The 57,671-nt window shown below is 28.0% G+C and carries 47 protein-coding genes and 1 tRNA gene (1 of these 48 cut by a window edge); 43 read left to right on the forward strand and 5 right to left on the reverse strand.

Annotated features, from left to right (window positions below; all coding sequences use genetic code 11):
• Positions 1 to 55 precede the first annotated feature (55 nt).
• The 5 genes from argH to panC all read left to right on the forward strand — a co-directional run bounded on the left by argH (position 56) and on the right by panC (position 5,031).
• Positions 56 to 1,372 (forward strand): argininosuccinate lyase, encoded by a 1,317-nt coding sequence (gene argH / locus KGF48_RS04195; protein WP_227828170.1) that lies wholly within the window; start codon positions 56 to 58, stop codon positions 1,370 to 1,372.
• Positions 1,373 to 1,655: 283 nt separating this feature from the next.
• The gene (locus tag KGF48_RS04200; RefSeq protein ID WP_021385441.1) at positions 1,656 to 1,994 is read left to right on the forward strand and encodes a DUF2325 domain-containing protein; all 339 of its coding nucleotides are present in this window, start codon (positions 1,656 to 1,658) and stop codon (positions 1,992 to 1,994) included.
• A 429-nt stretch (positions 1,995 to 2,423) separates the two neighbouring features.
• Positions 2,424 to 3,362, forward strand: coding sequence for a DUF2520 domain-containing protein (locus tag KGF48_RS04205; RefSeq protein ID WP_227850128.1), 939 nt, complete (start codon positions 2,424 to 2,426; stop codon positions 3,360 to 3,362).
• On the forward strand, positions 3,337 to 4,164 hold the full coding sequence (panB, locus tag KGF48_RS04210) for a 3-methyl-2-oxobutanoate hydroxymethyltransferase (protein ID WP_227828171.1): 828 nt from the start codon (positions 3,337 to 3,339) through the stop codon (positions 4,162 to 4,164). Before KGF48_RS04205 ends, panB begins: the two co-directional genes overlap by 26 nt.
• Before the next feature lie 18 nt (positions 4,165 to 4,182).
• Positions 4,183 to 5,031: a pantoate--beta-alanine ligase gene (panC, locus tag KGF48_RS04215; RefSeq protein ID WP_227828172.1), complete on the forward strand. Its 849-nt coding sequence runs from the start codon at positions 4,183 to 4,185 to the stop codon at positions 5,029 to 5,031.
• Between the two features lie 306 nt (positions 5,032 to 5,337).
• On the opposite strand, the gene KGF48_RS04220 is transcribed toward panC, so the two are convergent.
• Positions 5,338 to 6,627: a D-alanyl-D-alanine carboxypeptidase family protein gene (locus KGF48_RS04220; protein ID WP_227867766.1), complete on the reverse strand. Its 1,290-nt coding sequence runs from the start codon at positions 6,625 to 6,627 to the stop codon at positions 5,338 to 5,340.
• A gap of 79 nt (positions 6,628 to 6,706) precedes the next feature.
• On the opposite strand from KGF48_RS04220, the gene KGF48_RS04225 reads away from it, so the two are divergent.
• From KGF48_RS04225 to KGF48_RS04245, 5 genes are all read left to right on the forward strand, one after another.
• Positions 6,707 to 7,411, forward strand: a complete 705-nt coding sequence (locus KGF48_RS04225; RefSeq protein ID WP_227828174.1) for a DUF655 domain-containing protein — start codon at positions 6,707 to 6,709, stop codon at positions 7,409 to 7,411.
• 92 nt (positions 7,412 to 7,503) lie between these two features.
• Positions 7,504 to 8,550: a selenide, water dikinase SelD gene (selD, locus tag KGF48_RS04230; RefSeq protein WP_227839960.1), complete on the forward strand. Its 1,047-nt coding sequence runs from the start codon at positions 7,504 to 7,506 to the stop codon at positions 8,548 to 8,550.
• Positions 8,551 to 8,604: 54 nt separating this feature from the next.
• Positions 8,605 to 9,984: an L-seryl-tRNA(Sec) selenium transferase gene (gene selA / locus KGF48_RS04235; RefSeq protein WP_227842364.1), complete on the forward strand. Its 1,380-nt coding sequence runs from the start codon at positions 8,605 to 8,607 to the stop codon at positions 9,982 to 9,984.
• A gap of 74 nt (positions 9,985 to 10,058) precedes the next feature.
• Entirely contained in the window at positions 10,059 to 11,942 is a 1,884-nt protein-coding gene (selB, locus tag KGF48_RS04240) for a selenocysteine-specific translation elongation factor (RefSeq protein WP_227828175.1), read from the forward strand.
• Positions 11,943 to 12,047: 105 nt separating this feature from the next.
• Positions 12,048 to 14,786 carry an ATP-binding protein gene (locus KGF48_RS04245; RefSeq protein WP_227839964.1) on the forward strand — a complete coding sequence of 913 codons (2,739 nt, stop codon included), beginning with the start codon at positions 12,048 to 12,050 and terminating at the stop codon, positions 14,784 to 14,786.
• A 126-nt stretch (positions 14,787 to 14,912) separates the two neighbouring features.
• Here KGF48_RS04245 and manA read toward each other — a convergent pair whose 3' ends face one another.
• Entirely contained in the window at positions 14,913 to 15,857 is a 945-nt protein-coding gene (manA, locus tag KGF48_RS04250) for a mannose-6-phosphate isomerase, class I (RefSeq protein ID WP_227828177.1), read from the reverse strand.
• Positions 15,858 to 16,029: 172 nt separating this feature from the next.
• Here manA and KGF48_RS04255 point away from each other — a divergent pair, with 172 nt between their 5' ends.
• From KGF48_RS04255 to KGF48_RS04295, 9 genes are all read left to right on the forward strand, one after another.
• Entirely contained in the window at positions 16,030 to 17,391 is a 1,362-nt protein-coding gene (locus KGF48_RS04255; protein WP_227828178.1) for a Sapep family Mn(2+)-dependent dipeptidase, read from the forward strand.
• An 87-nt stretch (positions 17,392 to 17,478) separates the two neighbouring features.
• Complete coding sequence (locus KGF48_RS04260) at positions 17,479 to 19,368, forward strand: PTS sugar transporter subunit IIA (RefSeq protein ID WP_227839972.1); 1,890 nt, start codon at positions 17,479 to 17,481, stop codon at positions 19,366 to 19,368.
• Between the two features lie 14 nt (positions 19,369 to 19,382).
• A complete protein-coding gene (locus tag KGF48_RS04265) occupies positions 19,383 to 19,838 on the forward strand; it encodes a PTS sugar transporter subunit IIA (RefSeq protein ID WP_227828180.1) in 456 nt (151 codons plus the stop codon).
• 55 nt (positions 19,839 to 19,893) lie between these two features.
• On the forward strand, positions 19,894 to 20,211 hold the full coding sequence (locus KGF48_RS04270; protein ID WP_227432546.1) for a PTS fructose transporter subunit IIB: 318 nt from the start codon (positions 19,894 to 19,896) through the stop codon (positions 20,209 to 20,211).
• A gap of 24 nt (positions 20,212 to 20,235) precedes the next feature.
• A complete protein-coding gene (locus KGF48_RS04275; RefSeq protein ID WP_227839974.1) occupies positions 20,236 to 21,498 on the forward strand; it encodes a PTS fructose transporter subunit IIC in 1,263 nt (420 codons plus the stop codon).
• A gap of 104 nt (positions 21,499 to 21,602) precedes the next feature.
• Positions 21,603 to 22,667 (forward strand): aminopeptidase P family protein, encoded by a 1,065-nt coding sequence (locus KGF48_RS04280; RefSeq protein ID WP_227839976.1) that lies wholly within the window; start codon positions 21,603 to 21,605, stop codon positions 22,665 to 22,667.
• Positions 22,668 to 22,723: 56 nt separating this feature from the next.
• Positions 22,724 to 23,902, forward strand: a complete 1,179-nt coding sequence (locus KGF48_RS04285) for an aminotransferase class I/II-fold pyridoxal phosphate-dependent enzyme (RefSeq protein ID WP_227867767.1) — start codon at positions 22,724 to 22,726, stop codon at positions 23,900 to 23,902.
• Positions 23,903 to 24,153: 251 nt separating this feature from the next.
• Positions 24,154 to 24,351, forward strand: coding sequence for a helix-turn-helix transcriptional regulator (locus KGF48_RS04290; protein WP_227867768.1), 198 nt, complete (start codon positions 24,154 to 24,156; stop codon positions 24,349 to 24,351).
• Positions 24,352 to 24,354: 3 nt separating this feature from the next.
• On the forward strand, positions 24,355 to 24,789 hold the full coding sequence (locus tag KGF48_RS04295) for a tellurium resistance protein TerC (RefSeq protein WP_227828185.1): 435 nt from the start codon (positions 24,355 to 24,357) through the stop codon (positions 24,787 to 24,789).
• Positions 24,790 to 24,952: 163 nt separating this feature from the next.
• Here KGF48_RS04295 and KGF48_RS04300 read toward each other — a convergent pair whose 3' ends face one another.
• Positions 24,953 to 26,008, reverse strand: coding sequence for an FAD:protein FMN transferase (locus KGF48_RS04300; protein WP_227867769.1), 1,056 nt, complete (start codon positions 26,006 to 26,008; stop codon positions 24,953 to 24,955).
• Positions 26,009 to 26,074: 66 nt separating this feature from the next.
• Here KGF48_RS04300 and KGF48_RS04305 point away from each other — a divergent pair, with 66 nt between their 5' ends.
• The 5 genes from KGF48_RS04305 to KGF48_RS04325 all read left to right on the forward strand — a co-directional run bounded on the left by KGF48_RS04305 (position 26,075) and on the right by KGF48_RS04325 (position 29,461).
• Complete coding sequence (locus tag KGF48_RS04305) at positions 26,075 to 26,446, forward strand: NusG domain II-containing protein (protein WP_227828187.1); 372 nt, start codon at positions 26,075 to 26,077, stop codon at positions 26,444 to 26,446.
• A gap of 40 nt (positions 26,447 to 26,486) precedes the next feature.
• The gene (locus KGF48_RS04310; RefSeq protein ID WP_227432554.1) at positions 26,487 to 27,161 is read left to right on the forward strand and encodes a uracil-DNA glycosylase; all 675 of its coding nucleotides are present in this window, start codon (positions 26,487 to 26,489) and stop codon (positions 27,159 to 27,161) included.
• 241 nt (positions 27,162 to 27,402) lie between these two features.
• Entirely contained in the window at positions 27,403 to 28,242 is an 840-nt protein-coding gene (locus KGF48_RS04315) for a 3D domain-containing protein (RefSeq protein ID WP_227839981.1), read from the forward strand.
• Positions 28,243 to 28,487: 245 nt separating this feature from the next.
• Positions 28,488 to 28,584, forward strand: a tRNA-Sec gene (locus KGF48_RS04320).
• 169 nt (positions 28,585 to 28,753) lie between these two features.
• A complete protein-coding gene (locus tag KGF48_RS04325) occupies positions 28,754 to 29,461 on the forward strand; it encodes a tRNA threonylcarbamoyladenosine dehydratase (RefSeq protein ID WP_227839982.1) in 708 nt (235 codons plus the stop codon).
• 126 nt (positions 29,462 to 29,587) lie between these two features.
• On the opposite strand, the gene KGF48_RS04330 is transcribed toward KGF48_RS04325, so the two are convergent.
• On the reverse strand, positions 29,588 to 30,424 hold the full coding sequence (locus KGF48_RS04330) for a ComEC/Rec2 family competence protein (protein WP_227839984.1): 837 nt from the start codon (positions 30,422 to 30,424) through the stop codon (positions 29,588 to 29,590).
• 186 nt (positions 30,425 to 30,610) lie between these two features.
• Between KGF48_RS04330 and KGF48_RS04335 the strand changes: the two genes are divergently transcribed.
• From KGF48_RS04335 to holA, 4 genes are all read left to right on the forward strand, one after another.
• Positions 30,611 to 31,516: a DUF2156 domain-containing protein gene (locus KGF48_RS04335; protein ID WP_227828192.1), complete on the forward strand. Its 906-nt coding sequence runs from the start codon at positions 30,611 to 30,613 to the stop codon at positions 31,514 to 31,516.
• Positions 31,517 to 31,524: 8 nt separating this feature from the next.
• Positions 31,525 to 32,709: a GNAT family N-acetyltransferase gene (eis, locus tag KGF48_RS04340; RefSeq protein ID WP_227828193.1), complete on the forward strand. Its 1,185-nt coding sequence runs from the start codon at positions 31,525 to 31,527 to the stop codon at positions 32,707 to 32,709.
• 129 nt (positions 32,710 to 32,838) lie between these two features.
• On the forward strand, positions 32,839 to 34,119 hold the full coding sequence (locus KGF48_RS04345; protein WP_227839985.1) for a ComEC/Rec2 family competence protein: 1,281 nt from the start codon (positions 32,839 to 32,841) through the stop codon (positions 34,117 to 34,119).
• A complete protein-coding gene (holA, locus tag KGF48_RS04350) occupies positions 34,082 to 35,125 on the forward strand; it encodes a DNA polymerase III subunit delta (RefSeq protein WP_227828195.1) in 1,044 nt (347 codons plus the stop codon). Before KGF48_RS04345 ends, holA begins: the two co-directional genes overlap by 38 nt.
• A gap of 189 nt (positions 35,126 to 35,314) precedes the next feature.
• Here the strand turns inward: holA and rpsT are convergent, their stop codons facing one another.
• The gene (gene rpsT, locus KGF48_RS04355) at positions 35,315 to 35,581 is read right to left on the reverse strand and encodes a 30S ribosomal protein S20 (protein ID WP_227432754.1); all 267 of its coding nucleotides are present in this window, start codon (positions 35,579 to 35,581) and stop codon (positions 35,315 to 35,317) included.
• Between the two features lie 456 nt (positions 35,582 to 36,037).
• On the opposite strand from rpsT, the gene KGF48_RS04360 reads away from it, so the two are divergent.
• The 15 genes from KGF48_RS04360 to KGF48_RS04430 all read left to right on the forward strand — a co-directional run.
• Positions 36,038 to 37,690 carry a cell wall-binding repeat-containing protein gene (locus KGF48_RS04360; protein ID WP_227840031.1) on the forward strand — a complete coding sequence of 551 codons (1,653 nt, stop codon included), beginning with the start codon at positions 36,038 to 36,040 and terminating at the stop codon, positions 37,688 to 37,690.
• A gap of 272 nt (positions 37,691 to 37,962) precedes the next feature.
• Complete coding sequence (locus KGF48_RS04365; RefSeq protein ID WP_227840030.1) at positions 37,963 to 38,484, forward strand: helix-turn-helix domain-containing protein; 522 nt, start codon at positions 37,963 to 37,965, stop codon at positions 38,482 to 38,484.
• A 33-nt stretch (positions 38,485 to 38,517) separates the two neighbouring features.
• Positions 38,518 to 39,294 carry an alpha/beta fold hydrolase gene (locus KGF48_RS04370; protein WP_227867770.1) on the forward strand — a complete coding sequence of 259 codons (777 nt, stop codon included), beginning with the start codon at positions 38,518 to 38,520 and terminating at the stop codon, positions 39,292 to 39,294.
• A gap of 485 nt (positions 39,295 to 39,779) precedes the next feature.
• On the forward strand, positions 39,780 to 40,730 hold the full coding sequence (gene gpr / locus KGF48_RS04375) for a GPR endopeptidase (RefSeq protein ID WP_227828199.1): 951 nt from the start codon (positions 39,780 to 39,782) through the stop codon (positions 40,728 to 40,730).
• A gap of 17 nt (positions 40,731 to 40,747) precedes the next feature.
• Entirely contained in the window at positions 40,748 to 41,755 is a 1,008-nt protein-coding gene (spoIIP, locus tag KGF48_RS04380) for a stage II sporulation protein P (RefSeq protein WP_227840028.1), read from the forward strand.
• Between the two features lie 29 nt (positions 41,756 to 41,784).
• Entirely contained in the window at positions 41,785 to 42,033 is a 249-nt protein-coding gene (locus KGF48_RS04385) for a hypothetical protein (protein WP_227840027.1), read from the forward strand.
• 282 nt (positions 42,034 to 42,315) lie between these two features.
• Positions 42,316 to 44,121, forward strand: coding sequence for a translation elongation factor 4 (gene lepA, locus KGF48_RS04390; RefSeq protein WP_227482848.1), 1,806 nt, complete (start codon positions 42,316 to 42,318; stop codon positions 44,119 to 44,121).
• Positions 44,122 to 44,282: 161 nt separating this feature from the next.
• Complete coding sequence (locus tag KGF48_RS04395; protein WP_227840026.1) at positions 44,283 to 45,620, forward strand: CCA tRNA nucleotidyltransferase; 1,338 nt, start codon at positions 44,283 to 44,285, stop codon at positions 45,618 to 45,620.
• 254 nt (positions 45,621 to 45,874) lie between these two features.
• Positions 45,875 to 47,188: an amino acid permease gene (locus KGF48_RS04400; protein ID WP_227840025.1), complete on the forward strand. Its 1,314-nt coding sequence runs from the start codon at positions 45,875 to 45,877 to the stop codon at positions 47,186 to 47,188.
• 173 nt (positions 47,189 to 47,361) lie between these two features.
• Positions 47,362 to 48,537, forward strand: coding sequence for a radical SAM family heme chaperone HemW (hemW, locus tag KGF48_RS04405; protein WP_227840024.1), 1,176 nt, complete (start codon positions 47,362 to 47,364; stop codon positions 48,535 to 48,537).
• A 102-nt stretch (positions 48,538 to 48,639) separates the two neighbouring features.
• Positions 48,640 to 49,659: a heat-inducible transcriptional repressor HrcA gene (gene hrcA, locus KGF48_RS04410; protein ID WP_227828206.1), complete on the forward strand. Its 1,020-nt coding sequence runs from the start codon at positions 48,640 to 48,642 to the stop codon at positions 49,657 to 49,659.
• A gap of 29 nt (positions 49,660 to 49,688) precedes the next feature.
• Entirely contained in the window at positions 49,689 to 50,309 is a 621-nt protein-coding gene (grpE, locus tag KGF48_RS04415; protein ID WP_227432572.1) for a nucleotide exchange factor GrpE, read from the forward strand.
• Between the two features lie 93 nt (positions 50,310 to 50,402).
• Positions 50,403 to 52,250: a molecular chaperone DnaK gene (gene dnaK / locus KGF48_RS04420; RefSeq protein WP_227867771.1), complete on the forward strand. Its 1,848-nt coding sequence runs from the start codon at positions 50,403 to 50,405 to the stop codon at positions 52,248 to 52,250.
• Positions 52,251 to 52,458: 208 nt separating this feature from the next.
• Positions 52,459 to 53,613: a molecular chaperone DnaJ gene (gene dnaJ, locus KGF48_RS04425; RefSeq protein WP_227432574.1), complete on the forward strand. Its 1,155-nt coding sequence runs from the start codon at positions 52,459 to 52,461 to the stop codon at positions 53,611 to 53,613.
• Positions 53,614 to 54,012: 399 nt separating this feature from the next.
• Positions 54,013 to 57,671, forward strand: partial view of a SpvB/TcaC N-terminal domain-containing protein gene (locus tag KGF48_RS04430; protein WP_227840023.1) — the 5' end (the start) only. 3,772 nt of this gene lie beyond the right edge of the window; the window shows 3,659 of its 7,431 coding nt (coding positions 1–3,659); the start codon lies at positions 54,013 to 54,015; the stop codon falls past the right edge of the window.

Raw genomic sequence — 57,671 nt, forward strand, 5'->3', positions numbered from 1 at the left:
TAAAGTAAAAATATTACAATTAAAATATAAAAAATTAAAATATGAGGTGAAAAATATGAAATTATGGGGTGGACGCTTTAGAAAAGCTGAAAATCAACTTATGGAAGAATTTAATAAATCTTTTGGGTATGACTGTGTGCTGTACAAAAAAGATATTGAAGGAAGTATAGCACATGTCTATATGCAAGTAAAATGTGGGCTTTTAACAGATGAAGAGGGAAAAGCTATAACAGAAGGTCTAAATGGAATACTTGAAGATATTGAAAATGGAAAATTGGCATTAGATGGAGATTATGAAGATATACATAGTTTTACTGAGATAAACTTAATTCAAAGAATAGGTGATGTTGGGAAGAAACTTCATACAGCACGTAGTAGAAATGACCAAGTTGCAGTTGATATGAGATTATATGCGAAAGAAAAGGCAAGCGATTTAGTGGAGTTAATATCTGGATTTAAAGAAACTATAAAAGATGTTGCTGATAAAAATTCAGTAATGATGCCAGGATATACTCATCTTCAAAGAGCACAAGTGGTAACTTTTAAACATCACCTGATGGCATATTATAGTATGTTTGATAGAGATGAAAAAAGAATAAAAAATGCTATAGAGATATTGGACGAGTCACCTTTAGGTTGTGGAGCTTTGGCAGGAACTACACATGATATAGATAGAAATATAACTTGTGAGCAATTAGGGTTTAAAAAAGTTGTAGATAATTTTATGGATGGTGTAAGTGATAGAGACTATTTATTAGAACTAATGAGTGATTTTTCAATTATAATGATGCATTTAAGTAGACTTAGTGAAGAATTGATACTTTGGAGTTCACAAGAATTTGGGTTTGTTGAAATAGATGATTTATATACTACTGGAAGCAGTATAATGCCTCAAAAGAAAAATCCTGATGGTGCAGAACTTATAAGAGGTAAGACTGGTAGAGTATATGGAAATTTATTTGGTCTTTTTACAGTGATGAAAGGTATACCACTAGCTTATAATAAAGATATGCAAGAAGATAAGGAAGGATTCTTTGATAGTGTACACACTCTTGAAATGTGTATACAAATAATGGAAAGAATGATAGCTACATTAAAGGTAAATGAAGATAAAATGAAACAAGCAGTTAAAAATGGTTTTTTAAATGCCACAGAAGTTGCTGACTATCTAGTTAAAAATAATGTTGCCTTTAGAGATGCACATGGAATAGTTGGAAGTATTGTGATATATTGTGAAGACAATAAAAAAGCAATAGAAGATTTAACACTAGAAGAATTACATAAGTTTTCAGCTGTATTTAAGGAAGATATTTATGACTTTATCGATTATGAAAGTATATTAAACAAAGGAATAAAAAAGAATTTAAAATAATAGTAATAGATTAAGTTTTTAAAAGCTGTGAATTTGATGAGTGATATCATCAAATTTCACAGCTTTTTATTATATAAAACATTATTTATAATGCAATATCAATAACTTTTTAGTGTCAATAAATTTAAATTTATTAACACTGAAAAGTTACTAAAAATAAAACCTTCTATTATTAAAATGATAATTAATATCAATAAGTGTTGACAAATTTATTTCTAGATATTATTATATATAATATAAATAATAATGAAAATCAATATCAAATAAGGCGGGAGGCAGTCTAATGAACTTATTAGTGATTGGTGGCCATGAAAGAATGGAAAAAGATTATATGGTTATGGCCAAGAAAAAAGGTTATAAAACAAAAGTATACACTACTATGTCATCTAAATTAAATAACTCTATAGGAAAACCTGATGCCGTTGTTATACTTACATCAACAGTTTCACATAAGATGTCTAGAACAGTTGAGTCTCAGGCTAAAAAACAAGATATATTAATCGTAAGACATAAAAATAGTAGTAAAGTAGCATTTAATGAATGTCTAGATATGGTTGATGAATGTCTAGGAAACTGTTCAAAATGTAAACTTAATGATAAGCAAAAACAGAAAAATACATAAATATATAATTTAATAAGTTTGAGAATACATACTCAATATAAATTGAGTGTGTAAAATAAAGTGTGTATTCTTCCAAAAAGTTGTGATAATTAAAATATCACAATATAGAAGGAAGGAGCACATTTTTAATTTTTAACAAAACTAAAATGTTAAAGAGATTATGGAAGAATATGATAAAAATATTATTTTAATTATTTTTAAGTTAAGTACATTTTTAGTAAAATAAGAAAATATAAATAAAAACACATTTACTTAATTTTTGTAGAATTAATTGTCAATTTTTTATTTAAATGGTAGAATATTCATGGATGGTATCTTGTTATAAGAACTATACTTTAAATGTTTTTAATTATTTTGTCTTATATAACTCATATCTTCATGAATGAGATTGGAAATTAAGATGTTGTATCACAAGTTGGAGGTGATACTATTAAAATAGGATTTATTGGTTCTGGAAAAGTTGGTACATCTTTAGCAAATTATTTTTTGTCAAAAGATTATTGTGTAACAGGCTTTTATGGAAGAAATCAATTATCTTTATTAGAATCAACAGATTTAACAAAAACAAAGATTTATAGTAACTTGAAAGACATTATTTATGAAAATGATATATTATTTATTACAACATCAGATGATTCTATTGAAATCATAGACAAAAAACTTTCCAAATTTAATTTAAAACATAAATACATTTGCCACACAAGTGGTTCTTTAAAATCTAGTATATTGTTCTGTTCAAAAAAAGCAGGTGCATTAATTTATTCTGTCCATCCTATATTTGCATTTTCCAATAAAAATACTGATATTAAAAAAATGAAAGACATTTGTTTTTCCATAGAAGGTGATAATGAAAAAGATGATTTATTTATTCAAAATTTTATAAATAGCTTAGGAAATCAGTTTTTTATAAGAGATAAAAATACTTCATCCACTTATCATGTAGCTAATGTTTTAGTTTCAAATTTAGTGTTATCTTTACTAGATGTAGGAGTAAGTTACTTTATTAAATTGGGTTTATCTGAAGAAGAAGCTTTAAAAGCTATAAATCCTTTGGTCAAAATAAATATAGAAAACATACTTGATAATGGATTTACTAAATCCCTTACTGGACCTGTTGTTCGTGGGGATATAACACCAATAAAAAAACATTTATCAGCATTAGATAAAAAAGATGAAGATATTTACAAAATACTCTCCTTAAATCTACTAAAAATAATTGCCTTGGAAAATGAAGATTCATTAAAATGTACAAAAAATATTTCTATAGAAAATGCAGTCGAAAATTTAATAAGTAAATCTGAAAAATACAAAGAGATTTACAAAATTTTAGGAGGAAAAAACAATGAAAAATACTATACTGACTTTTAAAAATGCTAAAAGTGAAGGAAGGAAGCTGTCTATGCTTACAGCTTATGATTACTCAATGGCAAAAATAATGGATGAATGTAACATAAATGGTATTTTAATAGGAGATTCATTAGGAATGGTAGTAAAAGGTGAAGAAAACACTCTATCTGTTACTATAGATGAAATTATATATCACACAAAAGCTGTAAAAAATGGTGCAAAAAATGCCTTAATCGTAAGTGATATGCCATTTCTATCTTACCATGTTTCTATAGAAGATGCTGTTAAAAATGCTGGCAGACTTGTAAAAGAAGGTGGGGCACATGCTGTAAAATTAGAGGGTGGCTCAAACGTTATAGAACAAATAAAAAACATTGTAAATGCTCAAATACCTGTAATGGGCCATTTAGGACTAACACCTCAATCTGTAAATTCATTTGGTGGATTTAAGGTTCAAGGAAATACTAGTGAAACAGCAAAACAACTTATTGAAGATGCTAAATTAATAGAAAAAGCAGGAGCCTTTTCTATTGTCCTTGAAGGAGTTCCTGCTAAAATAGCTGAGATGGTGACTAATTCTATTTCAATTCCTACAATAGGGATAGGAGCAGGAATTAATTGTGATGGTCAAATTTTAGTTTATCAAGATATGTTGGGGATGTTTGGAGATTTTGTACCTAAATTTGTAAAGCAATACGCAAATATAGGAGATATAATGAAAGATTCAATTAAAAATTACATACTAGAAGTTGAAACTGGTGCATTTCCACAAGAAAAGCATAGCTTTTCAATAAATGAATCTGAATTAGAAAAATTATACTAAGATTAAGGATGGTACAAAATGCTTATAAAAGAAATAAAATCACTAAGGAATATAGTTAAAGATTGGAAAAAAGCTGGCTATTCTATAGGCCTTGTTCCTACTATGGGATTTTTACATGAAGGACATCAAAGCCTTATCAAAAAAGCTGTAAAAGAAAATGATAAGGTAGTAGTAAGTGTATTTGTAAATCCAACTCAGTTTGGACCAAACGAAGATTTTAACAGCTATCCGAGAGATATAGAAAAAGATTTTAAATACTGTATAGATAGTGGTGCATCAGTAGTCTTTAATCCATCATCAGAAGAAATGTATTTGAAAGGCCATTGTACTACCATAAATGTGTCTGGACTTACAGATTTTCTTTGTGGTTCTAAAAGACCTGTTCATTTTGGTGGTGTCTGTCTAGTTGTTTCAAAACTTCTGAATATAGTAACTCCTGATAAAGCTTATTTTGGAGAGAAAGATGCTCAACAACTAGCAGTAATTAAAAGGATGGTTAAAGATTTGAATATAGACACAAAAATAATAGGTTGCCCTATAGTTCGTGAAAATGATGGTTTAGCAAAAAGCTCAAGAAATACATATCTTTCAAAAGAAGAAAGAAAAACTGCTTTAGTTTTAAATGAAAGTTTAAGCTTAGCAAAAAAAGAACTGGCAAAAGGAAATCTAGATGTAAAAAAAATAAAAGAATTAATAACATCTAAAATAAATTCTGAAGATTCAACAAAAATAGATTATGTTGAAATTGTAGATAGTGAGACATTACAACCTGTTGAACATATAGAAAATTCTGTACTTGTAGCAAGTGCTGTTTTCATAGGAAAAACTAGATTAATTGATAACTTTACATTTCAATTTGATATATAGGCTGTTATTTTATACAGTATAGATGATTTAAAAAATGATATTTTATAAAAAGGAAAATTTAAAAATCAGATTCGTTTAAGATTATGATTAGTTGTAATTATATGGGGATGTCTCAAAATAAAAATTTGGGTATCTCCTTTTTTGTATAAAAAAAGAAAAGAGGTTCTTAAGAACCCCTAATCTATTTCTAATTAAATTTTTTTATTTTAGAATTTATATTTTCAATTTAAAAACTTTAAAAATCAAATAAATATATCGTCTATTTTTATAATAAGAAATACACTTAAGTTTTATCATTAATAATTGTTATTTTCTCATATTTCTTTTTCCTCTAGACTTTTTTTTATTATTCTTTTTAATATTTGAAGCTATTATAAATATAACTAAGAGTACTAAAATAGCTATAATAATTTTAATAAAAATCATCAAAGTTTTATTTTCAGTTATAAATGGAAGACTACTATCAAGATTGTTTTTAGCAACTAAATCTATACTCTTTTCTAGTTTACCACTATTATATATATTTAAAGTACCAACCGTAGTACCTTTTTTTACAGGCAAATCAATTTTATCTAGTTCAGTTTTAGTATTGTAGTCACCTTGAGATTCATTTTGTCCTAAAGTTATCTTATAACTATGTTTTGGTTCATAAATTAATTCATGCTGTTTTGTAAATAATACTTTTTTAGTATCAGTATATTTTTCTTTATCAACAATAGTAGCACATTTAAAATTATCAAATCCATAATCAATTAAGATGCGTGAATCTAAATATAAATCGTAATTAGTTGAATTAAATACAGCAGCAATGACTCTTCTTCCATCTTTTACTGCACTAGATAAAAGACATTTACCAGCAGCATCAGTATATCCTGTTTTTATGCCATCAACTATGTCGTATTTTATATCTATAGATTGACCTTTATATGTAATCTTATCATGTGATGTTAAAAATTTATTAGTATTTACAAAATATCTTTCATAAGGGTATGCTTTTGTAGCATCAAACTTAAGTGACTTAGTTTTTACAATTTGTCTAAAAACATCATTATTCATAGCTTCTCTAGCCATAAGAGCCATATCATGAGCTGTAGTGTAATGATTTGGGTCTGGTAATCCATGAGGATTGTTAAAATGAGTGCCAGTAGCTCCAATATTTTTTGCCTCAGAATTCATAAGGTCAACAAATTTTTGTACATCTCCTCCACCAACATATCTAGCTAATACAAATGCAGCATCATTAGAAGAATGAATTAAAAGAGCGTTTAATAATTGTCTTACAGTGAAAGCTTCTCCTTCTTTCAGGTACATACTAGAACCCTCTATCTGAGGTAGGTTTTTAATTTCTATTACTTGATTTAAATCCTTAACCTTTTTCAAAACTAAACAAGCTGTCCATGCCTTAGTTGTTGAAGCTGGATAAAGCTTAGAATCTCCAGATTTATTATATAATATTTTTCCAGTTTCATAGTCCATTAAAACGGCATGTTTGGCAACTATAGCTGGTTCATCATCTGCAAAAGATATATCAGAACTTCCTAAAAATGAAGCAAATATCAAGAAACAGATTAATAAAAGTGATAAATTTCTTTTCATTGTGAGCCTCCAAAATTTAAATTCATCTTTTAGTATAGCATATTTTTGTCAATAATTAAAATAAAGGAGTGATTAATATATGAAAAAAAAGGTAAAAATTATTTTGTTTTCCATCATATGTTTTTTAACATTATCAGCAATAATCATTAATCGGCTAGATATCTTTAAAGAAGATATTTATGTTGTAAGTAAAAATAATTCACATAATGAAAAAACAGATAAGGTAGACAAAATAGTTAAAAATGAAGGTAATCAGCATAATAAAGATGAGGGGAAAATAGATAAAAATATTCAAATTAATAAAATAACTATATACATAAGTGGAGCAGTAAATAGACCGGGGATTGTAACTATAGAATCAGATAAGAGACTTTATGATGCTGTAGAATTATTAGGTGGAACAACAAAAGAAGCTGATTTAAATGGAATTAATTTATCACTAAAGTTAGAAGATGAACAACATTACATAATACCTAAAATAGGAGAAACAATATCTGTTACAAGTAGTAGTGATTCTAATAAATTAAGTCTAAAAAAAGAACCTAAAAATGAATCTGAAAGTAAAAATAGTAAAAATCTATCTGATAAATCAAAAATAAATATAAATACAGCAACATTAGAAGAACTGGATGCTTTACCTGGAATTGGAGAGGCTACAGCTAATAAAATTTTACAACATAGAGAAGAAAATGGACAGTTTGCTTCAATTGAAGATATAAAAAATGTGAATGGTATAGGAGATAAAAAATACGAAAATCTAAAAGATTTAATTTGTACAGACTAAAAATATAATACAAAACTCACTTATAGATATGGTATTATAAATATGTATGTATATGTGTGTATATGTGGAAATTTAGTAAAGGAGGTACTTTTATGAAGAAGGAACAAAAAAAACTTACAGAGATGACAACAGCAGGTGGATGAGCAGCTAAAATAGGGCCAGAGGTTCTGGCATCAGTTTTATCTCAACTGCCTAAAAATGATAATATAGAAAATTTATTAGTAGGATTAGATACAGCAGATGATGCTGCTGTGTATAAATTAAATGATGATATGGCACTTATTCAAACACTGGATTTCTTTACACCAATGGTAGATGACCCGTTTGTGTTTGGTCAAATTGCTGCATCAAATTCACTATCAGATGTATATGCTATGGGAGGAAAGCCTTTAGTTGCAATGAATATTGTTTGTTTTCCATCATGTCATGATATGGATGTACTTGCAGAAATATTAAAAGGTGGATTTGATAAGGTAAAAGAAAGTGGTGCCCTATTAGTTGGAGGTCATACTGTAGATGACCAAGAACCTAAATATGGTCTTTCAGTTTCTGGAATTGTAAATCCAAATAAAGTTTTATCAAATGCCACTGCAAAGCCTGGTGACAAGTTAGTTATAACAAAGCCAATCGGTGTGGGTGTATTAAATACAGCCATGAAAGAAGGTATGGTAGAACAACATATATGTGATAAAGTAGTAGAAATAATGATACATTTAAATAAATATGCAGCAATGAGTTTTGATAGAATTGATGTAAATTCAGTTACAGATATCACTGGATTTGGTTTACTTGGGCATGCCTTAGAAATGGCTAAAGCTTCTGAGGTAAGTCTTGAAATTGATTCAAAGCATGTTCCAATTATCGAGGGTGCTATAGAAATGGCAGAAATGGGAATCATACCTGCTGGAATGTATAAAAACATGCATTATGTATCAAAGGATGTAGAAGTTGTAGGAGATGTAAAAGTTGCAGTTCAAGATATTCTATATGACCCACAAACTTCTGGAGGGTTATTGATTTCTGTAAAAGAAGAACTAGCAGAAGAGCTTGTAAGAGATATGAAGTTAAATGGAGCAATAGAAGCAAAAATCATAGGTTCTGTAGTGACAAAAGGGGAAAAATATATTACAGTTTTATAAAATATTATATATAGAGAAAGAGTGATTATTTTGAGCAAAAGAGAATTATTTGCAATGTTACCTTCAGTTGATGAAGTATTAAGTGATAATAGAATAGTAGAAATAATAGAGGAATATCCTAGAAGTTTAGTTTTAGAATCTGTAAGAGAAGTGATAGATTTTAAGAGACAATTTATATTAAGATTAAAAGAAGATGCATCTAATTCTGTAACAATAGAATTTGATGAAATAATAGAATCTTCAATAGAGAGAGTTAAATTAAATTACTCATTATCATTAAAAAAAGTTATAAATGCAACTGGTACAGTTATTCATACAAACTTGGGGAGGTCTTTACTTAGTGAAGATATAAAAGATGAATTATGGTGTGCTGCTTCAAGATATTCAAACTTAGAATATGATTTGGATAATGGAGAAAGAGGCTCAAGATATTCTCATTTAACTAATACAATAAAAAGACTTACTGGTGCAGAAGATGTACTAGTTGTTAATAATAATGCAGCAGCAGTGCTTCTTGTACTTAGTACAATGGCCAAAGGAGGAGAAGCAATTGTATCACGTGGAGAGCTAGTGGAAGTAGGAGGTTCTTTCCGAATTCCAAGTATAATGGCTCTTAGTGGTGCAGAATTAGTGGAAATAGGTTCAACTAATAAGACACACTTAAAAGATTATAAAGAAGCTATTACAGAAGAAACTAATGTATTGATGAAAGTTCATACAAGTAACTATAGAATTATGGGATTTACAGAGAGTGTATCTATAGAAGAGCTAGTTAATTTGGGTAAAAAATATAAGTTACCTGTAATAGAAGACTTAGGAAGTGGAGTATTTATAGATTTATCAAAATATGGATTATCTTATGAACCAACTGTATTAGATTCTATAAGACAAGGTGCGGATGTAGTTACTTTTAGTGGAGATAAAATGCTTGGTGGACCACAAGCAGGTATTATAGTTGGGAAAAAAGAGTATATAGAAAAAATGAAGAAAAATCAACTTACTAGAGCTCTTAGGGTCGATAAGCTTACAATATGTGCCCTTGAAGCAACTTTAAGAATGTACCTAGATGAAACAAAAGCTGTGGAAAACATACCTACTTTAAAAATGTTGACATATACCATTGAAGAATTAGAAGCAAAGGCAAACAAATTATTTGAAAAAATAACTACCTTGAATCTAAATGCTAAAATAAACATAGAAGATGGATTTTCTCAGGTGGGAGGAGGGTCTATGCCTCTTGAAACGATAGCCACAAAGGTAATAACAATAACTCCTGAGCATATGAATGTTTCGTCTTTAGAAAAAAAATTAAGACTCAGTGAAGCTCATATAATAGCTAGAGTATATGATAATAAATATGTTTTAGATGTAAGAACTATATTTGATGATGAATTTGATGTAGTAGTTGAGGAATTAAGAAAAGCCTTTAATTAACTAAATTTGAGATAGTAATACTGTTAATTTTAATTGAAAATTAGAAGCATTTAAGCTTTGATAGGGGGCAAAAAATGAAAAACGTAGTAATTGGAACAGCAGGTCATATAGACCATGGAAAAACAACTCTTATAAAAGCATTGACTGGAAGAGAAACTGATACATTAGACGAAGAAAAAAAGAGAGGTATATCAATAAATCTAGGGTTTACTTATTTTGATTTACCAAATAATAGAAGAGCTGGTATCGTAGATGTACCAGGACATGAAAAATTTATAAAAAACATGCTAGCTGGAGCATCAGGACTTGATATAGTTTTACTTGTTGTAGCAGCAGATGAGGGCGTTATGCCACAGACAGTTGAACACTTAGATATTTTAAGTTTTTTAAATATAAAAAATGGAATAGTAGTTTTGACTAAATCTGATACTGTAGACGAAGAATTTAGAGAACTAGTAAAAGAAGATATTTGTGAAAAAATAAAAGGTACTTTTCTTGAAAGTGCAGAAATAATTGAAGTTGATTCTGTATCTAAAAAAGGAATAAATACTCTTATTGAAAAAATAGATAAGATGAGTGAGGCAATAGAAGATAAAAACGAAAATTCTCCAGCAAGACTTAATATAGATAGAGTATTTTCTATAAAGGGATTTGGTACTGTAATAACAGGTACCTTAATAGAAGGAAAGATAAGTATAGAGGATGATTTGGTTATATATCCACAAGTATTAAAAACAAAGATAAGAAGTATACAAGTTCATGGGGAAAATAAAGATACAGCTTATGCAGGACAAAGGACAGCAATCAACATATCAAATGTAAAGGTAGATGATATAAAAAGAGGAGATGTCTTGGCGGCTCCAAATTCATTAGAAGAATCAATGATGTTAGATGTAAAATTATCATTAGTAAATCATTTAGAAAAAGGGATAAGACATTGGGATAGATTGAGATTGTATCATGGTACTAGAGAAATACTTTGTAGAGCAGTTCCACTAGATAAAGATTTAATTGAAAATGGAGAGAATGGATATGTTCAGCTAAGACTTGAAGAAAGTATAGTATCTAAGAAGGGTGATACTTTTGTTGTCAGACGCTATTCTCCAATGGAAACTATAGGTGGAGGTGTGATAATTGACCCATCTCCTAAAAAGCATAAGAGATTTGATGAAAAAGCTATAGAGGCATTAAAAATAAAAGAAAAAGGTGAACTTAAAGATATAATAGAAGAATACTTAAAGAGAAACCTAAAAAATTATCCAAATATAAAAGCAATAATGAGCTATAGTGGTGCTCATGAAGAACATGTAAAAAGAGCTATTGAGATACTTATATCAGAAAATAAAGTATTGCCTATTGGAAACATGTACATGCATATAAATCAATATAATAAACTGAAGGAAAGCACGATAAATCTTTTAAGTGAGTACCATAAGAAGTATAGATTGAGAAAAGGTATGTTAAAAGAAGAAGTAAGGTCCAAGGTAGAAAGTAATTTTAAGACTAGAGAAATGGATATTTTACTAGAAAAATTATCTACAGAAAATATTATAAAAATAGAAAATAATATAATATCATTATTTGATTTTGAAGTTATCTTAAATGACAAACAAAGAGAAATAGCAAAAAAAATAGAAAAAAGGCTAAAATCATGTGGAGTTTCTTCAATATTGACAATAGATGAAGTTTCTGAAGGAAATCATAACTATGCTGAAGTATTAGAGTCAATGATAGGTAACAAAGTAGAGAAATTGGATGATTTGTATATAATGGATAAAGATATTTATGAAGATGCAAAGAATACTTTAATAAATTATATAAAAGAAAATAAGGAAATAACACTAGGAGAATACAGAGATTTGATAGATTCTAGTAGAAAAAATTGTATGATTATATTAGAAAACTTTGATAGAAATAAAATAACTAAGAGAATAGAAAACAAAAGAATTTTGTTTTAGCGGAAAATGTCTGTTTTTGCTTTGAGGTATAAAGAAGGAATTATAATGTCGAGTATCGTATAAATTAATTAGTATAAAATATTAATTAAGAGGAAGTGTAAAGTATTGAAGAATATAATACCTGCTGTGAAACCAGATATAAAAGAAAGAGAAGACATGAGCCTTTTATTTATAATAATGGGCTCAGTGCTTTTGTTATTTATTATAAAAGATACAAATAAATATGAAATTTTACTGCATGCTGTATATGCTACATTCTTAATAGCTACAGGGATGATTATATTTAATACTACAAAATTTAAGGTAGATTCATTTTCTACATTTTTGGGGTTAGTATTTGCAGCAACTGGAGTATTGGAGTGTATATATTTATTTAATTGTTTAGGTGCTAGAGAAGAAGTTATAATTGGAACTAACATTACAATATCAGCAATAACAGATTTATTTCCTATACTAGGTGTGTATTTAAGTTTTAAATTTGTTAAGGATAATAAACAAATTCATTCGAGCATAATTTTATTTGTAGTAGCTGTAGTTTTGACAACATCATCTTTATTCATAATATCTGGAATTTGTAACTCTTTAGACAGAGGGACATTACACTATACCTTAGGGGTTGTTACATCTATATTTATGATAATTGCCTCTATTATGAGTGGAATTGAACTAAACTCAAGTTCAAACGTAAATAAATGGGAATATAGTGAAAAAAAGTTTTTTAATAGAATAATAATAATAACAATCTTATCAAGAGTTCCAAATTTACTACATATAGTAATTGGTAATAGGCATATAGAAGGTATGTTATCACAAATAATAATAAATGTATCATTATACTATTTATATAATTATATAGTATCTAAGAATATTAAGAAAACAGCATTGGAATTACATGATACAAATGAAGAATTAACAATAAAAACGGAAAGTTTGAAAGAAAAAAACAAAAAATTAATATATGAAACAGAAAAAATAGAAGAACTTAAAGAAATACTTATAAAAAGAGAATTACGATTACAGTCTACTTTAGATGTTGCTGTAAATAGTATAGTTGTGTTTAGTAAGGATGGAGAAATTACATATGCAAATAAAAGTTTTAGAAATATTTTTGGAGATTATAAAGAACAAGGTAAATTAAGTAATAAAGTTAAAAATTTTAATGACTTAATAGAAAGCATTAATTATGTATTTATCAATAAAAAAAATATAGAAAAATTTATTGATACAAGTGATAATAAGGTTTACCAAGCTATATTTGCTCCTTTAATCATAGCTACACAAATAGAAGGAGTCTTATGTGTATTAAAGGATAAAACTAAGAAAAAGGAATATGAACGAAAATTTATTGAAGCAAATAAGAGAAGTGAAGACTTTTTAGAAAGTGTTGGAGATGGTATAGTAGTACTTGAAGGTAGTAATAAAATATATGTAAATAATGCATGTAGACAAATATTTAAAGAGACGTTAGAAAATATCGATTTTTCATCAATATGTAAAAGTGAAGAAAGTATAGAAAAAAGGTATGTAATAGAGGGTGAAGTAAAATATGTAGAGATGAGTTTTTCTCATTATAATAATGAAGGAACTTATAAAACTATTATTGTAATACGTGATACAACTTCTCGAAAGATATCACAAATAAAACTTGAAGAAAGTCAATCATCTTATTCAAGATTTATAGATATACTACCTGATGGTATATGCTTGTTAAGAGAAGACTTAAGTGTAAATTATGCAAATAAGTCATTTTTAGATATGCTATCTTTTACAAGTATAGATGATGTAAAAGATTCTAATATTAAGATATTAATGAATGCAAATACTGAAGAAAAAATAAAATTTACTGAAAATATGACTAAAGTTTTAAATGAAAATAAAAGTATACTTCTACTAGAATATGAATTAATAAATAATTATGATGATATAGTAGAAGTAGAATTAAGTGCATTACCTTTTGCGATATATAACACTAGATATATAATGCTTATTATAAAAGATTTAGCACATAAAAAATACTCTGAACAAGCTGAAAAAGAGTTGCTTGAAAGATTTAAAACAGATAAAATAAAAACTGAGTTTTTCGCAAATATGTCTCATGAGTTAAAAACACCATTAAATGTTATATCAAGTTCAAATCAATTGGTAGATTCTTTTTATAGAAGCGAAAAAATAAAAGACTATAATAATAATATTAAATCTCATGTTGATTTAGTTAGACAAAGTTCCTATAGACTTCAAAGATTGATAAATAATATTATAGATTTGACAAAGATGGAGTCAGGGTTTTATACACTTAAACTTGCAAAATACAATATTGTATCTGTAATAGAAGATTTGTTTATGAATATAGAAGAGTATGCAAGTAGAAAAGATATAAGAATTCTATTTGATACAGAGCTTGAAGAAATCAATGTTTATGTAGACAAGGCTGAAATTGAGAGAATTATGCTAAATCTATTATCAAACTGTATTAAATTTACTGATAATGGAGGATGGATATATGTAAACATTTATTATAAAATAGATAAAGTAATCATAAGTGTTAAAGATACTGGCGTTGGTATACCTCAAGATAAATTGGAGTTGATTTTTGAAGAGTTTTCACAAGTTGACAAGACTTTATCTAGAAACACTGAAGGAAGTGGAATAGGACTTGCTATAGTTAAGAACCTAGTAAGTCTTCATGGTGGAGATATAGAAGTAATAAGTGAAGTTAATAAGGGTACAGAATTCTTAATTTCACTGCCAATGAAAAGTTTTAGTAATGAGTACTATACAGAAGATAAGAGAATATATAATCTTCAGGAAAAAATAAAAATAGAATTTTCTGATATATATTATTAAAAATTTATTATAATTGTAAAAATAACATATTCTATATTTAGTATAGTATACTATAAAAGCTAGACTATCATAAAAAGGAGTTTTTATGTTAGTCTAGCTTTTGTTAAAGTTAAATGTATTTTGTATCTATATGTGGGAGCATATAATTTCTAAATTACCTTCAAATCCAAAATCTCCAAAGCTATTTGGTAATATAAAATGCATACCTTTTTTTAAATCATATTCTATAGAATTGTGTATCAATTTACCAGCTCCATCAAGTACACTGTACAAAGAAAAAGGTGTGTTGTGAGTAAAATTACATTTTCCAAAAATGTCTAATTTATAAACACTAAAAAATTCATTTGATACAAATGTTGTACATTTAAAGCTTGGTGTTGATACAGTTTTATAATCAGTATCAAAATTTGTATGAGGGACATTTGTAACTTCTATTGATTTTTGAACATGAAGTTCACGTTTATTTCCTAAGTTATCGGTTCTATCATAATCATAAACTCTATAAGTGGTATCTGAATTTTGTTGAGTTTCTAAAATTAATGTTCCTTTACATATAGCATGTATAGTTCCGCTTGGAACATAGAAAAAGTCACCTTTTTTTATATTAACTTTTCTAAGCAGTTTGTCCCACTCATTATTATTTATCATTTCTATAAATTCTTCACGAGATTTTGCATTGTGACCTATTATAATTTCTGCATCCTCAGAACAGTCTATTACATACCAACACTCTGTTTTACCTAATTCTCCATTTTCATTTTTTTGAGCATATTCATCATTTGGATGAACTTGAACCGATAAATTGTCATTGGCATCTAGTATTTTTGTAAGTAAAGGGAATTTATCTCCAGGTGTATTACCAAACAATTCTCTATTTTTCTCCCATAATTCAGATAGCTTTTTATCTTTATATTCTCCATTCTCTATCAGACAATCTCCATTTTTATGAGAACTTATAGCCCAACATTCACCTGTTGTTGGTGATTTTATCTCATAGTTAAATTTATCTCTAAGTGCAGTGCCACCCCATATTCTATCCATAAAAATAGGTTTTAAAAATAATGGTTCCATAATATTGTTCCTCCTATAATATTAAATTTATCCTACAAATAATTATATATAAATAGATTATAAAATCAATAGTAAAAAAGTTTTGTCCCTTGAAATGACATAAAGTATAAGGAGTTATGAAACAAGATAAACTATGATATATAATATAAAGGTTTAAATTGGAGTGATAATCATGGAGAGATTTAAAGAAGAAAATCAAAAATATAAAAAAGAATTCTTGAAATTGTTGGAGGAATGGGTAAGTATACCTTCCTTTTATGATAAAAATACTGTATCTAAAGATATGCCTTTTGGAAAAGGTGTATATGATGCATTAAACTGGTTTGAAAATTTAGGTAGAGAAAACAATTTCACTGTTAAAAATATAGATAATCATGCTGTTTATATTGAATATGGAGATGGTAAAGATTATATAGATATATTTGGACATTGTGATGTTGTAAATCCAGGAGAAGGATGGGATAGTGAGCCATTTAAGCTAGATATTATAGGTGATAAATTAGTTGCTAGAGGTGTTTCAGATAATAAGGGTCCTATGATAGCAAATTTTTTGGCATTAAAAATGATAAAAAGTCTAAATATAGATTTAAAGAGAAAAGTTAGATTAATTGCTGGAGGAAATGAAGAAAGTGGATTTAAGTGCATAAAGCACTATTATAGCAAAGAACCACATGGTGTATATGGATTTACCCCAGATGCTAAATTTCCTGTACTAAATGGAGAAAAGGGTGGAGCAATAATAAAGCTAATGCTGGATATAGATGATAAATATCTAGATTTAAGTGGTGGAATAGAGTTTAATACAATTCCAGATAAAGTGTATATAAAAAATATTAAAAATTTAAGTAATGACTATATAAATTCTGATTTTAATAATGTTTCAATAAGTTTTAATGATGGTAAGTATATTGTGAATGGGAAAGGTGGACACTCATCTAAACCTGAAAAAGCAATAAATCCCATATTAGATACAATTAAAGTTTTAGCAGAAAATCTTGATGAAGATTGGGCAAAAGACTTGTATAAGCTAATAAATAAAGATAATATAGATGGAAAACTGTTTGGCTTAAATGTTGAAGGGAAATGTGGAATTCTATCAATGGTTCCGACAATAATAAATATAAAAGATGGAAAGCTTGAAGTAATTTTAAGTGTTAGATATCCTGAAGTATTGACAGTTGAAGAGATAATAGAAAAATTTGATTTGTATATAAAAAGAAATAATATTAATAAATTTGAGTTTATTGGGGAAAATTTAAAGCAAGCAAATTATATAGATGAGAATTCAAAACTTGTAGAGAGTTTACATGAGATATATGTAAAGTATTCTGGAGACTCAAAAAGTGTTGTTAGAGTAACCAGTGCAGGAAGCTATGCAGCTGAAATGAAGAACTCAGTAATATTTGGGTGTGAATTTCCTGATGGTAGTTTTGGAAATGTTCATAGTGCAAATGAATTTGCCAGCTTAGATAGATTTATAACTGCGATAGGTATCTATGCGGAGGCAATAGTTACATTATGTAATAATATATAAATACAAAATGTCCCTTATATAGACATATTATATATACAATTAAAAATTTATTTGATATATAATTGAAATCAAAGAGAAGGTGATACAATGATAACTAAGAAACATGCAGTAATAGTAAAAAGTTTAAGCAATAAAGATGGATATATGACATCAAATGAACTAGCTATTAAATTAGATGTATCTACTAAAACTATTAAAAGATATATAGCAGATTTAAATGGTATTTTGAGTAAGTATGATTTAGAAATCGATTCTTCAAGAGGCATAGGATATAAGTTAAGTGGCTCTAAAACTAACATAGCAAAGGCTGTTAAAGAAGCAAATAAATATATAAATGGTTTCTTGGATGATTCTGAAGAAGCAAGGATATCAAATATAATATGTATGCTGATTAACAGAAATTATATGAGTATAGAAGTAATGGCAGAAGAATTAAATCTAAGTATAGCAGCCATAAATAAATTATCTAGTAAGCTTAAAAGAAAACTTGAAAAGTATGACTTAGTTATAAAATCTAAACCTTATTATGGAAGCTATATATATGGTGAAGAAATTAATATAAGACAGTTGATTACTGATTATGCAATAAAGTTGGATGAGAAGAGTAAAATCAAAGTATTTTTGGATGATATCAGTGAAAACGATATAAATTGCATAGAAAGTATTTTAGAAAAGCATTTAAGAGAAAAAGAAACAATAATTTCAGATAAAGATTTTAATCTTTTACTTTCAAAAATAATAGTTTCTGTGTTTAGAAGTAAGAGAGGTCATAGTAAAAATATAAATTTAATAGATACAGGATATAGATTTCATAATTACAGTTTTATAGAAAAGCTTATGAAAGAAATATCTGATAAGGTTGGATTTAAACTTATTGAAGATGAAGTAATTTATATTTCAAATTATTCTGGTGTAATAGCATATAGAGGTGCACAGGGAATAAAAAATGCAAGTGAAATTGAAGAAAGAATAAGTTGTGTTATAAGTAGTGCTCTTCAAGATATACTACTTATCTCAGGAAGTGATTATACAAAAGATGAAGAGTTTATGATAGCGATATCTGACCATATAAAGAGGTTTTTAAATAGAGCAAAAGCTAATATAAAATCTAATAATCCACTACTTCATCAAATAAAAGAGAAATTTCCAATAGCTTTTAACTTAGCTGTGTTTTTATCAAATAAGATAGAAACTGAATTTAATTTAAAATTAGATGAGGATGAACTTGGATATATAGCTATTCATTTTGCTGCTTCAAATGAAAGAATGAAAAAAAATACAAGTAAGAAAATTTGTATAGTTTGTCACTATGGTATAGGTACAGGTCAGCTTCTTTCTGAAAAATTAAAGCAAAATATAAGTGATTTAAATGTTGTAGGTGTTTATCCATTTAGATATCTTGATATGGCAATAAGTCAAGATGTTGATTTGGTAGTATCGACGGTTGAATTAAAAGGATATGAAAAGCCAGTACTATATATAGAAAATATTTTTGATGATAGCGTAATTGAAAACGTAAACAAAGCCTTTTATGAAAAGGAAGAAAGAAGAAAAATAATAAGTAATATGTTTGATGAAAGAGCTTTTTTCAGTATAAAAGCAAATACAAAAGAAGAAGTTATACTTTCGCTTTCAAACAAGTTAAAAGAAAGAGACTTTATAGAAGAAAGTTCAATAAAAAGCATAATAGAAAGAGAAAATATTTCATCAACTGAAATAGGAAATCTAGTAGCTATACCTCACACAATAGTGAAGGGAGATAAAAAATCTATAATCGGAGTTGGAATACTTGAAAATCCAATAATTTGGGATAAACAAGAAGTTCAACTAGTATTTATGGTATTTTTTAATACTAAAGAAAAACATAATTTTTCAATATTTAAATACCTTTACAATTTTATAAAAGATGAGGGTGGTGTAAGAGGAATTATTAAAATATGTGACTTTGATAAATTAATGGCACTAATAGGTAATTAAGGAGGAAATTAACAATGGGAACAAACATATTTAACAAAGAATATGTATTTTTAAATACTGAGGCTAAGTCTAAGGTTGAGGTTTTAAAATTTATAGCAAAGAAAGCTAAAGAATTAAATTTAACAGAAGATGAAAATCTAGTATATGAAGGTTTAATAGCTAGAGAAGAGCAATTTACTACAAATCTAGGAGAATCTATAGCAATACCTCATACTAAAAATGATGCAATTGAAAATCCAGCAGTAGTGGTACTAAAGTTTAATGATGATGTTGTTTGGAACGAAGGTGAAGACAATGTCAAATTGGCAATAAGTTTACTTATGCCAGGAAAAAGTAAAGAAAACATACACCTTAAATTATTATCATCTCTTTCAAGAAAATTAATAAATAAAGATTTTAAAGATTCTCTTTTAAAGAGTGATAATGTGGAAGAAATCGCTAATTTAATAAATGAAGCTTTAGGTTTATAGATAAATACTAAGGTTAAAATAAAAAAATAATTAAAGTAAATAGGAGGAATTTAAAATGAATAAAAAATTAGTAGCATTATGTGCTTGTCCAATGGGACTAGCTCACACTTTTATGGCAGCAGAAGCAATAGAGCAAGCTGCAAAGGCATTAGGTTATGAAGCAAAAGTTGAAACTCAAGGTGCAGATGGTGTGCAAAATGAATTAACAAGAGAAGACATATTAGGAGCAACTATGATAATACATGCAGTAGCAATAACACCAGAAGGTATGGAAAGATTTGATGGTTGTGAAGTTTATGAGGTTGAATTACAAGAAGCTATAAAGAATGCAGAAGGTGTTATAAAGGAAATAGAAGAGGATTTAGGAATATAATAAATTTACTGTGGAGGAAATAGAATGGCAATCAAGAAAAAAGTTATAAACAGTTCAGGTGCTTCTACAACAGGAGGCAATAACGCAGGAAAAACTACTCCATCTAATCCAACTCAATCAAAGGGAAATGGAAAGTGGAAAGAAGTTAGTAAACATATAATGACAGGTATATCGTATATGATACCAGTCTTAGTAATGGGTGGACTTATAGGAGCTTTATCTCAATTAATACCATATGCAATATTAGGACTTGACCCATCTGTAGGTATAGTTGATGCTATGAACTCAGGTGAATTTACAGGATTTAAGCTTAGTCTTTTAAACATGGCACAATTAATGTCAAACTTCGGATTTACTCTGTTTGGATTTGCAATACCACTATTTGCAGCATTCTGTGCAAATTCTATAGGTGGAAAAACAGCCTTAATCGCAGGATTTATAGGTGGATATGTAGCTAATAAACCTGTAGGGGTACCACAATTCGTAGATGGACAATGGACAGAAGTTGTACCAGTTGCATCAGGATTCTTAGGTGCAATATTAATAGCATTTATAATAGGATATTTTGTAAAATGGTTAAATAAATCTATAAAAGTTTCTCATAACTGGTTAGCTTTTAAAACAACATTTTTAATACCACTAATAGCATCATTAACTTGTATGGTATTGATGATATTTATAATAACTCCATTTGGTGGATTAATTAATGAAAGTATGAAAAACTTCTTAACAGCAGCAGGAGCAGCAGGAGAGTATGTATATGCAACAGCTTTAGCAGCAGCTACAGCATTTGACTTAGGTGGACCAATAAATAAAGCAGCAGGATTCGTTGCACTTGGTTTGACTACAGAAAATGTATTACCAATAACAGCAAGAACAATAGCTATAGTTGTTCCTCCAATTGGATTAGGACTTACAACTTTATTAGATAAAAGATTAGTAGGAAGAAGAGTATATGATAGACAATTCTATCAAGCAGGAAAAACTTCTATATTCCTATCATTTATGGGTATATCAGAGGGAGCGATACCATTTGCACTTGAGAGACCAGGTTTTGTTATACCTTTAAATATAGTAGGAAGTATAATAGGAGCTATTACAGGTATAATTTTAGGGGCAATTCAGTGGTTCCCAGAGTCGGCTATATGGGCATGGCCTTTAGTAGATAACTTATTTGGATATGTAATAGGTATAGCAGTTGGTGCTATATTCATAGCTGTAGGGAATGTATTTTACAGAAATAAATTAATAAAAGATGGTAAACTTGTTGTAGATTATATTGATTAATTTATAAATTTTACTATCTAGAATAACTTTGGCTGGTAATATTGATTGAAACAATATTACCAGCCTTACCTATATGACTAATTAAGGGTGGTGAAGATAAAATTATGAATAAAATAGAAAAAATAAGAAAGTATCTTAAAGAGTATAATATAGATGGAATTCTTATTAATAGTTCTACCAATAAGTTTTATATTGGAAATTTATTTAGTTCATCAGGTTATGTTTTTATAACGAAAGATAAACAATATATAATAGTAGATTTTAGGTACTTTGAAGAAGTTAAAAGAAAATCAGATTTATTTGATGTTATATTAATGGATAAAAATAGAACGTATTTTGACATAATTAATGATATTTGTAGAAATAAAAATATAAAAGAAATTGGCTTTGAAGGAAGTGAAGTATCTTTTGACTCATATAAAAGTATGAGTAACAAGTTAAATGTAACTTTAAAATCAGTTGATTTATCTACTCTAAGAAAAGAGAAAGATGAAGATGAAATAAAATATATAAAAAAAGCTTGTAAAATAGTAGATGCTACATTTTATCATATAATTGACTTTATAAAAGTTGGTATGAGTGAAATGCAAGTAGAAAATGAAATTGTACGATTTATAAAAGAATTAGGTGGACAAAAAGAGTCATTTGATACTATAGTTGCATCTGGTTTGAGAGGAGCCTTACCTCATGGAAAAGCAAGTGAAAAAATTATAGAGTATGGAGATTTTGTTACATTCGATTTTGGAGCAAAGTACAATAATTATTGTTCAGACATTACTAGAACTATTTGTATGGGAACTACAGATAAGGAGCTTGAAAAAATATATAATATAGTAAAGAAAGCTAATGAAGAGTGTATAAAGGTTTTAAAGTCAGGTATGACTACTGGTGAAATAGATAAGGTTGCAAGAGATATAATTGGTTCATATGGATATGGTGATAATTTTGGTCACAATTTGGGGCATGGAGTAGGTATTATGGTTCATGAGTATCCAGCATTAGCTCCAGAATCAAATGAAGTATTAAAAGAAGGTATGATTGTAACTATAGAGCCTGGTATATATGTACCAGAACTTGGAGGAGTAAGAATTGAAGATGATGTACTTATAACTCAAGATGGATGTATGAGACTTACTACATCTACCAAAGATTTAATAGTAATAAATTAAAAATAAATTATAGCTAAGTATTTTTATAATAATAAGAAAAGACGAGGTAAATTTAAATGTATAATTTTGATGATAGACCAGATAGAGTAAGTGAAAAGTGTAGAAAGTGGGACTTAAACATTATAAAAGATAAATTTGGAGATATTAAAGAAGATTTTGTGCCAATGTGGATTGCTGATATGGATTTTAAAATACCAACAGAAATAGAAAATAAATTTATTGAAGCTGTAAAAAGAGGTGTATTTGGATATACATACTGTTATGACGAATTTTATGATTCAGTTATTGGGTGGCAAAAAGATATGCATAAAGTAAATGTAGAGAGAGAATGGATTACATTGACTTATGGAACTGTGTCAACACTTCACTATGTAGTACAAGCTTTTTGTAAAAAAGGAGATAGTATAATATTAAATACACCAGTTTATGACCCATTTGAATCATCAGCTAAAAAGCAGGGTGTAAATGTAGTTTGTAATACATTAGATGTGATAAATGATAGATATTATATAAATTTTGATAGATTAGAATCTCAAATTAAAGAAAATAAACCTAAGCTAATGATGTTTTGTACACCACATAATCCATCAGGAAGAATTTGGTCAATTGAAGAAATGACGAAAGTAGCAATTATATGTAAAGAAAATAATGTTATTTTAGTTGCAGATGAAGTACATGCAGAGCATATTCATTATGGAGAATTTAATTCTATTCTTAAGCTTGAAAGGGAACTTTTAGAAAATATTATCCTATTGACATCACCAAATAAAGGTTTTAATCTTGGAGGATTAAAGACTTCTTATTCAATAGTCATAAATAAGGATATAAGAGATACTTTTAGAAATAAATTAAAACAAAATTCTATAACTTCTCCAAATGTGTTTGGAATAATAGGATTAATAACAGCTTATGATGAGTGTAGAGAGTGGTTAAGTGGTGTAAATAAATATATAAAATCAAATTATGAACTTTTAGAAACTTGGGTAAATAAATATAGTAAGATAAAATTGATGAAGATGGAATCATCCTACTTAGCTTGGATGGATATAAGTGGATTAGGTATAAGCGCAAGTGAGTTTACAGATAAGTTGGCTATAGATACAGGAGTATTGTTAGAAGATGGAAGTCATTTTGTAAAAGATGGTGAGAACTATGTTAGAATAAATTTAGGAACTCAAAAAGAAAACGTAATTGAAGCTTTAAATAGAATGGATTTGTTTGTAAAGTCACTATAAAAAGTTAGTTGTATTATTTATTGAAAATATAAAAATGTAGGTTGTTGTAGGGATATACTAAAAAACATCAAAAAATAAGGTTTATAGACAACAAGATGTAATTCAATTGTAAAAGTAAATATATTTAATGATAGGCATTTCTGATGAAATGTCTATTTTTATATATGTTTTGTAAAGTTTCCTTTACAAAAATAAAAGCAAGTGCTATATTATAGATGTAAAGGAAACTTTACAAAAAGGAGGAAATATTTTTGAAAAACCGTGTAGAAAATTTAAGAAAGAAAAAAGATCTTAATCAAGAGGACTTTGCAAAAATTCTTAAGGTTTCAAGGCAGACGATTAGTTCTATTGAAAATGGAAAATATAATCCATCTTTAGAACTTGCATTTCAAATATCTGATTTTTTTGAAATGTCGATTGAAGAAATATTTTTATGGAAGGAGATATAGTTCATGGAAAAGAGAAATTTAAGAATAGGAATTGTATTTGTAGTTTTAGGTGTTACTTTCTTGTTTCTTTGTTTAATGACTGGTAATAAGTTAGGTTCTTTGTTTGCTGGATTAGCAGGAGGATTTGGATTTGGTGGAATTTCTGCAATTTATCGATATTTTTACTGGAATAAGCATAAAGAGGAATACAAAGAAAAGCTTGAAGCAGAAGACATCAATCTTCATGATGAAAGGAATGTTATGTATAGAGATAAAGCAGGAAGATATGCTTATATTGTGTGTATGATAATAATTCCTATATCTGCTTTTGTTTTCTCTGTACTACATGCCTTAGATATATACAACTCATTGGTAATCATTATATATCTATCTGTTTTATGGATTGTTTTGTATGTTGTAGGTGTTATTTATTATCGAAAGTTAAAGAATAATGGGTAGTGTTTTATATAAATTAAACTATAAATATGGTATATACATAAGTACAATTTGTTTTAGACTACTTAGTATATACCATATTTTATATAAAACTTAAATTTACATTAGTTATATTAGAGTTATTTAAATTTGTATGCATAATAGATATAGTTATTATTTAAACTCATTATTTATTGAATTTTTCAATAGAAAAAGCTTTGTCTGTAAGTTTAAAATTATTTTGTATGCCATTAGTTAAATATACTTTTTTATCTTTGGTTATAAATATAGCATCTACATTATCAATACTATTAATTAAATCCATACCTTTTTCAAGTCCAAGTCCAAATGTAGAAGTAGATAAAGCATCACAATTAATAGATTTATCAGATATTATTGTAACACTACTTAAGTTGTTCTCAAAAGGGTATCCTGTAAATGGATTTAACATATGGTGATATATTTTGCCATCTTTTTCTATAAATCTCTCATAAATTCCAGATGTAACAACAGATTTATTTGTAGTTTCTATATTTCCTATAGATTCTCCATTTTTGCTAGTTGGGTCTTGAATACCAATTTTAAAAGGTTTGTTATTTTTGCTATCTTCTAGAGTAAATATATTACCTCCCAAGTTTACTAAAGCTTTTTTTACACCTTCTGATTTCAAATAGCCTACGATTTTATCAGCAGCATATCCTTTAGCTATTGCCCCTAAATCAATTTTCATATCTTCTTTAGCTAATTTTATAGATTTATTTTTTTCATCTAATATAATATTTTTGTAATCAATGAGAGGAAGAAGTTCGTTTATCTCAGAGTCATTTGGGATTTTAGCCTTGTCTGTTCCAATTGCCCATAGATTGGATAGTGGACCAATTGTTATATCAAAGTATCCATTTGACAACTTAGAGTATTCTATAGCCTCTTGTACAACAAAAAATGTATCATCAGAAACTTTGACAAAATCTTTACCAGCATTATCATTTATTTTAGAAACATCGCTTCCTGGTATATGAGTACTCATCTTGTTATCAATATATCTTAAAATTGAATCACATTCATTTAAAATTTTATCACTTTTTGATTCTTTTGTATTAAATATAGTAACTTCATTTACTGTACCAAGGTAATAGCTTGTCTTACTATATTTAGTATTTTGACTTGAACTCCTAAAAAATGAAAATAAAATTAATGCTAAAATCAATATCACAAAAATAAATGTGATTTTTTTCTTATTCATGGTATATTCCTCCTATGAAATTGTGTTATTATTTTATTATAGCATAATTTCATAGGAGGACAAAAAATGAAGAAAAAAGACATTCTTCTTATTTTAGGTGTTTTGATTGTTATCACAGCATGTTATGGAATAATAACTGTTATAAATTCTAAAAATGCTGGAAGTATTGAAATTTATGTAGATAATAAATTGTATAAGACTGTTTCAATAAATGCCAAAGAAGAATTTAAAATAGAAAATAGAGGAGGGTACAATATAGTTAAAATTCACGACAAAGGTGTAGAGATAATAGATGCTTCATGTCCTGATAAGGTGTGTGTACATACAGGTTTTATAAACAAACCAAGCCAAAGTATAGTTTGTATACCTAACAGAGTGAGCATAAAAATAAATACTAATGAAAAAAATGACAATCAAGAGGATATAATTTCTAAATAAAACAATAAATAAAAATAGCTGAAAGGAATTGGTGATAACTATGGTTAATTTAGGAAACGATTGGAATGAATTATTAAAAGAAGAATTTGAAAAAGAATATTATTTAAATTTAAGAAAATTCCTTATAGATGAATATAAGACACGTCAAATTTTTCCTAATATGCATAACATATATGAAGCTTTAAAACACACTTCATATAAAGATACAAAAGTTTTAATACTAGGACAAGACCCCTACCATGGAGATAATCAAGCTCATGGTTTAGCTTTTTCAGTTCAACCACAAGTAAAAACTCCACCATCTCTATTAAATATGTACAAAGAGTTAAAAGAAGATTTAGGATGTTTTATACCTAATAATGGATACTTAATGCCTTGGGCAGACCAAGGTGTTTTACTTTTAAATACAGCACTTACTGTTAGAGCACATGAAGCTAATTCTCATAAAAATAAAGGGTGGGAAATTTTCACAGATAGAGTGATTTCTATTTTAAGTGACCGTGAAGACCCAGTAATTTTTGTATTGTGGGGAAGTAATGCACGTAAAAAAGTAGAATTGATTGATACAAGTAAGCATTATATTTTGGAAGCACCTCATCCAAGTCCATTATCAGCAAGTAAAGGTTTTTTTGGATGTAAGCACTTTTCCAAGATAAATGAAATTCTCGAAAAGCTAGGAAAAGAACCTATCAATTGGCAGATAGAAAATATATAAAGATAAAAGGTAACAAAACGATAACAAAACAACAATAAACAATGACATTGTTGTAACTAATAGAAATATGCTTTAATAGTTGAAAATACTATATATGCATATTTCTATTTTTTTGTCAAGTTGACAACTCTTGAAAAAATAGTTACAATTTAGTTACACAAAAAACAAAAAAGAAATTTACGAAGCAGAATATTACGAAGCAAAATATATAGTGTAAAAAATTTGAGGGAGGAAATTTTATATGAATTTAAAGAAATTGAGTAATGTTAAAGTCTCGGCAATGGCGGTTGTTTTATCAGTTGGAATTTTATCAGGATACTCTGCACTTAATAAACAAGTAACATTGGTAGTAAAAGGAGAAGAGAGAACTGTATCTACATTTAGCTCTAATGTAGGAGACCTTTTGGAAGCTCAAAACATTAGCTATGATGGAAATGATATAGTTAGTTTGGATGTAAATTCAAAGTTATCTAATGGAGATAAAATAGAAGTAATTGATGTTAAGGAAAAAACAGTTGTAGAGACTAAAGACATTCCATTTGAAGTTACAGTTGTTGAAGATAGCTCTTTGTCAAAAGGAGATTCTAAAGTTAAAGAAGAAGGAAAATCTGGTAAAAGTGAATTAGTATATAAAGAAACTTATCACAATGGTAAGAAAGTAGAAAAGGAATTTGTGAAAAAAGTTGTTACATCTGAGCCAGTTAATAAAGTTGTAAATAAAGGAACAAAAGTAGAAATGCAAGTAGCTTCATCAAGGGGAGAAAGTTCAAGAAGGATGGCTTCATCTTCTTCAAGTAGCAGTAGTAGTAACAATGGTAGAAGTATGAGAGTTGTAGCAACTGCATATTCTGGTCATAGTATAACTGCAACAGGAACAAAGCCTAAGTGGGGAACAATAGCTGTAGACCCTAAGGTTATACCATATGGAACGAAAGTATATATACCTCAATTTGATATGGTATTTACTGCTGAAGACTGTGGTGGTGCAATAAAAGGAAATAAAATTGATATATTTATGAATGATTCAAAAACAGTTTATAACTGGGGAAGAAAAACTATAGATATACGTATATTAAAATAATTAAATAATTTGTATTTATACTGGAAATTATATTTTGATTAAATAGAGGAAAAATTCTTTATAGATAATTAAAATATGGTTTCCAGTTTTTAAGTCTATAAATATAATAAGCAGATATATAAATATTAATTGTTATAGATAAAAACTATTTAAAATATGATTTACTATCAAATTAATCTATAAAAATTGTTGCAAAGAGTCAAAATATATGATATTATAGATTTCGTTGAGAAACGTTTCATTATGGGAGTGGATGGGTGCCGGTGTGCCCTCTAGTCTTCAAAACTAGTATGAGGGGTTAAGAGCCTCTTAGGTGGGTTCGATTCCCACGCATTCCCGCCAGTATAAAGGGTATCTTTTAATATTAAAAGATACCCTTTTGAATTTAAAAATTATTTTGAGATAATTTACTTTTAGTGATATATTTTTAGTGACATATAATATTTAGTATTATATAATGGAAATTTTCTAATACTAATATTATGTATATAAAAGTCTAGGAGAGTGGAAAATGGAAAATAACTTTACAACGAGAACTAGTTTTCTAGTTGGAGATGATGGGATAGAAAAACTTAAAAATTCAAATGTAATAGTATTTGGAGTTGGAGGAGTAGGTAGTTTTACTGTTGAAGCTTTAGCAAGAGCTGGAGTGGGTAATCTCACTATTGTCGATTTTGATGATGTAGATATAACAAATATAAATAGACAAATACCAGCACTACATTCAACTGTGGGAAAATATAAAGTTGATGTTATGGAAGAAAGGATTTTAGATATAAATCCTAATATTAATATAAAAAAAATAAGAAATCTTTATAATAAAGATACTAGCAGTGAAATATTAATTGAAAAATATGATTATGTTGTGGATGCAATAGATATGGTAAGCTCAAAGATACATTTAATTGAAACATGTGAAAAAAAAGGTTTAAAAATAATAAGCTCTATGGGGATGGGAAATAAATTAGACCCAACTAAAATAGTTGTTACTGATATACACAAAACAAGTACTTGTCCTCTAGCTAAAGTCATGAGAAAAGAGCTTAGAGACAGAGGAATTAAAAAATTAAAGGTAGTATATTCAACTGAACAACCAATAGAACTTAAAAAGAAAGTTATTAATGGTAAAAAGGTAACACCAGGTAGTGTATCATTTGTGCCATCTGTTGGAGGATTAGTAATTGCATCTGTAATAGTTAATGAATTATTAGGGGAATAAATGTTAAATGTTTTATTTATAAATTTTATAGACACATTTTAAAGGCTAAAAGCATCAATATAAAACCATTTTATGTTGATGCTTTTAGCCTAGTTCTGTTATGTAGTTACAGTTTTATTTCTTATGTTAAGTGTCTATTTTATATTTGTGTTTTGTAAATATCATTTTACCATCACTATAAAAAACAATATCACCTATTTTATCTGTCCTATAAATTGATATATTGTTTTGTTTTAAATTATTGATAACTTCTTTATGAGGATGACCGTATTGATTTTTATATCCACATGATATTGCGGCTATATCTGGATGAATTTTTTCAATAAATTCTGACGTAGTTGATGAATTGCTTCCATGATGACCTATTTTTATAAAATTGATATTATCTAATTTAAAATAATGTAAAATTTCTTTTTCAATTGGTTCTTCAGCATCGCCCATAAATAAAAATGAGGTGTCATTAAAGTTTAATTTAAAAACTATTGAATTTAAATTAGATTCTTCTTGTATATATGAAGGACTTAATACATATATATTTATATTGTTATCAATATTTAAAACATCATCTCTGTATAGATACTGAATAGATAGGTTTTTATCATTACAAGAACTTATTAGGTTTTGATAAGCTTCACTTTCTGTTGATTGTTCAGGCATATAGATGGAGTTTACATTAAATTTTTTTATGACATTATCAAGACTACCTATATGGTCGGAATCTGGGTGTGTGGCTATTATTATATCGATGGTTTTTATTCTTTTTTGTTTCAAGTAACTAGTAACTATATTTCCACTATCTTCATCACCTCCATCAATTAATATATTTTTCTTTGTAGGTGTTTGTACTAAAAGACTATCACCTTGTCCAACATCTATCATATGTATAGATAGTAGAGATTTTTTGTCACAACCACTTAAAAGTGATATTATAATAAGTGTTAATAAAAAAATTTTATTTCTCAATAAAAAATCACTCCAGTCATTACATGTTTATATAATTTTATGATGGGTAATATAAGATATATGGGAACTATCCTATTTTATATTTTAGACAATATAAGTGAAATTAATACCATAACTAAATTGGAGTTTTTATAGATACAAAATAAAATTTTAAAAAATTAAGCAATAAAAAGGTAGGAGGATTTTATGTTTTTCAAAGATATTGAACTAAATTCAAAAAAGGAGCTAGACCCTTATTTTGATTTAGTAGATTATGAAGCTTGTGAGTACTGTTTTAGTACTTTATATATGTGGCAACATGTTTATAAGACAGGATATTATATAGGTGAAGATTTTGCTGTTTTAGTTGGTGAATACGAAGGAGATAGTTTCTCAATATTACCACTTGCTAAAAAAGACAAACTTCCAGAAGTTGTAGATTTTGTACTTGAGTATTTTTCACATAACAACAAAAAAATATACTTAAGAGGTATTACTACTGAAGTGGTAGAATTTCTAAAAGAAAAATACCCAAATAGATTTGAGTATATAGAAGAAAGAGATTTATTTGACTATATCTATGATGCAGAAAGTTTAAGAACATTAGCTGGAAAAAAGAATCAAAAGAAGAGAAATCACATTAATTATTTCTTAAAAGAATATGCAGGTAGATATGAAGCAAGATTATTAGATAAAGAAAACTTCAATGAATGTTTAGTATTAATGAAAGAATGGGAAAGTAACAAAGAAGAAAATAACGAATTTGATGAAAGCATGGATGATGAATTGGTTGGTATCAAAAAGATATTTAACAATTACGATATTTTAAAAGATAAAGTAAAAGTGTTTGGTGTATATGTGGATGGAAAATTAGAAGCATTTAGTATCGGAGAGCTTTTAAATAAAAACATGGCATTAATTCATATAGAAAAAGCCAATCCTGATATAAGAGGCTTATATCCATTTATAAACCAACAATTTTTAGTAAGTGAATTTGAAGATGTTGAATTTGTAAATAGAGAAGAAGACTTAGGTATTGAAGGTCTGAGAAAAGCTAAACTTTCTTACCACCCTTGTAGATTTGTTGAAAAGTACAGTGTTAGGGAGGCTTAATAAACTATATGGAGATTAGGTATGCTAAAGACGAAGAAATAGAAAGTATAAAAGAAATATGGAGTTATTGCTTTAATGACAGTGAAAGTTTCATGAAATACTATTTTAATGATAAATATAAATATGAAAATACTGTAATAGCTTTAGATGAAGGAAAAATTGTTTCCTCTCTTCAGCTAAACCAGTATAAATTAAGCTTAAATAGTAAGGTATACAATACATCGTATGTAGTAGGGGTTTCTACACTTCCTGAGGGGAGAGGAACTGGTTATATGAGTAAAGTTATTAAATTTACTTTAAATGAGTTGTATAAGAAAGGACAACTAGTATCTATATTAATGCCAATTGACTATAGACTTTATAGAAGATTTGGATATGAGCATTGTTATGACCAAATTGAATATACTATCAAAACAGATGATTTAAAAAATTTCAAGGCAAATGGAAAAATGATAAAAGCTGATTTATCACAAATTGATGATTTAATAAAAATAGATAAAGTATTTTTAAATGAGGTTAATGGTAATGTGTTAAAAGATGAACATTATTATGAAAACTTATTTAAAGAAATCCAAAGTGAAGACGGACATTTATATATCCATGAAGGTAATGAAAAAGATGGATATATAATTTATTTTCTTCAAGGAGATAAAATGTTTGTCAGAGAGCTATTTTATAAAAACATAGATGCTCTTAAATCAATGCTTAAATTTATATATAATCACAATACTCAATGTAAGATAGCTTCTATAGCTACTCCTACAATAGATAAGATAAGGTTTATATTAGACAACCCTAAAGATTGTGAGATAAAAATAAAACCTTTTATGATGGGAAGAGTTATAAATGTAAAGCAATTTATTGAAGATATAGATATAGATAAGGATATTAATAGCTCTATAAAATTATATATAGAAGATAAATTTATAGAAGAAAATAATGGACTATTCAAAGTCTCTATACAAAATAAGAAAGTAATAGTGGAAAAATTAAATAAAGAATGCACAGAAGGGCTTCAAGAGTGTTTTGATATTAAATTAGATATAAATGCTTTAACACAATTGGCATTTTCTTATACAGACGTTGAAGAAGCACTTTTATTAAATAATATAGAAGGTATTTCAAAAGAAACAATAGAAATACTTAATTGCATTTTTTCTAAAAAAGACAATTATATAAATGAATATATATAGAAGTGAAAATACGTCAAAAGATTTTAATAAATCTTTTGACGTATTCTTTTGTTTATAGAATAATTTCTTTTGTTTAAAAAATATTTATTTGAAAATAATCTAAATAATATGTTTTATAGAGGAGTGATTATGATTCAAATAAGAAGACCTTTACTAATTATATTAATATTTGTGATAGCTGTATCTTTTATTATCACAAATAAGAAGAAAGAGGATGAAAAATTTAATGATAAGATAATAACCATACAAGGAACAGTCAAAGGAAGATTTGAAAAGCCTAGATATAATCAGTATAAAGTAGGAGCTTTCCTAATAAATGATTACACAAGAACTAAAAATTTGAAAATTGGTCAGAAAGTTAATGTTACAGGTAAATTTAAAAGTTTAGGTAAAATGAAATATGAAGATTTTGATTATGGAAGATATATAAAAAGTACTGGATATAAAGGTATAATATATATAAATAGTTATAAAATTATTGGTAAAAATAAAATATATGACTTAATAGGTAAAATAAAGCTTTACATAAATAAAACTTATAGATATTTATATAAGAAAAATTCAGATTTTATAAATTCTATATTGTTAGCAGAGGTTGAAAATTTGACAGATGAACAAAAAGAAATGTTCACTAGGACAGGAACTAGTCATGTAATATCTATATCTGGTCTTCATACAGGCATACTATGTGTTGTAATTGCTTTTTTATTAAGAGGTATAAATAAATTGTATAAATTATTAATATTGTCGATTTTTATATCTTTATATTGTATAATGGTAGGTGCGTCTCCATCTATAATTAGGTCTATAGCATTTGTTATGGTTTTCTATTTATCAGTCTTTATTAATAGAAAAAAGGATGGAATATCAACACTGTCTCTAATAGGGATAGTTTTAATTATAAATAACCCCTATGTTATATATAATGTAAGTTTTCAATTATCTTTTTTAGCTACATTCTCTATACTAATATTTTACAATAAAATAAATAGTATTATAAAATTAAGTATGGTATCATTGACAATATCGTCAAATATATTAACCTTGCCTATAATATATTATACATTTAAAGGTATACCATTGGTTTCAATCATAGGAAATTTAATCATAGTACCATTTATAGGTATAATAATGTATTTGAGTATTGCAAGTTTAATAATATTTAAAATAAGTGTAGTAATAGCTAAAATAATAGCTTTATTCAACAGCACATTGATAGAAATCATATTTTTTTTACTAGAGAAACTCAGCAATTTAAATTTTGCATATATTGATATAGATAACCCTAAACTTTATATTGTAGTGATTTATTACATAGGAGTATTTTTTTACATATTTTACATAGAAGGAAAAGAGATAAAGGAGCAAGAAAATGGATTACAAGGATATTATAAGGAATATAAAAGATAAAAAACTTGAGAAAATGTATCTTTTTTATGGCAGAGAGTATTATTTAATAGAAAATGCAATAAAAGTCTTTAAAGAGAATTTAAACGAAGGAATGCTCGATTTTAACTTAGATATAATAGATGGAAAGGAAATAGTCTTAAATCAGCTTATAAGCTCTATAGAGACACTTCCTTTTATGGATGATAGAAAAATAGTAATAGTAAAAGACTTTGAGTTACTAAAAGGAAAGAAAAAGAATTTTACAGATAGCGACGAAAAATACTTGATAGAGCATTTAGATAATACTCCAGACACTACCACTATAGTTTTTGTTGTATACGGAGATATTGACAAAAGAAAATCTTTAGTTAAAAAGATAGGTAATAATGGAATTGTTTTTAATTGTGACAAGCTTTCTGATATGGACTTATTTAAGTGGATAAAAAAATCTTTTGCTCTAAATGAAGTTATAATAGAAAACTCTCAAATAATGTATTTTATTGAACAAGAAGGATATAGAGATAAAAGTAGTGAAAAGACTTTATCAGACTTAGAAAACGAGATAAATAAAATTAGTTCATTTGTTGGAAAGGGAAATAGTGTAACTAATGATGTAATAGATAAATTATCTCCTAAAAAGGTTGAAAATGATATATTTAAGTTAATTGATTATATTGGAGAGCAAAGTGCTTCTAATGCAATGAAAATATTGAATGATATGATACAAGAAGGCGAATCTGTTTTAGGTATATTTTCTATGATAGCTAGACAATTTAAAATAGTTATGCAAGTAAGACAATTACAACTAGAGGGATACTCAGCAAAACTTATAGCAGATAAATTAAAAATGCATCAATTTGTAATAGGAAAAGCATTAAAACAGACTAAAAACTTCTCTGATGATATAATCATAGAAATTTTAAACTATATATTAGAAAGCGATTATAAAATAAAAACAGGTCTTATAAGGGATACTTTAGCAGTAGAAATGTTGGTTAGTAGATACTGTAAAAGGCAAGCAATGTAAAAAATTTATATATTAATAAAAAATAAATAGCAAGATATGTTATAGTTCAAAATACAAGTAGGCTAAATTGAGTCTAAAAGTATATAATCCACTATAATATGTCTAACTATTTATTTTTTATTGTATAAATTTCCAAAATAAAAAACCCCTACATAGGGGTTATTATATATAAGAAATATAAACTGGTAATTAAGCGTTCATACCGTTTAACTTTTGAGCTAATTTAGCTACTTTTCTAGCTGCAGCATTCTTATGTATAGTTCCTTTAGAAGCTACTTGGTATATTCTCTTTTGAGCATATTGGAACTTAACAACAGCATCCTCTCTGTTTCCAGCTGCAACAGCATCTTCGAATCTTCTTATTGCAGTTTTTATTTGAGATTTTCTAACTCTATTTAAAGCAGTTTTCTTTTCGATAACACTTATTCTTTTCTTAGCTGATTTTATATTTGCCACCGTGTTCACCTCCCTGTATTTTTTTCTCATATTCATCGTCAACATATTAGATTTTAACAGAAATAAATCTAAAAATCAAGGATTATTATTTATATATTTTAATAATGTTTTTTATTTTGATTTTTTAGACTATAGATTGTGTATAAATAATTTGCAATATCTTGTTTTTAGGTTGGTATATTTTGTGTTTAAAATATTTTAATATATAAATTAATATTTCATTTTTGTAACAAATATTTTGAGATAATACAAACTATTTACATACATTTTGATAGTATTTCCAATAATTATAAGATAATGCAAGAAATTACTCATTTTTGTAAATTTAATAAAAAATTTATAAAAATATAAATTTATATGTTTAATTAAGATAATTTTTCCAATAATTGAGATGTTTTTTTCATTCTATAGTATATTATTCAAGTAGAACTATAATATTTAGGAGGTATTTATATTATGAAAATATGTAAAAAATTATTAACTATGGGAATTTCATTCTTGCTAGTAATTTCTGCTTTTCCAATAGTATCAAATGCACTAAGTTCGATTGATAGTATAAATGGTAAAGATAAGTATGAAACTTCAGCTATTATTGCAGATAGGCAGAATTATACTAAAGCTATCCTTATCAATGTGGATAGTAGTTTAGCAGATGGATTATCAGCAAGTGGATTGGCTGGAGTTGAAAACGCACCAATATTATTGACTAAGAAAGATGAGATACCAGACTCAACATTAAAAAGATTTAATAATGTTAAAAAAGTGTACATAATAGGAGGAAATAATTCTATAGGAAGCAAAGTAGAGAATTTATTAAAGGAAAAAAATATTGACGTTGAAAGAATTGAAGGAAAAGATAGACTTAGTACAAGTTATAAGGTAAGTGACAAGATTTTAGAATTAAAAGGTACTTCAGGTAATGTACTGGTAGCAAATGGGTTTAAAGGTGAAGCAGATGCCATAAGTGCAGCTTCAGTTGCATTTAAAAATGAGATACCTGTATTACTTACTAATGGTTCAGATATGCCTGAGTTTAAAATTAAAGGAGATAAAATATTTGCATTTGGTTCAACAAATACTATGAGTAATCAACTTGTAGAAAAATTAGGAGCAACTAGATTAGGTGGAATTGATAGATATGAGACTAATAAAAAGATAGTTCAACAGTTTTATGGTGGTGCTAAAGAATTTTATGTAGCTAGTGGAAGTGACCTAGTTTATCCGTTAATTGGCTCAACTCTAGCTGAAAGTAAACCAATTGTATTAGTTGGAAATGGAAGTAACAAAAGTATACTTAAAGGTGCTACTAAAATAACATCAATAGGAAATATTGATGCTTCTATAATAACACAATGTTTGAATGTAACTAATAATGTAGGTGACACTAATACAGGCGTAGTCAAAAACAATACAAACGAGGAATATCCTCTCAAAGGGATGCTAGTACAGCTTGGCCTTAACACAACTGGTAAAGCTGGGTGGGACATTAATTATGGTGGAAATGAAAATGGGAATGAACTTAGAGCAGATGGCAAATATTATTATATAAATAAAGGATATGCAGGATTAGGTGCATACGCTGCTGCATTTGCAGGTGAACCATACAAGAGTGTAATATTTAAAAATCTTGACCCTATAAAAATTATAGCAGGCAAAGAGTTGCTTACTTATGAGCAGACTAAAAATGAACTTGCAGTAATTAGAAATTTCCTAAATAGTTTCGATTGGAGAAATGCATCTGATATGGAAAAGGCGAATAGAGCTGCAAAACTGGTAATAGAGTCAAAATATGTGAGTGGTATAGCACATGATACAAATGTATATGGAAATCTTGTTGAAAAACGTGGTTCATGTGGAAGTTTTGCAAGTAGCTTTCATGTATTGACAAGGCTAATGGGAATGAATTCGATATATCAGGAAGATGGAGCCTTAAACCATGCTTGGAACTATGTGCAAATTGATGGTAAGTGGTATGAATTTGATGGTTCTGAAGTTGCATTATATAGAACTTCAGCAGAGTTTAATTCTTCTAGACTAGAAAATGCAACAAAAACTATGCCTAAGTACTATGATGCTAAGGCATTATTTGTATTAGGCTTCAACCAGTAAAACAAGAAAGGTTCTTTAGGGAGCCTTTTTTATGATTGAATATCCTTAAATTCTTCAAAAAGTTGGATAAACACTTTCAAAAATATATTTATCATTTAATTATTTATATTGAAAAAACATGTACATATATGATGGATTTTATAAATGTATTATTAATAATAAAATAAATATCGAAAAACTAACATGATTTTTAACGTTTTTACATTGAACAGTTGAATAGTCTAAAAAAATAGACTATAATATTTTTATAGATTAAAGAAAGGGATGATAAGATGGACGTAGTAAAATTGATTCTAAATCCTGCTAGACTTCGTATTTTACAGTATATTCGACTTCATGGCAGTGTTCGTACATCTGATATAGTGAAGTATTTGAATGATATTCCTCGCGCAACGGTTTATCATCATGTCAAAATTTTAGAAGAGAATAATATGATTGAAGTAGTCAAAGAAAATCGTGTGCGTGGTACGATTGAAAAGGTTTATGCACTAAAGGAAGATGAAGTGCCAATGGAAGGTGAGGCATTTGTTGCACTTTCTACAGCATTTCATATAGGGTTAATGCAGGAAATGAATGAGTATTTTAGCAGGAAAAATCAAGAGCATAAAAAAGATAATGTACTTTTTACTTCAGCATTGTTATATATGACTGATAATGAATATAAAGATCTTCTTCAAAATATAGCTAATTTATTGAAACCATATGTAGATCAAAAACCTAAATCGAATCTAAAGCTTCGAAAACTCTCAATTATATCTTCTCCACCTGTAGTGGATGATGACAAGAAGAAATAACATTCATTTTATTTTTATAGGGAGAGGTGACATATGAAATTTCATGAATTTGGAAATAAAAAAAGTCCACATATAATGTTGATTCATGGAGGTGGGAACGCATGGTGGAACTATTTACGACAAGCACAGGTTTTGTCTGAAAACTATTATGTAATACTTCCTACATTGGATGGTCATGGAGAAGAATATGAGAATACATATATTTCCACAGAGGATACAGCAGACAAGTTAGTAGAATATATAGATAAAGAATGTGGTGGTCATATTTTTGCTTTGTGTGGTGTGTCACTTGGTGGTCAAATTGTGATGGAGCTTTTATCTCGAAAACCTGATATTACCCAAAAGGCAATTATTGATGGTAGTATATGCTACCCAAGACCTACTATGGCAAGGTTTTGTATTGCTGGTATTCGTTTTTGTGGAGGACTTCTATTTAGTGAGAAGGCCTGTCGTTTTCAAATTGCTATGATGCCAAAGCTATTACCTAAAAATATGCAGTACCCAGATGAAATCAAAGCATATTATATGCAGGATATGCCACATGTCAGAAAAGAAACATTATATAATATGTATCGTACTTATATGATGCAATATACACTTAAGGATAGCGTCAAAAAAACCACGGCACAAGTGATGTACTGGTATGGAGAAAAAGAAATGAAGTGTGTCAAAAACTCTGCGAAAATGTTTCAGTCTTATGTGGCCTCATGTAGGATTTATGAAGCTAAAGATTATAATCATGGTTATCTCTCTCTTTATCTTCCAAATGAGTGGCTAGCAATTGCTGAACCATTCTTTCAACAGAAATAAATGAAGTGAAGAAGTCATTCTACTATGAACATAAAGTTTAGAAGATGCAACAAAGAACATGCCTATTTACTATTATGCTAAGACATTATCTGCATTAGGCTTCAACCAATAAAACAAGAAAGGTACTTTAGAGAGCATTTTTTTATGATTGCACATCTTTAAACCCTTCAAAAAGTTGAATAAACACTTTCAAAAATATGTTTATCATTTAATTGTTTTAGAGGAAATATATAATGAATGAAATCTTGGGAAGAAAGTGATAAATAGATTAAAAGGTAGCGCCTATGTAAATAGTTGCTACCTTTTTATATTTGTAAATAAATGATAGATAAGGAAGTTTACTGACCATTTACTGACCAAACTCGATTTTCTTACATTGAAAGCCTTAATTTTACTTGTTTTAAATAAATTTATAGTTTTTTGTTATAAAATACTAAATTTTGTTAACAATTATAATTAGCATTTAATTTATACTGGAGGTTTATATGATTAATGTAAGAACAGATTTAGCTTTAGAAGCTAGTGAAATGTGTGAAAAGTCTCAAGAAGGAAGTAGTATTCCTGGGGTAGAAATAGAAACTAAAGAATTAGAAAATTGTATTGTAACAAAAGTTGAAGTAATAGATGAACAAGGTTCAGAGATAATGAACAAAGATATAGGAAAATATATAACCCTAGAAAGTAATCTTATGAAGTTTGATGATGATGAGTCAAGAGAAGAAATGATAAGTTATTTAAAAGATGAATTGGTAGATGTGTTTGGACAAGACAAAAACAAAAAGACACTAGTAATTGGTCTTGGAAATAGAAATATTACTTCTGATGCATTGGGTCCAAAAAGTGTATCTAAAACACTGGTAACTAGACATCTCTTTAAAAATTATAACAAGGATTATGATGATGATTTTACTGAGGTATCAGCTTTAAGCCCAGGGGTTATGGGTGTTACTGGAATAGAAACTAGTGAAGTAGTGAAGTCATTAGTTGAGAAAGTGAAGCCAGATAGAGTAGTAGCAATAGATGCACTAGCATCAAGAAAAATGGAAAGAGTAAACTCTACTATACAAATATCAACAGCAGGAATATCACCTGGTGGAGGTGTTGGCAATACAAGAAAATCTCTCACTAAAGAAACTTTAGGAGTGGATGTTATTGCAATAGGAGTTCCAACTGTGGTTGACGCAGCAACTCTTACTATAGATGTTTTGGATATGGCAATAGATAATTTAATATCTCAGTCAGAAGAAACAGAAAGTTTTTATAATATGTTGAAAAAACTTAAAGAAGAAGAAAAATATCATCTAATAAAAGATTCTTTAGACCCATATGATAAGAATTTAATCGTAACACCAAAAGATATAGATGATACAATTGAAAATCTATCTATAATAATAAGCGAAGGTCTAAATAGGTCTTTACATCCAGGTAGATTGTAAAATAAGGAGGAGCAAATATGTTTAAAAAATGCATTAAAGTAGTAACCTTGACTTTTATATTAGCATGCATTTTACCAGGAAAATCATTGGCTTTAAATCAAGATGACTTTTTGAAGTTTTTAGTAAATTCATCTTATCCAGAAGCTAAAGTCGAAGGAAATAATACAGAAAATAAAAAGAGTGATAAAAATAAAGAAACAAGTAAAGAAAGTAAAGATGAAAATAAAAAGTCTGAGGATGTAAGTAAAGCTGACAATAAGAAAGAAAGTGAAAAAGAATATATAAAACTTTATGTTGGTAAAGAAAATGTTCCAGACATTGAGTCAAAAAACTCGGATACAACTGAAACTAGTACTGCATCTAGTGAAGATTATAAAGATGATTTAAGAGTGACTAAGGAAAATCCAAGAATTTTGATATATCATACTCATGGATGTGAAACTTATTCAAATTCACCTGCTGGAAATTATCATTCAAGAGATAAGAAAAATTCAGTAATGGAAGTAGGAAATGCATTAACTAGTGCTTTAGACAGTAAGGGATGGGGTGTAGTCCATACTACTAAATACCATGACTATCCATCTTATAATAACTCTTATGCAAGTAGTTTAAAAACAATAAAAAGTATACTCCCTAAATATAATACAGTGGACATAGCAATAGATTTACATAGGGATGCTAGGGATTTAACTAATCCAGCCACTAAAGAAAAAGACCATTTGAAATATACAACTATGATAAATGGAGAGAGAGTATCTAAATTCTTCTTTGTTGTAGGAGGAAAAAATGAAAATAAAGCACAACTTAGAGCTTTAGCGGATGATATAACTGCTTTTGCTGAAAAGAAATATCCAGGCTTGGTGTCTCCAATAGTAGAAAAAGATTATGCTAGATTTAATCAATTTGCAGTTAAAAATCACATGTTAATAGAAATTGGAAATAATGCAACAAGTATAGAAGAATCTAAGGCTACTACAAAGTATCTTGCTGAAATTTTAGATGAATATTTTAAACAAAAAAATTAGATTGTTTAGTGTAATTAGGAGCATGTTGAATGAGCCGATTAGAAAGAAATATAGAAGGTAAAAGTAAACAAAGAAAATATAAGTATATTATGAGAATTATATTTTTAGTTATTATGATTATAGGTACATCAGTTTGTGTATTTATAGTTGACAGTAATGCTAAAAGTATGTTGGGAATAAAACAACATAATTATTTCTCAAGTATTAAATTTGATATTACAAAGCTTGATATCCCAAAGATTGATATACACAAAATCGTTGAAAAATTTAATAAGTAGTAAATAAGTGAATAAGGTTTATTGATTAAAATAAGCCTTATTTTAGTTATGTATCTTTAATTGTATAAAATAAAAATACATTAACTATCTTTTATAGGATTTACTTTAAGTTTATGATATTATATAATATTTAGTGTTAGGCTTGATAATCCACATATAATGTGGATAATTTTGTTTAATGCCAATTAGTTTATATTCAAAAATTTAAAATTTGATATATAAAAAGTTTTTATATAATATAAAATGATAACTATAAGAATAATCAAGAGGAGGGAATTTAAGGTGGACAATAAACAAAGTAGAACTAGAAATTTTAGTATAATTGCACATATAGACCATGGAAAGTCTACCTTAGCTGATAGATTAATACAACAAACGGGGCTTGTCAGTGAAAGAGACATGAAGAGTCAATTACTTGATAACATGGATCTTGAAAGAGAAAGAGGAATCACTATAAAGCTCCAAAATATAAGATTAATGTATAAGGCGAAGGATGGAAATGAATATTATTTAAATCTTATAGATACACCAGGACATGTAGACTTCAATTACGAGGTATCAAGAAGTTTAGTTGCATGTGAGGGAGCATTATTGGTAGTTGATGCAGCACAAGGTGTTGAGGCACAGACTTTAGCTAATGTGTATCTTGCAATAGACCAAGATTTAGAAATATTACCAATAATAAATAAAATAGATTTACCAAGTGCAAGACCAGATGAAGTAAAACATGAAATTGAAGATATAATAGGGCTTGATGCAAGTGAAGCACCTCTTATTTCAGCTAAAACAGGTTTAAATATAGAAGATGTTTTAGAAGATATTGTAAAAAATGTTCCTGCGCCTAAAGGAGATAATGAAGCCCCATTAAAGGCGTTAATATTTGACTCTTATTACGATGCTTATAAAGGTGTTGTAGCCTATGTTAGAGTGTTTGAAGGAACTGTTAAAAAAGGTATGACAATAAAAATGATGAATACTAAGAAAAAGTTTGAAGTAACTGAAGTTGGTGTTATGGCTCCAGGGCAAACTGAACTTAGTGAATTATCAGCAGGTGATGTTGGTTATATTGCTGCTAGTATAAAAGATATAAGAAGTTGTCGTGTAGGGGATACAATAACAGATTCAAATAATCCTACAGAAGAACCTTTACCAGGATATAAAAAAGCTACTCCAATGGTATATTGTGGTATATATCCAGGAGAAGGTGAAAAGTATGAAAATGTAAGAGATGCTCTTGAAAAATTACAAGTAAATGATGCTGCTCTTGAATATGAGGCTGAAACTTCAGCAGCACTAGGGTTTGGGTTTAGATGTGGATTTTTAGGTCTTTTACATATGGAAATAATGCAAGAAAGACTTGAAAGAGAATTTAATCTTGATATAATCACTACAGCACCATCTGTTATATACAGAGTTACAAAAACTGATGGAGAAGTTGTAATGATACAAAATCCTGCAAATTTACCAGAAGTAGCTGAGATAAGAATGATAGAAGAACCTATAGTAAAAGGAGATATAATAGTCCCTAAAGATTATGTAGGTGTTGTTATGGAACTTTGCCAGGAAAGACGTGGAAATATGTTAAACATGGAATATATAGATGAGAGAAGAGTAATGCTTCATTACGACCTTCCTCTTAATGAAGTTGTTTATGATTTCTTTGATGCCTTAAAATCAAGAACTAGAGGATATGGCTCTCTTGATTATGAGATTAAGGGATATGTTGCATCTACTCTTGTAAAACTTGATGTTTTAATTAATAAAGAGCAAGTTGATGCACTTAGTTTTATTGTACATGAAACTCGTGCTTTCCCTAGAGGAAAGGCAATGTGTGAGAAATTAAAAGGAGAAATTCCAAGGCATCAATTTGCTATACCTATACAAGCTGCTGTTGGTAATAAAGTTATTGCAAGAGAGACAATAAGTGCTTTAAGAAAAGATGTACTTGCTAAATGTTATGGTGGAGATATATCTCGTAAGAAGAAACTTCTTGAAAAACAAAAAGAAGGTAAGAAGCGTATGAGACAAATTGGCTCTGTTGAAGTTCCTCAAAAAGCATTTATGTCTGTACTTAAGTTGGATGAATAATTTATTAAATTTTTATAAATTTAGATAAAAATACTTAAAAGCTAGAGTGATTTTAGAATTATTTCTAAATTAATCTAGTTTTTTTGTGGTATATTTTAATTAAACACATGGAGAATATAAGTAAGAGTATATTAAAGAAAAAATAAAAAAAGGTGATATTTATGACTAATATAGAAATTCCTAAAAAAGTGGATTATATAATTAAAGAATTAGAAAAAAATGGTTATGAGGCATATGTAGTTGGAGGATGTGTGAGGGATTGTTTATTAGAAAGAATTCCAAATGATTGGGATATAACAACTAGTGCAAGACCTGAAAAAGTAGTAGAGATATTTGGAAGAACTATTCCGACTGGTATACAACATGGTACTGTAACAGTCATGATTGAACATGAGCCATTTGAAGTGACAACATATAGAATAGATGGAAGCTATAGTGATGGTAGACATCCAGATTCAATAGAATTTACAAATGATATAGTTAAGGATTTGTCAAGAAGAGACTTTACTGTTAATGCAATTGCATACAATTCAAAGACTGGATTAGTTGACCCATTTAATGGCTGTGAGGATATACAAAATAAGTGTATTCGTTGCGTTGGAAATCCAATAGACAGATTTGAAGAAGATGCACTTAGAATGCTTAGAGCGATTAGGTTTTCTGCACAGCTTAATTTTAAAATAGCTGAAGGTACTAAACAAAGCATATACAAAAAAGCAGATTTAATAAAATGTGTGTCTATGGAAAGAATTCAAGTAGAATTCAATAAAATGCTAGTATCTGATTCATCTAAGTTAAATTTATTAATTTCAACAGGATTATTGAAATTTATAATTCCTGAAATATGTGATTTAGAAGATGTTATTCAACATAATCCATATCATATTTATAATGTTGGGAAACATACTTTGATAGCTACTGAAGTAATTGAAGATGAATTATATCTAAAGCTTACAATGTTATTTCATGATTTGGGTAAAAAAATTACTAAAACGACTGATAAAAATGGAATTGACCATTTCTATAGTCACAGTAGGGAGTCTGTTAAAATAGCAAAGCAAATTTTGAAGAGGCTTAAGTATGATAATTATACTATTAATAAAGTTTTAATATTAATACAATATCATGATTATAGAATAGAACCAAAAAGAAAAATTATTAAAAAATTATTAAATAAACTGGGAGACATTGAACTATTTGAAGATTTAATAAAAGTTAATTGGGCTGACACACTTGCTAAAAACCCAAAATATGCAAAACAGAAAATATTAAACCTTATTGAGAGTGAAAAGGAATTTAAACATATAATAAGTCAAAATGAATGCTTTCATATTAAAGACTTAGCTATTAATGGAAACGATTTAATGTCTATAGGTGTTAAACCAGGTAAAGATATAGGGTATCTATTAAATAAGATGCTGGAAATTGTTATCAATAATCCAGAATTAAATGAAAAAGAAATTTTAAAAGAAAGAGTATTAGATATATACACATTTTAAGCTAAAAGATTAAACTTTAATTTAATTAATTTAAGATAGAAAATATAATTCACATTTAAAAAATAGACAATCTTTAAAGATTGAGATTATAAAGATTTATATTCTATAATTTTAATGTATAGAAAATTAATATAAAACTAGTAAGTTAATATAAAATTAGTAAATTAATATAAAAAAAAACTTTGGGAATACTAAAACCATAAATTTATAAAATTAATATTTTATGCACTTATAAAACAGTGAGGAGGGACATCATGCGTACTCAACTACAAAAGACTATTGGTCTTTCAGCAGCTCTTTCTACTGTTGTAGGTATGGTTATAGGTTCGGGAGTTTTTTTTAAGCCACAGGCAATATATACTACAACTAATGGAGCTCCAGGTCTAGGTATTATAGCATGGCTTTTAGGTGGATTTATAACAATAACTGCTGGACTTACAGCTACAGAAATATCAGCAGCTATCCCAAAAACTGGCGGTATGATGATTTATATTGAAGAGATATATGGAGAAAAACTAGGATTTTTAACTGGATGGATGCAAACTGTATTATTTTTTCCAGGCACATCAGCAGCATTAGGGGTAATATTTGCCCAACAAGCATCTGAACTTTTAAATATGAGTCCGAACAATATGTCAGTTGTGCTTCCAATAGCAATTGGAGTAATACTGTTTTTATCATTACTTAACATAATAGGTTCATCATTGGGAGGAAAAGTTCAGACCGTAGCTACTGTTGGAAAAATGATACCATTAGCTCTAATAATAATCTTTGGATTTATTAAAGGTCAAAGTAGTGAAGTATTAAATCCATTTGTAGGCGATGGAGTTAATGTATCAAGCGCACTTGGACAAGTATTAATAGCAACATTGTTTGCATATGATGGATGGATAAATGTTGGTGCTATCTCAGGCGAGATGAAATCGCCAGAAAAAGATTTACCAAGAGCAATAGTTGGTGGGTTATCATTAGTTATGACAGTCTATATTATAATAAATGTAGCATATCTTTGGGTTGTACCAGCAAGTGAATTAGCAACTGTTACTTCACCAGCAACATTAGTTGCAACAAAATTATTTGGAAATTTAGGTGGAAAAGTAATAACTGTGGGTATATTAATATCAGTGTTTGGTACATTAAATGGATATTTATTAACAGGGTCAAGAATACCATATACATTAGCTGAAAGAGGAACTTTGCCAGCTTCTAAAGTTTTATTAAAAGTAAATTCTGGTGGGTCTCCTGTAAATTCAATACTGCTTATAACTGTATTAGCATGTATATATGCTCTATCTGGTCAATTTAATCTTTTGACAGACTTAACTATATTTTCAATATGGGTATTTTACGTATTGACTTTTGTTGGGGTTATAAGGCTTAGAAGAGAACAACCAGATTTACACAGACCATATAAAGTTCCTTTATATCCAATAATACCAATTATAGCTATATTAGGTGGGTTATTTGTAATAATAAATCAAATATTGACTTCAACAGCAATATCCTTAGGTGGTATATTTATAACCCTACTTGGATTACCAGTTTATTATTATATGAAGAAAGGATAGTCATTTGTTTTAATTTAAAAAATTTGGATACAAGTAAAAATCTACTTTTATCCAAATTTTTTATGATATTACATAGTGAAGATGTTTTATATGTAGCTTGATGAGTTATTTTGTTTGATTTATAATTTAATAACTGATGCTTTAAGATAATTTTAAGAAATGAGGAATATAAAATGTTAGGACTTTATATACATATCCCATTTTGTGTGAAAAAATGTAAGTATTGTGACTTTAATTCTTATAAAATGGACCTAGATTCAAAAAAAAGATATATAGAAGATTTGAAAATAGAAATGGAGTTATACAGCAATAAATTAAATAGAGATGATAAATACAAAAATAAAGAAGATTTCAATTTAGACAAAAACAATATAATAACAAGTATATTTATAGGAGGAGGAACACCTAGTATTTTGACATCTGAAGAAATAAGAGAAGTATTTGTAAGTATAAAAGAAAAATTCAATATAGATAAAAATGCAGAAATAACTATAGAATGTAATCCTGGTACACTTACACTAGAAAAATTAGGAACTATGAAAGAAGTTGGTATCAATAGACTTAGCATAGGGTTACAAGCTGTCCAAGAAAAGCATTTGAACTTTATAGGAAGAATACATAGTTATAAAGAATTTGAGAAAAACTATATGGATGCACTGAGTGTAGGATTTAAAAATATTAATGTAGATTTAATGTATAGTCTTCCTAATCAGACACTATGTGATTGGAAGGAAACTCTTGAAAAAGTTACAGATTTAAATCCAACACATATATCAGCATATTCTCTTATATTAGAAGAAGGTACTGAACTGTATAATATGTATGAAAATAATCAATTTGACCTTATAGATGAAAATATAGACATAGAAATGTATGAGTATACAATAAACTATTTAAAATCAAAAGGATACAACCAATATGAAATATCAAATTACTCACAAGAAGGCTATAATTGTAAACATAATATTTTATATTGGGAATGTGAACATTATATAGGTCTTGGAGCAGGAGCTTCTGGTTATATTGATAATAATAGATATAATAATTTAGAATCTTTAGAGGATTATCATTTAAGTCTGATTAAAAGAGAGAAGCCAACACAAGATAGTGAAAAACTTTCTATAAAAGATATGATAGAAGAAAAAATATTTATGGGTCTTAGAATGAATAAGGGAATAAAATTTAAAGATTTTGAAAAAAAATTTGGAATAGATTTTAGAGAAAAATACAGTAAGCAGATAGAAATGTTACTAGCTAGAAACCTTATAAACCAAAGCTTTGAGGGCATACAATTAACTCAAAAGGGAAGAGAAATATCTAATAGTATATTTATAGAATTTATGGAATGATTTTTAAGGTGTTGACAAAATAAATTTATAATGGTATATAATATATATAATCTTTTTAGCACTCGAACTTAGTGAGTGCTAACAGCTAGGAGGTATAATAATATGGAATTAAATGAAAGAAAATTAAATATCCTCAAAGCTATAGTTAAAGATTATATAGAAACAGCTGAAGCTATAGGTTCTAGAACAATATCTAAAAGGCATGATTTAGGTGTTAGTGCTGCCACCATAAGAAATGAAATGGCTGACCTTGAAGAATTAGGATATTTAATTCAGCCACATACTTCTGCGGGTAGAGTTCCATCTGAAAAAGGCTATAAGTTATATGTAAACTCTCTTATGAGTAAAAGTGAATTGGATGATAATGATAAGATTCTTATTGAACAATGTATGAATCATAACATAAATCATATAAAAGAATTAATTCATGAAACGTCTAAGCTATTATCTCAATTAACTAACTACACAACTGTAGCAGTTACTAAGAGTTTGATAAATCAAAGCGTCATAAAGCATATACAGTTAGTTGCTATGAATGACAATAATATTTTACTTATAGTTGTAACAGATAAAGGGGACTTAAAAAAAGCTAACCTTACAACTAATGTATATTTAGATCAATCTAAGTTAAATTTGATTTCTGATAATCTTACAAAGAAGCTCTCAGGAAAAAGTATAACAGATTTAGATGATAATCTGATTGCTTTTATTAAATATGAAATAAGTGAGTATTCAGGGTTTATAGATGAACTTTTAAATGCCCTAAATTCAAATATGGAAGAAGAAGATTTTTCTCTATCATTAAATGGAGCCACTAATATATTTAGTTATCCAGAATTCAATGATGTGTTAAAAGCAAAGTCATTTTTAAATATGTTAGAAAGAAAGGAAACAATAGCTGACATAATTAAATCAAAGGGAATACAAAAAGAAAATCTAAATATAATAATTGGTAGTGATAATGATTGTAAATTGGCACAGGATTGTAGTATAGTTACAGCAACTTATAATGTAGACAGAGACTTAGTTGGGCGAATAAGCTTCATAGGACCTACAAGAATGGATTACGCTAGAATTTACTCTATAATAAATTATATGAGTTTATTAATTAATAGAAAGTAAAGAAATTTTAAATTGAGGGGTGTAAAGTCTTGGATAAAAAAAATGAGCAACAAGAAGTAAAAGAAGAAAATGATACTTCTATTAACCAAGAATCTGAAACTCAAGTAGAGTTAGAAGATGAAGTTGTTAATGAAGAATGTGAAGAGTCAAGCGAAAAAACTGATGAAGAAAAAGCTGATGATGAAAATGTAACAGATATAAATTCTAAATTAGCAGAAAAAAAATTAAAAGATGAAGTAGATGAATTAAATGACAAATATCAAAGACTTCAAGCCGAATATGCAAACTATAGAAGAAGAACTCAACAAGAAAAAGAAACAATTGGTGTGTTTGCAAATGAGAAAATAATAACTGAGTTAATACCAGTTATAGATAGTATGGAAAGAGCCTTAGATGCATGTGAAGATAAGGAAGATACTATGTATAAGGGTATAAGCCTTGTACATAAGCAATTAATAGATACTCTAGTAAAATTTGGAGTAGAAGAAATAGAAGCAGAATCTAAGGAATTTGACCCAAACTTACATCTAGCAGTTATGCAAGAGAGTGTAGATGGAGTAGAAGCAAATCAAATAGTGATGGTACTTCAAAAAGGATATAAGCTAGGAACTAAAGTTATAAGACCTTCAATGGTTAAAGTTTCTTGCTAAGTATATAAATTAAGGTTAAAATATTTAGCCTAATATAAAATACACAAATAAGTAAAATTTAATTATACAATTACTCAAGGAGGATTTTTAGTCATGGGAAAAATAATAGGAATAGATTTAGGAACAACAAATTCATGTGTTGCAGTATTAGAAGGTGGAGAAGCACAAATAATAGCAAATAATGAAGGTATGAGAACTACTCCATCAGTAGTGGCATTTACAAAAGATGGTGAAAGAATAGTTGGAGAACCTGCAAAAAGACAAGCAGTTACAAATGCAGATAAAACAATAACTTCAATAAAAACTCACATGGGAACTGATTACAAAGTAAATATAGATGGAAAATCATATACTCCACAAGAAATATCAGCAATAATATTACAAAAATTAAAATCAGATGCAGAAAGTTACTTAGGACAAACAGTAACAGAAGCAGTTATAACAGTTCCAGCGTACTTTACAGATGCTCAAAGACAAGCTACTAAAGATGCTGGTAGAATAGCAGGGTTAGATGTTAAGAGAATAATAAACGAGCCAACAGCAGCTGCACTTGCTTATGGTATGGACAAATTAGACCAAGAAAAGAAAATATTAGTATTTGACTTAGGTGGAGGAACTTTTGACGTATCTATACTTGAAATAGGTGATGGTACTTTTGAAGTTTTAGCTACAGCTGGTAACAATAGATTAGGTGGAGATGACTTTGACCAAATAGTAATAGACTATTTAGCAGATGAATTCAAAAAGGCTGAAGGTGTAGATTTAAGAAATGATAAGATGGCTCTTCAAAGATTAAAAGAAGCAGCAGAAAAGGCTAAGAAAGAATTATCATCAACAATGAATTCAAACATAAACTTACCTTTCATAACTGCTACAGCAGAAGGTCCAAAACATTTAAATATAGATTTATCAAGAGCTAAATTTGAAGAATTAACTAGAGGTCTAGTTGAAAAAACTATGGAACCAACTAAGAGAGCTTTACAAGATGCAGGACTTTCTACAAGTGAAATAGATGATGTATTATTAGTTGGAGGTTCTACAAGAATACCAGCAGTTCAAGATGCTGTTAAGAAATTTATAGGAAAAGATCCTCATAAAGGTATAAACCCAGATGAATGTGTTGCGGCAGGAGCTTCTATACAAGCAGGAGTTTTAGCAGGAGATGTTAAAGACTTATTATTACTAGACGTTACTCCATTATCTCTTGGTATAGAAACTATGGGTAATGTAATGACTAAGATAATAGAAAGAAACACTACAATACCAACTAAGAAATCTCAAGTATTCTCAACTGCTGCTGATAACCAAACAGCTGTTGACATACATGTTCTTCAAGGTGAAAGAAGTATGGCTTATGACAATACAACTTTAGGAAGATTCCAATTAACTGATATACCACCAGCACAAAGAGGAATACCTCAAATAGAAGTTACATTTGATATAGATGCAAATGGTATAGTTAATGTTTCAGCTAAAGATTTAGGTACAGGAAAAGAACAAAAAATAACTATAACATCAAACACTAATTTATCAGAAGCAGATATAGAACAAAAAATAAAAGAAGCTGAAATGAATGCAGAAGCTGACAAACAAAAGAAAGAGAAAATAGAAGCATTTAACCAAGCTGAATCTACTATATATCAAACTGAAAAAACTTTAAATGAACTTGGAGATAAAATAAGTGCAAGTGATAAAGAAGATATAGAAAAAGCAATAGCAGACTTAAAAGTTGTAAAAGACAATCAAGATGCTACAGCAGAAGAGCTTAAGAAAGCTACAGAAGAAGTAATGACTAAGTTCCAAAAAGTATCTCAAGAAATGTACCAAAATGCAGCACAAGAACAGCAAGCAGCCCAAGGTGCAGAGCAAGCTCAAGGTAATGGACCTAAAGATGACAATGTAGTAGATGCTGACTTTAAAGAAGTAGATGAAGATAAATAAGCTATATAATATAACATCAAATGATAATTGAAGAATAGATTATTTATGAAAATCATATAGATATTAAAGATATATGGACAATATACATCATAAAGAATATAATATATCATAGATTATATAACTTAAAGTAGAATATAAGAATTAATGATAGCTTGTAGTTTATTATTCTACAAGCTATCATTTTGTAAAATGAAGGTGGTGTCAATTTTTGAGTACAAAAAGGGATTATTATGAAGTCTTAGGTATCAGTAAAGGTGCAGAAGCTCAAGAGATAAAAAAAGCTTACAGAAAGTTAGCAATGAAGTACCATCCAGATAGAAACCCTGGTGATGAAGAGGCTGAGGAAAAATTTAAAGAAATAAATGAAGCTTATGAAGTACTTTCAGATGATACAAAGAGAAAGACTTATGACCAATTTGGACATGATGGGCTAAATGGTCAAGGAGGCTTTGGAGGCCAAGGTGGATTTAATGGCCAAGGCTTTGGTGGATTTGAAGATATGTTTGGAGATATATTTGGCGACATGTTTGGAGGAGGCTTCGGAGGTGGAAGACAAAGAAGAAGAGGTCCTCAACGTGGTGCAGATATAAGACAAAATGTTACTATATCTTTTGAAGAAGCTGCATTTGGTAAAAAAATGTCTATAAAGTTAAATAGAAGTGAAGAATGTGATGAGTGTGATGGAACTGGAGCAAAACCAGGAACATCAAAGAAAACTTGTTCAACTTGTAATGGAACTGGTCAAGTTAGAACTGTTCAAAGAACTCCATTTGGAAATATAGCAAGCTCAAGACCTTGTAGTACTTGTAATGGGACTGGAGAAGTAATTGAATCTCCTTGTAGCAAATGTCATGGAACTGGAAATACAAGAAAAGTTAAGACTATAGAAGTAGATATACCTGCAGGTATAGATGATGGTCAAATGATAAAACTTGCTGGTCAAGGTGAAGTAGGAGAAAAAGGTGCTCCAAGAGGAGATTTATACATTGTAGTTAATGTAAAATCTCATCCACTGTTTACTAGAGATGGAAATGATATTTACTTTGAGATGCCAATTACATTTGTTCAAGCAACTTTAGGTGATGAGATAGAAGTACCTACTTTGGATGGAAAAGTTAAGTATAGTGTGCCAGAAGGAACACAAACTGGAACTGTATTTAGACTTAAAGAAAAAGGAATTCCTAGAATTAGAGGTAATTCAAGAGGAGACCAATATGTTAAAGTTGTAGTCGAGATTCCTAAAAAATTAAATGATAAGCAAAAAGATCTATTAAGAGAATTTGCGAAGGAGTGCGGGTCGAACGTCCACGAAAAGAAAAAAACATTCGGACAGAAAATAGAAGATATGTTTAAGAAAAAGTAGTTAAAATAGCCAATATAATGTAATCATATTCTTTAGAATCTAAATTATTTAGTTATAAGATTTTGAATTAATATAATATGATTTTTATATTGGCTATTTTTAATTTTGAGTATGTAAAATATGTATAAATAATTTCTTTATAATACTCACCATTATAATGTAGTTGATGACAAAAATACTTATATTCTTTAACATGAGCTTTGTGACAGGTATTAACTATATAACTTTTTTTTATAAAATAATTGTTTTGACCAAATGTACATTTTAGACGACCAGTTACGCATAAATTGTTGAATATTCTTTTAAATATCTATATAATTTATAGTATAATTTATCAGAAAATTTAGAAAAAAAGATATAAAAAGAAAATCTAATGAAATTATAGGCGGTGTTAATCATATGGAAAGTAATAATAAAGGTGTGTTTAACAATGGAACAATTTCTATAGGTGAAGTATCTATGCCTAAAGGTGGTGGCGCAATAAAAGGTATGGGTGAGACTTTTAGTTCAAATCCATTTACAGGAGTTGGAAATTTTTCTATACCAATAAAAACTTCAAAAGGTCGAGGTTTTGAACCAGATATTTCTTTAAATTATAACTCTGGTGCTGGGAATGGTCCATTTGGATTAGGATTTTCTATTTCATTGCCTTATATATCTAGAAATACGGAGAAGGGTGTGCCTACATATGAGGATATTTTGGACAAGTTTATATTATCTAATTCATCAGAACTTGTAAAAACATGTGATAATAGAAAACAAATGAAGAAATCAAAAAATTTAAATTCCTCATGGGAAGTGACTTCATATTTACCTAGAGTAGAAGGAGACTTTTCAAGAATAGAATATTGGAAGAGTAAAGAGAGTTCTTATTGGAAAATTACTACAAAAGATAACATTACATCAATCTATGGCAAGTCTTTAAATTCAAAAGTTGCAAATCCAAACAATGATAGTCAAATATTTATGTGGCTTATTGAAGAAAGTTTTGATTCAAAAGGAAATAAAATTGAGTATATTTATAAACAAGAAAATAATGAAAATATAATAGATAAATCTAATTATGTAGATAGAAGATTTGATTCATATAAATATATACATAAAATAAGATATGGGAACTATTTTGATAAACAAAAAAAAGAAAAATGGGCCTTTGAAGTGCTCTTTGATTATGGTGAATATGAATTAGAAGATACTTTATTAAAAACGAGTCAGTCGAATCCATATGTATATACAAATATGTGGAAAGTGAGAAAAGATTCTTTTTCGTCATATAGAAGTGGATTTGAAATAAGAATTTCTAGGCTTTGTAGAAATATATTAATGTTTCATAAATTTGAAAATGAACTTGGAGAGATACCATGCCTTGTAAATGTAACTAATTTAAAATATGAAGAAACACTGCAAATGTCTATGCTATCAGAAGTTCAACTGAAAGGATACAGAAGGAATAAAGATAATAGTTATTTTTTAAAATCTATGCCTCCAATAAAGTTAGGATATTCTAGTTTTAATCCAAATAATAAAAAATTCAATTTATTAAAAACAAAAGATGATTCTAATTTACAAGGATATTTACAAAAAACTGAGTTTAATTTTATAGATATTTATGGTGATGGTTTACCGGGAATTTTAATGAGCAATGAAGAGTCTACATTTTTTTGGAGAGCAGAAGGAGATGGAAAATATGGCTTTTTAGAAAAACCAATTAAGTTTCCTATTGAAAAAGATTTAACTTCCTCTAATTATTTTTTAATGAGTCTTGAAGGTAATGGCAAATTGAACTTTATTGTTTCAAAAACAGAAAGAGCAGGATTTTATGAGTGTGAAAGTAATGGAGATTGGAAACAATATATGGATTTTGAATATTTTCCTATGGAATTTACAAGAAGCAGTAGAAAAGAAATGGTTGATATAAATGGAAGAGGACTAATAGATATTGCTATATTTGGAGATGATTACCTAAATGTGTATTCATCTATTAAAAAAAGTGGTTTTAGTAGAGCAAATAGAATTGATTTTGGAAATAGAATAAGTTCAGGAGAATTTCCATATAAGAATAGTGAAAACATAAATGAATTTATTGGATTTGGTAATGTATTTGGAGACGGTCTTTCTCATAGAATTAGAGTCCGAAATGGATGTTTTGAATGTTGGCCAAATTGTGGTCATGGTAATTTTGGAGAAAAAATATTGTTGAGAAATGCACCAAAGTTTGATGAAGATTTGGATATATCAAGAATTCATTTTGCAGATATTGATGGTTCGGGAACTATGGATATATGTTATGTATATTTAGATAGAGTAGATATATATCTAAATTTAAGTGGTAATAGATTTAGTGATGCAATATCAATACCATTACCAGAGAATTACTCAAAGTTTGACCAAATAAACTTTGAAGATGTAAATGGAAATGGAGCTTCTTGTATGATATTTACAAAGGTAGGAGAAATAATAAAGCACTATGTTTATGATTTTACAAATAACTCAAAGCCATATTTATTAACTAATATAGATAATTCTTTAGGTATGTTGACAAATATAACTTATTCTAGTTCTGTAAAGTTTTATCTTGAAGATAGGGTTTTAGGTAAAGAATGGCAGACAAAGTTACCATTTCCACTACATGTAGTGGAAAAGATAGAGTTTATTGATGAGATTTCAGAATCTAAATTTACAGAATATTACAAATATCATTCTGGTTATTATGATTATGTGGAACGAAAGTTTAGAGGATTTGGGTTTGTTGAAAATTGGAACTCAGAAAAGATTAATTCAAGTCTAGAAAATCCACTCATAGTACCTACTACTTATATAAAAAAATGGTATCATACAGGGTGTTGTGCTCAATTAGAAAATATATCTAAACTTAATGAAGAAGAATTTTTTTCTGAAGATTTGGATGCCTATGTACTACCAGATATTATATTAGATAGTTCTATTGACAAAAAAGATTCAGAAGAACTGAGAGAGGCATATATCTCTTTAGCTGGAAAAATTTTGCGTGAAGAAACTTATGGATTAGATAGTGATATAGAAACTTTAGATATACCATATACTGTGTCTGAAACTAACTTTAAGATAGTAAAGCTTCAAGATAAAATAGAAAATAATTTTGGTGTGTTTTATTCTCATCCAACTGAGTGTATAACATACAATTATGAAAGATTAGTAAAAGACCCACGCATAGCACACAAATTTATATTAGATGTAGATAAGTTTGGTAATATAGAAAAATCTTGTGAAGTATATTACCCAAGAAGGTTTAAAATAATAAACCAAAATAGTGTTTATAGTAAACAATACAACCTTAATATAACAGCAGAATGTACAAAATTTATAAATGAAACTGAAGATTTTAATTTAATTGGAATTGCATATGAACATAGTTTATTTGAGATAGGAGAAGTATCATTAAATGGAAAAATCTATTTTTCATATGATGAAATCAAAACAATGACAAATGAATCTTTTTGTAATGTAGTAAATTACAATGAAAGTTTCAAAAAAGGAAGAGTACAAGCTAGATGTATTTCTTGTGATAGAAAATATTTTTGGAATGAGCATCAGGATAATTTACTGGATTTAGGAAAGATAACTGATAAAGCGTTACTTCATCATCAGGAATTTGCTGTTATGCCAGAAACTTTAGTAAATGATATATTTGCGGATAGGGTAAATGATAATATATTAGTTCAAGATTGTGGTTATATCAAAAAAGAAAATTATTGGTGGAATAGAGGGCTTGTTCAAAGTTATTTTACTAGAGAAGAAAATGGATTTTTTATGCCTATATCAAATGAAAATTTATTTATAGAAAAAGATTCAAAATTATATTGTAAAAAATATATTGAGTATGATGAATATAGATTATTTCCAATTAAAATAGGAGAATATTTGTCTGAGCAAATATCAAATGAATCAGAGTTTATAATTGACTATATAACTACTTTACCAAAACAATTGAAAGATATAAATGGTAATATATATCAAGTTATTTTTGATCCATTAGCAATGGTAATTGCAAAATCTAACTATGGTATTGTTGACGAAAG

The sequence above is a fragment of the Clostridioides sp. ZZV15-6388 genome (assembly GCF_020657755.1).
Lineage (GTDB): Bacteria > Bacillota > Clostridia > Peptostreptococcales > Peptostreptococcaceae > Clostridioides.

What these genes read in the sequence shown, in the direction of transcription:
- holA (WP_227828195.1), top strand. Translation starts at nt 34,082, where the DNA reads ATGGATTACAAGGATATTATAAGGAATATAAAAGATAAAAAACTTGAG.
- KGF48_RS04285 (WP_227867767.1), top strand. Translation starts at nt 22,724, where the DNA reads ATGTATAATTTTGATGATAGACCAGATAGAGTAAGTGAAAAGTGTAGA.
- KGF48_RS04305 (WP_227828187.1), top strand. Translation starts at nt 26,075, where the DNA reads ATGAAGAAAAAAGACATTCTTCTTATTTTAGGTGTTTTGATTGTTATC.
- KGF48_RS04315 (WP_227839981.1), top strand. Translation starts at nt 27,403, where the DNA reads ATGAATTTAAAGAAATTGAGTAATGTTAAAGTCTCGGCAATGGCGGTT.
- KGF48_RS04220 (WP_227867766.1), bottom strand. Translation starts at nt 6,627, where the DNA reads ATGAAAAGAAATTTATCACTTTTATTAATCTGTTTCTTGATATTTGCT.
- panB (WP_227828171.1), top strand. Translation starts at nt 3,337, where the DNA reads ATGAAAAATACTATACTGACTTTTAAAAATGCTAAAAGTGAAGGAAGG.
- KGF48_RS04325 (WP_227839982.1), top strand. Translation starts at nt 28,754, where the DNA reads ATGGAAAATAACTTTACAACGAGAACTAGTTTTCTAGTTGGAGATGAT.
- panC (WP_227828172.1), top strand. Translation starts at nt 4,183, where the DNA reads ATGCTTATAAAAGAAATAAAATCACTAAGGAATATAGTTAAAGATTGG.
- KGF48_RS04335 (WP_227828192.1), top strand. Translation starts at nt 30,611, where the DNA reads ATGTTTTTCAAAGATATTGAACTAAATTCAAAAAAGGAGCTAGACCCT.
- KGF48_RS04270 (WP_227432546.1), top strand. Translation starts at nt 19,894, where the DNA reads ATGAATAAAAAATTAGTAGCATTATGTGCTTGTCCAATGGGACTAGCT.
- KGF48_RS04255 (WP_227828178.1), top strand. Translation starts at nt 16,030, where the DNA reads ATGGAGAGATTTAAAGAAGAAAATCAAAAATATAAAAAAGAATTCTTG.
- KGF48_RS04370 (WP_227867770.1), top strand. Translation starts at nt 38,518, where the DNA reads ATGAAATTTCATGAATTTGGAAATAAAAAAAGTCCACATATAATGTTG.
- gpr (WP_227828199.1), top strand. Translation starts at nt 39,780, where the DNA reads ATGATTAATGTAAGAACAGATTTAGCTTTAGAAGCTAGTGAAATGTGT.
- hemW (WP_227840024.1), top strand. Translation starts at nt 47,362, where the DNA reads ATGTTAGGACTTTATATACATATCCCATTTTGTGTGAAAAAATGTAAG.
- argH (WP_227828170.1), top strand. Translation starts at nt 56, where the DNA reads ATGAAATTATGGGGTGGACGCTTTAGAAAAGCTGAAAATCAACTTATG.
- KGF48_RS04200 (WP_021385441.1), top strand. Translation starts at nt 1,656, where the DNA reads ATGAACTTATTAGTGATTGGTGGCCATGAAAGAATGGAAAAAGATTAT.
- KGF48_RS04300 (WP_227867769.1), bottom strand. Translation starts at nt 26,008, where the DNA reads ATGAATAAGAAAAAAATCACATTTATTTTTGTGATATTGATTTTAGCA.
- eis (WP_227828193.1), top strand. Translation starts at nt 31,525, where the DNA reads ATGGAGATTAGGTATGCTAAAGACGAAGAAATAGAAAGTATAAAAGAA.
- dnaK (WP_227867771.1), top strand. Translation starts at nt 50,403, where the DNA reads ATGGGAAAAATAATAGGAATAGATTTAGGAACAACAAATTCATGTGTT.
- KGF48_RS04365 (WP_227840030.1), top strand. Translation starts at nt 37,963, where the DNA reads ATGGACGTAGTAAAATTGATTCTAAATCCTGCTAGACTTCGTATTTTA.
- selB (WP_227828175.1), top strand. Translation starts at nt 10,059, where the DNA reads ATGAAAAACGTAGTAATTGGAACAGCAGGTCATATAGACCATGGAAAA.
- spoIIP (WP_227840028.1), top strand. Translation starts at nt 40,748, where the DNA reads ATGTTTAAAAAATGCATTAAAGTAGTAACCTTGACTTTTATATTAGCA.
- KGF48_RS04395 (WP_227840026.1), top strand. Translation starts at nt 44,283, where the DNA reads ATGACTAATATAGAAATTCCTAAAAAAGTGGATTATATAATTAAAGAA.
- KGF48_RS04295 (WP_227828185.1), top strand. Translation starts at nt 24,355, where the DNA reads ATGGAAAAGAGAAATTTAAGAATAGGAATTGTATTTGTAGTTTTAGGT.
- KGF48_RS04265 (WP_227828180.1), top strand. Translation starts at nt 19,383, where the DNA reads ATGGGAACAAACATATTTAACAAAGAATATGTATTTTTAAATACTGAG.
- KGF48_RS04260 (WP_227839972.1), top strand. Translation starts at nt 17,479, where the DNA reads ATGATAACTAAGAAACATGCAGTAATAGTAAAAAGTTTAAGCAATAAA.
- KGF48_RS04400 (WP_227840025.1), top strand. Translation starts at nt 45,875, where the DNA reads ATGCGTACTCAACTACAAAAGACTATTGGTCTTTCAGCAGCTCTTTCT.
- hrcA (WP_227828206.1), top strand. Translation starts at nt 48,640, where the DNA reads ATGGAATTAAATGAAAGAAAATTAAATATCCTCAAAGCTATAGTTAAA.
- selA (WP_227842364.1), top strand. Translation starts at nt 8,605, where the DNA reads ATGTTACCTTCAGTTGATGAAGTATTAAGTGATAATAGAATAGTAGAA.
- KGF48_RS04360 (WP_227840031.1), top strand. Translation starts at nt 36,038, where the DNA reads ATGAAAATATGTAAAAAATTATTAACTATGGGAATTTCATTCTTGCTA.
- KGF48_RS04225 (WP_227828174.1), top strand. Translation starts at nt 6,707, where the DNA reads ATGAAAAAAAAGGTAAAAATTATTTTGTTTTCCATCATATGTTTTTTA.
- KGF48_RS04310 (WP_227432554.1), top strand. Translation starts at nt 26,487, where the DNA reads ATGGTTAATTTAGGAAACGATTGGAATGAATTATTAAAAGAAGAATTT.
- KGF48_RS04280 (WP_227839976.1), top strand. Translation starts at nt 21,603, where the DNA reads ATGAATAAAATAGAAAAAATAAGAAAGTATCTTAAAGAGTATAATATA.
- KGF48_RS04345 (WP_227839985.1), top strand. Translation starts at nt 32,839, where the DNA reads ATGATTCAAATAAGAAGACCTTTACTAATTATATTAATATTTGTGATA.
- KGF48_RS04275 (WP_227839974.1), top strand. Translation starts at nt 20,236, where the DNA reads ATGGCAATCAAGAAAAAAGTTATAAACAGTTCAGGTGCTTCTACAACA.
- KGF48_RS04385 (WP_227840027.1), top strand. Translation starts at nt 41,785, where the DNA reads ATGAGCCGATTAGAAAGAAATATAGAAGGTAAAAGTAAACAAAGAAAA.
- manA (WP_227828177.1), bottom strand. Translation starts at nt 15,857, where the DNA reads ATGGAACCATTATTTTTAAAACCTATTTTTATGGATAGAATATGGGGT.